This window comes from Rhodoglobus sp. G.S.4 (assembly GCF_056619605.1).
Genome location: NZ_CM152748.1, coordinates 804,751 through 862,421, shown reverse-complemented (window position 1 = coordinate 862,421; position 57,671 = coordinate 804,751). Strand labels below are relative to the sequence as shown.

Here is a 57,671-nt window from a genome sequence, read left to right as displayed (position 1 = left end):
AGACATTCCCCACGAGCTGAAGTTCGACGACGAACTCTTCACCGTTGGCCTCAGCTCAAACCCCGAGTGGAACCAGCCGAGCATCCGCCTCAGCTATGGCAGCTTCGTGACACCGACGATCGTGTACGACTACCTCGTAGATGACAACGAGCTTGTCATGCGCAAACAGCAGCCGGTGCTTGGCCGCTTTGACCCCGCGCTGTATACCCAACGTCGAGAGTGGGCCACCGCCTCCGACGGAACTCGCGTGCCGATTTCACTCGTCTACCGCAACGACCTTGTGGTGCCAGGAACCCCAGCACCGACCGTGCTCTACGGTTACGGGTCCTATGAGATCAGCATCGACCCCGGCTTCGCTGTCGGCCGCCTCAGCTTGCTCGACCGCGGCATAGTCTTCGCTGTCGCTCACGTGCGCGGTGGTGGCGAACTGGGTCGCACGTGGTACGAGGGCGGCAAAAAGCTCCACAAGCGCAACACGTTCACCGACTTCGTGGCGTGCGCCCATCACCTCATCGACACCGACGTGACCGCCAGTGACCGCCTCGTCGCTGAGGGCGGAAGCGCCGGCGGCTTGCTCATGGGCGCCGTCGCGAACCTTGCACCGCAACTGTTCTCGGGTATCCTCGCGGTCGTCCCCTTCGTTGACCCCCTCACCTCGATCCTCGATCCATCGCTGCCGTTGACGGTCATCGAATGGGATGAGTGGGGTGACCCCCTCCACAATGAGGAGGTTTACTACTACATGAAGTCGTACTCCCCCATCGAGAACGTGCACGACACCCACTACCCGCGCATCCTTGCAGTGACGTCGCTCAATGACACCCGCGTGCTCTACGTCGAGCCAGCCAAATGGGTTGCCCGACTGCGCGAAGTGGGGGCGGATGCTCTGCTCAAGACCGAGATGGCGGCCGGCCACGGCGGCGTCTCCGGTCGCTACGACGCGTGGCGCGAACGTGCCTTCAACTACGCGTGGATGGTGGATGTGACGCGCGACTCGCGAGGCTGATCGCGCTCTCCACAGGCGGACTAGCGCGCTATTCGGTCCACCACTCGTCGTACATTGACACGGGAACGGTGCGCTTGTGGCGCGTGTTGAGGTACTTCGTCTCGATCTCCACGGCGACGTCGGCAGGCACGTCGCGGCCCTCGAGGTAGTCGTCGATGTGGTCATAGGTGACGCCGAGGTTGGCTTCGTCGGCCTGGCCCGGCGTGTGGTCGAGCAGGTCAGCGGTGGGAACTTTTTCGTAGAGGCGCTCTGGCGCCCCTAGCTCAACGAGAAGCTGCTTGCCCTGACGTTTGGTGAGCGCCGTGAGAGGCAAGAGGTCGGCACCGCCGTCGCCGAACTTGGTAAAGAAGCCCGTGACTGCTTCGGCCGCGTGGTCTGTTCCGACTACAAGGTAGCCGAGCTGCCCGGCGATGGCGTATTGCGCCACCATGCGCTCGCGAGCCTTCACGTTGCCCTTGTTGAAGTCCGTTATTGGCTCCCCCAGGGCATCCGCAAACTCGGCTGCGATGCCGTCGACGGCTCGCTGGATGTTGAACGTCACTTCGCGGTCCGCTTCAATAAAGTCGAGCGCCAGTTGCGCATCGTCCTCGTCGTGCTGCACCCCGTGCGGCAGTCGGACGGCCACAAACTGTGCCTCGGCACCCTCCGCGCGCAGCTCTGCAACGGCGAGTTGGCACAGTCGGCCGGCGAGCGAGGAATCCTGCCCGCCGCTGATCCCCAACACGAGACCCTTGGCGTGTGATGCCTTCAGGTATTCCTTGAGAAAGTCGATGCGCATGCGGATCTGCTCACCAGCGTCGATCGTGGGTTGGGTGTTCAAGTCGTAGATGATGCGCGCCTGCAACGGAGTCATACGTTAAATCTAACCCTGCGACACCTCATTAGGATTGTTCACTTTTGCTGCGCCGCGAACTAGCAGCGGGTTAGTCTGAAACTGTTACGCCCACGAAACACAGGAGCCCAGGATGATCGACCAACTACTTCGCCCCAAGGTTGCCTTCTGGGCGGGAGCTGCCCTTACGCTCGCCAGCTTCATTGTGTTTAACTTTCTGCTTCCGGCCCTGTACCTCGCCATACAGTCGATCTACTTCCCCATGACCCAGCAGTTCGTCGGGGCTCTCACCGCGGGGGTTGAATCTCTCGGCCAACTTGCACGCCTTTTCGGCCCCGCTTTGGTGGTTGGTGCGCTCATCCTTCTGAAGATCGAACGTTCGGCTGCAACAACGCCCCTCGCCTAGATCTACGAGGCGTCTGAAACTCGCGCGTGAACTAGCCGAGCTCTTGCGCAATTTCCCAAGGAAGCCCTGACGGGTCAAGAAACACCGCAGTGCGGCGGCCCCACGGTCGATCAATGGGGCCGTTGACGAGGTCAACGCCCCGCTCGCCCAGAGCAGCACACACGGCATCTACATCGGCCACATTCACCGTCAACATCACGGATGCCGCGGCCCCCGATTTCGCGATCGGTTCTGGTGTTACGAGCGCTGGGGCTTCTGTTCGCGCCAACACGTTGATCACGATGGCACCGATGCGCAGTGCGACCGAGACTTCGTCTTCGAAGAGGATGGGCGCCCCAAACACTGTCGTGTAAAACTCCCGAGATGCCGGAATGTTATCGGAGAACACGGTAATGGCTTCAACATTGTCAAGCGAGCTGATCATTGGTCTTCCCTTTCCTTAGCAACGCAATCTCCAGAACATTACTCAGGCATGGTGGTCCCGGCCGGTTTTACATAGCTGCGCACGAATCCCGAGCCCCGGAGTGGGCACCACTTTAACCCCGAGCAGCAGTTAACCGTGAGTCACGTTGACGATCGTGCAGGGGCGGGGCACACTTCGTCAATTCGTTGGCAATTCTTGGCTGTCTCGACCGATTGCGCGTACGTTTCATAGAAGCTGGTTCGCTAGAGGAGGATGTCGACTGCCTATGGGAGACTCTCTGCGCCGCCTCAGCATTGTCGTACTTCTCGTGGTTGCCTGCGCCGGAAGCGTTCCCTCCCTTGCTGTTCCCGCTTCAGCTACCGTCCCCGTGTTAGCGGCTGCAGCGGGGAGTGCCCATTGGCCTACTCACGCCGCAGGATATGCGACGCCGATGACCACACCGGTAACGGCAATCGATGATCCGACCGATCCCGTCGCCCCCGTTCCCGGAGAGACAACCCCAACCCCCGCCCCTGTCCCTACGGGCGCACCAACGACCACTCTTCCTCCGGTTTCAACGCAGACTCCGACTCCGACACCGACAGACACTCAGGCGCCGACCCCGACCGATAGCCCAACGCCTACCGAGACGCCCGCCGTTGACGAAGCGGACGAAGTCATCCCCCTCCCGTCGATTCCGCCCAGTATCGCGACCACAAACGTGTCGCTCACGTCACTGCTCATTGCAGTCGCTGTGCTCGCCGGCAGCATCCTCGTACTGTGGCTTGTGCTTCGTCGACGTTCCAGCGCCGCTGCAGCCACCACCGCGACCTCGTCACTCACCCGGGCACAGCCTGCGACCATCGTGCTCGATTCACTGGCGGATGTCGGCGAAGTCATGATCGATAGCGGCTACCCCGTGAGTATGGTGCGGACCGCCTTGCACGATGTTGCAACCGCGAACGGGTACTCCTCAGCGGAAGTCGTTGTCTTCCCGACAGCGCTGTTTGTATCGCTTGATGACAACGGCGCCACTCTTACGCGAGCAGTATCGGCCGGCGGGCAGTCCTACCTCCTCCACCAGGTAGACGTAATTGATCGCGTAGTGAAAGTGGGTCGGGTTCGTTCCGGTTCGAGCGCGTGGGTCACGCGGCAGCTGACGAAAATGCGGGAGCTCGCACCGCCATTCACCAGCGCCCAACGCGTGCTCGCCTATGCCCTCACCACCGGCGCAATCTCCGTGCTCCTTGGCTCATCCTGGCTCGGAGTCCTCATCGCGGCACTCTTAGGCGCCGGCGTCGGCACACTACTCTTACTCAGCGAACATCTACCGGCAAGCTTCAACGCCCTCGTGATCGTCGGCGCGGCCCTCGGATCGTCACTGATCGTGCTGCTGGCTGCCCGTGCCGCAGATGATCCTGGAGTCCTGCCTTCTCTGGTGGCTCCGGTCGTCATCTTGCTCCCCGGAGGTCTACTGACCACCGCCGTCATCGAGCTTGCCACCGGGCACATAATGTCGGGGTCCGCACGCGCAGCTGCGGGAGCAATGCGACTGTTGCTGCTCGCCGTAGGGATCGTCTCCGCCGCAGCCCTCGTCGGCGTTCCCGCACTCGAGCTCACCGCCACCAGCGAACCGCTGGGCCCCATCGCACCCTGGGTTGCTGTTGCCGTGTTCGGCGTCGGGATCACCATCTACCAGTGCGCCCGACCAACATCGATTCCGTGGATCCTGCTCGTGCTCTACGTTGCCTACGGCGCGCAGGTGATCGGTGACGTGCTCTTCGGCGGAGTGCTTTCCGCGCTCATCGGCGCGATCGCCATGACTCCGGTTGCCGTACTCGTGGCCAGACACCGCACCGGCCCTCCCGCGATTGTTAGCTTCCTTCCGGCATTCTGGTTGCTCGTGCCTGGCGGGCTCGGACTCGTCGGAGTCACCGAGGTACTGGGCGGAAACGATGGCAGCAGCACCTTGATCACGATGCTCGGCACCATGATCGCCATCGCCCTCGGTGTGCTCATCGGACTCGCCGCATCCAGTGCATTCCGCGATCGCAGACTGCCGAACCTTTTCGATTTCCTCGAACCTGTTCCTGACGCCGACCGTGAGACGCAACCGGTTCCGACTAAGACGCCGCGCCAGACGAAGGATCCCGAGAACACGTAAGTCGCCCAGGCACCGATCTCGCTCATGTCACTTGCGTCGCTTAACGCAAAAGTCCCGGTCTCTTTCGAGACCGGGACTTTTTACGTGGTTGCGGGGACAGGATTTGAACCTGCGACCTCTGGGTTATGAGCCCAGCGAGCTACCGAACTGCTCCACCCCGCGGCGTGCTTAAAGACTAACACAGGGTGAACGGTGCCAAAACCGAACTCAGCGGGCTCGCAGTGTGCTGCGGCCCGCTGAGTCAGAATCGGCTACTGGATTGCGGCGATTGCCCGCTCGATTGCGGCGACCATTTCCTTGTCAGCTTCCGCTGCGGCAACGAGGTCGTTAGCGGCGTAGGCGGCGTTGCGGTCAGCAAGTGCTGCCTTGTAGTCAGCAAGTGCCTTGTCGAGCACGGGGTTGTCACCCGGCGTTACTGGGTCGACAGGCGCATCCGGATCAACAGAGGCATCGGGGTCAACGGGAACTTCAGGATCTACCGGAACCTCACCATCGCCAGCTTCAGCACCAGAGTCTCCACCGAACAAGGTGTCGAGCGCCTGATCGAGAGTGTCCTCGAAGGCAATCTCATCACCGAATGACACGAGAACCTTGCGCAGTAGCGGGTACTGCGTTCCGCTCGTTGACTGCACGTAGACGGGCTGCACGTAGAGCAGTCCCCCACCAACCGGCAGCGTCAGCAAGTTACCGAGCTTAACCTCAGTCTCACCGCGCTGGAGCAGAGCCAACTGGTTGGCAACAATGGTGTCAGTGTTGAAGCTGTTCTGCACCTGACCTGGACCCGGGATGGTGTCCTTCTTCGGCAGGTTCAGCAGGGTCAACTTGCCGTAGTCGGGCCCAGCATCCGAGTTCGCCGTGAGGTAACCGGTGAGAACGCTTCGTGTTGCGTCCGCGCTTCCCTTAGGAATGAACGTCGAGTAGAGCGTGAATGCGGGGTCTTCCGTTCCCGGTACCTGCATTGTCAGGTAGTAGGGCGGCTGAAGCGAACCAGTTGTCGAAACCGGGTCTTCAGGGCTGACCCACTGGTCATCACTCGAGTAGAACGAGCCGGCATCCGTCACGTGGAAGGAACCCAGAATCTCGCGCTGCGCCTTGAACAGGTCAGAGGGGTAGCGCACGTGATCCAACAGTTCAACGCTCATGTCGCTCTGCGGAAGCAAAGTGTTCGGGAAGATCTTGTTCCACGTCTTCAGAACAGGATCAGCGTCATCCCAGGCATACAACTTCACCGAGCCGTCATAGGCGTCAACAGTCGCCTTGACCGAGTTGCGGATGTAGTTGATGTCATCGAGCGCAAACTGTGGTGCCGGTGTGTTGGTGTCGGCAATCGCGCTAGACAGTTGCTCGACCTGTGAGTAAGGGTAGTTTGCGCCCGTCGTGTAGCCGTCGACGATCCATACAATGCGACCGTCCACAATGGCCGGGTACACGTCTCTATCGACGGTGAGGTACGGGGCAACCTTCTTGACGCGGTCGAGAGGTTCACGGTCATACAGAATCTGCGACTTCTCAGTAACAGCTGACGAAAGGAAGATCTGCTCCGACTGGAACTTGATCGCATAGACAAGCTTCTTGAAGATGTTGTCTAGTACCGGTCCGCCGTCACCCTGGAACGTGGTAGTCGCATTCTGGTTGCTATCTTCGCCACCGGACGGGTAGTCGAGCTCAATGTCGTCTGAGCCTTCAGGCGCACCAACGATCGAGTACTCCGGAGACTTCTCACCGAAGTAGACACGAGATTCGAAGTCGCCTAGTGCACCGGTGCTGGGGATGCCAGACTGCAGGAAGACGGGCTGGCCGTCAGCGGCACGCTGGTTACCGAAAGCCGCAACGACGCCATAGCCGTGGGTGTAGACGACAGCATTGTTGTACCACGATTGCGAATCGCCAAGTCCAGACTGGTTGAGCTCGCGGACCGCAATAACGGTGTCTTGAGTTTCGCCATCAATTTCGTAGCGGTCGACATCGAGGTGGCTGTCGAACTGGTAATACTGCTTGAACTGCTCGAGCTGGGCAAAGGCCTGCGGCGCGATAGCAGGGTCAAGAATTCTAATATTCGCCGTGGTCGTTGCGTCTTCACGCAACGCCCCTGGTTCAGCATCGGTAGTGGCGCTATAAGGAATCTCTTCGACATCAGCGACACCGTACGCGTCTCGAGTTGCCTGAATACTTCGATCGATATATTCGGCCTCGTAGGTGCGCGCGTTGGGATCTACCTGGAAGCGCTGAACGACCCACGGGTAAAGGTTTCCGACGACGAGACCGCTGATCAGCAAGAGTGCTGTACCGATCATGGGCAGTCGCCAGCGGCCGATGATGGCCGTAACAATGAAGAGAATCGCGACGATTGCCGCGATGCCGGCGAGAATCGCGCGACCGGGGATGGTGGCATTCGCTTCGGTGTAGCTTGCACCGGTTTGCAGGAAGCCTTGGCTCGCCGAGTACAGCGTCGTGTACTGGTCAAGCCAGATGCTGACGGCCTGAAGGGCGAAGAAGAGGCCTGCAGTAATAGCCAACTGGATGCGTGCCGAACGCGAGATGCGAACCTCACGACCATGCACGCTGAGAGCACCGTAGAGGTAGCTCGTAGCAAGTGCTCCGACGAAGGAAACCAGCAGCACTGCTGAAGCGAAGCCAACGATGCCGTGATACATCGGCAGTTCGTAGAAGTAGAACCCGATATCAAGGTTGAACTGGGGATCGACCTCGCCGAATGACGTGCGGTTCAACCACTGAAGAGCCACCGGCCAGCTACCGGCTGCCGAGACGCCACCGAAGATTCCCAAGAGCACGGGGATGCCGACCATGGCGAGCTTGCGCAGCGGCTCAACAACCTGCTGGTAGCCCTCGAGTTGCGCATTGAGCTTCGCGTAGATCGGGCGGGCGCGGAAGGCAACGAGCAGGCTGATACCCACCGGAACTGCCATCGCCACAAATCCGATGACGAACATTACGGCGTTGGCGATCCACTGGGTGGTGAGCACCTCAAGATACCCAGCCTGGTCAAACCAGAGAACGTCCGCATAGAGATTGGAGAACAAGAAGAAAGCAACAACAATAACGGCGAGAATTATCGCCGTAATCGTAAACGCAGACCTCGTCTTGCTCGGTGGGGCTGATTGGGTTTGGCTCGACACAGTACTTCGCTCCTGAAATTGGGGGCCTAGAGGTATCTTAAAGGTCTTTCATGGGCGTAGGGCAGATGATCGCTCTCAGCGTGACTCACGGCAAAGCTCAGGGCAACGATCATTCAGTTGCGCTCAGCTTGCATCGCACGACGGTAGCCCGGCTCCGCTTAGCCCAGCACGAATGCTGGCAAGCGCAACGAGGGCATCGTTGAGATCGTCGATTGCATAAACGGTGAGGCCCTTGGGGATGTTTCCCACAACCTCATCGCAGTTTTCGATGGGCGCGAAGAAGAAGCTCGCTCCTGCTCCACGGGCTCCATACATCTTTTGTTGGATTCCACCGATGGGGCCCACATCGCCGCTTGCGGTGATTGTTCCGGTGCCCGCGATTTCTTCGCCGCCGTTGATTGCACCGGGGGTCAGCTTGTCAATGATCCCGAGCGCAAACATCATTCCCGCACTCGGACCGCCAACGTTTTCCAACTGAATTTTGACATCAACGGGGAAGTTATAGGCACTACCGACAATTACCCCAATTACTGCAATCGGATCGTCACCCTCAGTGAGGGTCGGGATGATTTCTGCCGTCTGCTCTTCGCCATCACGTTCAAAGACCACCGTGGCTGGCTTCGTCGTGCCATTCGCGGCAATCTCATCGCGAAGGCCGGTGACGTCAGCGAAAGTCTCGTCGTTTACTGACCGGATGATGTCGCCAGCCTGCAGCACGCCATCCGATGGTCCACCTGCGCTCGTCTCAGCAACCGTGAGCGTTGCATCGAATTCGTAACCGCGTTCAGAGAGGGCGGCAGCGATCGCTTCCTGCTGCGAGCTTTCCATCTGGATGCGGCCAGCTTCGGTCGACTCTTCGATGGTCACGCCGACCGGATAGACAGCTTCGACGGGCACAATGGCGCGACTGCGATCGAAGAAAGCTGCGCCAACCTCGAACCAGCTGAGTGGTGAATCCGGGTTTCCCCGCACGTTCACGGTGAGCATGTCGAGCGCGCCCTTAGTGGGATACGTCGTCTCGACCGGGATCTGGATAAGCGGCACCTGCGCGCCCTCGATTTCTACGTCACCCAAGGTGTCGTAGACGGGGCCGGGTTGCTCGATGATGTACGGCGATGGAACGAGTGTTGCTAGCAGCGTGCCGATGAGCGCAACACTGAGAATCAGCCATCCTAGCCAGCCACTTCGGGCGCGGCGCGATGACGGTTCGGGACGATTATCAGTAAACAGGGCCACCTAGGTCCTTACGGGGTGGAAGCGGTGTTCGCCACAGGCGCACGGTAAGAGTTACTAGCCTAGGTCAAAATTCAGCCGCGCACGGCATCGAGCGAGTAGCGTTAAAACATGGCTGACGATGCTGACAACAATTCCGAAGACGAGTTCCGCGACATGATGCGCGAGTTCCTCTCCGGTGATGGTGAAATCGATCCGGCGAAACTTGCTGCCGCCGCGGGGCTCCCGAACGACCCCGCCATGATCCAACAATTGCTCAGTCAACTGCAGAATGCCTTAGGCAAGAGCGGCGATGGGATCAATTGGGACATCGCCCTAGAGCAAGCCAAGAACCTTGCTTCTCAGAGCACCGTGGTTTCCCTTCCCGCCGAGCGTTCCAAGCTCGAGCAGGCGCTCCACGTTGCATCGCTCTGGCTCAATGAGGTCACAGATATCTCCGAACTCACGGTAGAACCTAAGCTTTTGAGCCGCAGCGAATGGGTATCAATCACGATGCCGATTTGGACCCAGCTTGCCGAGCCGGTGGCAAACTCAATCGCCAATTCCCTCACCGATGTTCTCAAGCAGAACGCGCCAGAAGAGATGAACGAAATGCTTTCCGGCGCAAGCAAGGTGATGCGCGACATCGGCGGCACTCTGTTTGCTATGCAACTTGGCCAGGTCGTCGGCCAGCTCTCGAGCGAAGTCGTTTCTGGTGGCGACATTGGCATCCCGTTGCTCGATGAACAGCAAGCAGCTCTTATCCCGCAAAGCGTCTTCGCTTTCGGTAATGGCCTCGACATTCCCGATGAAGAGGTGCACCTGTATCTGGCAGTGCGAGAGCTTGCTCACGCCAGGCTGTTTCGGCACGCACGGTGGCTTCGACTGCAATTGCTCACGTCGATCACGGCGTACGCCCACGACATCCACATTGATTCGAATGCGATTGCTGAGCTTGCGAGCGGTTTCGACCCGAATAATCCTGAAGAGCTGCGCGACGCTATGACTAACGGTTCGCTGATTCCACCGAAGAGCGAAGAGCAGCGCGAAGCACTTGAACGGCTAGAGACGGTGCTTGCACTTGTCGAAGGATGGGTGGATGTCGTTACCGCAGCAGCGACCACGCGCTTGCCTGCCCGCGGTGCGATCGCCGAGACCGTGCGTCGACGCCGAGCATCCGGGGGACCTGCAGAATCCGCCTTCGCTACTCTCGTCGGCCTCGAGCTTCGACCACGCCGGTTGCGTGAAGCAGCCGCGATGTGGCAACACGTCAGCGACGAACTTGGTGCAGAGATGCGCGATTCGCTCTGGTCACACCCCGACGTGATGCCGACAGCCGCAGATATTGACGACCCCGCTGCCCTTGTTGCTCGACTCCGTGACGGTGGCAGCACGCCAGACGACATCGATCAGGCCATCGACGCGCTTCTTAACGACGAATCCGGAGACCGCCCCCACGAGGGCGACAACTCCTAATTCACGAGCCGGGTAGCGCCGACATCGGGAACTCTCGTTGCGCTGTGGAATCTTCGCACTGACCGCTCGTACAGTGTGCACAATGGGCACATGATCCTGCGAGTAGACCCCCGACTACCACTGGTGTGGCGCTCCCCCACGAGCGCCCAAATCGGCATTGACCCTCCCGCCGTCGTACTGGCCCATGTCACCGACGCGCAAGAAAAGATTCTCTCCGCTCTCGTGGCTGGCATCAGTCGTAGCGGTCTCGGCATGCTCTCCAAATCACATCCTGCTGATTGCGACGATCTGCTCGACGCCCTCTCTGGCGTGCTCGTCGCGACACCGCCTCAGTCACCAAGCGCCAACGTTGCTGTACTCGGTGTTGGTTCATTGGCCGAATCGATTGCCCGTGTTCTCGCCGCTAGCGGAGTGAACGTTCGTGTCGCTGAGCACGCGGATGAGTTGGTCGACCCCGATCCTGATCTCGCGATTATGGTTGGCCACTACGTAATCGCCCCCTCGGTGCATTCGCACTGGTTGCGACGGGATATACCTCACATCCCCGTGGTGATTTCAGACTCTGGCGCCGAGATCGGCCCAGTAGTTACTCCCGGAATCACCGGATGCCTCCTCTGCGTCGAGCTTCACCGTCGCGATGCTGATGCGGCTTGGCCCGCTATCGCCACTCAGCTGATGGGGCGGTCTTCCCACGCAGAAACGCCGGTGCTCATTGCGGAAGCTGCGGCAGAAGCGTGCCGGATGGCGCTTCATCGTTTGGGTCGCGTCGGCTACACCGTCTTTGATCAGACGCCGGCCGACGCGACATCATCGGTGCGCATCGATCACTCAACGGGGCGGCGTGATGAAAGCTTGCGGTTCCGTCACCCCGAGTGCGGATGCCAGCAAATTGGCGCCATGGCTAGGGTTGTGAACGATCGCGCACATCGTCCAGAAAGCGACTGGGGGCACGACGCCCAACCCGACCTGTTTGTGCGCTAGCTGACCATGACATCCCGAGTGATCGGCGTGCACGAGTAATTCCGACGTAGAGCAACCGTCGCTCTTCGTCGATCGCTTCGGGGGTGCGGGCATAGCTAATCGGTAGCAGGCCCTCGTTGAGCCCGACAATGTGCACGCAATCCCATTCCAAGCCTTTTGCCGAGTGCAGGGTGGCGAGGTTTACTGCGGAACGCAATGGTTCATTGTTGCTGCTCTGACGGTCAACAAGGTCGGCCACAAATTCGCGAAGAGTCATCTCTTCTGGTGCATCCTCGGCTAGCCGCATGATCACGTTGAGAGATTCCCACCGGTCTCGAACAGCACCAGCACTCTGAGGAGGTTCTTGCGACCATCCGATGGATCTCAAAACATCGCTGACTGACTTGAAGAGTGGCTCTGTTGCTGTCGTAATGGAGGCTCCGCGCAACAACATGATCGCTTCTTTGACCTCGCGCTGGTCAAAGAAGCGGGTTGCTCCGCGAACAAGGAATGGCACCCCAGCTGCAGCTAGCGCAGCCTCGATTGGTTGCGACTGAGCGTTGATGCGGTAGAGCACCGCAATCTCTTCAGGGCTGGTTCCGCCCGCAATCTGCCCCGCAATGGTCTCCGCAATGGCAGTCGCCTCAGCTTGATCATCGTCGTAGGCGGTAACTGCAGGGATCGCGGAGTGTTCTTTCGTCGCCGACTGCAGGGTTAGCGCCCCCGGCTGATTCGCCATCAGTTTGTTCGCCGTGTGCACGATCTCGGGAGTTGACCGGTAGTTGCATTCGAGTCGCAACACGATTGCGTTGTCATGCTGCGAGGCGAAACGCAGCAGGAAGTCAGGGCTTGCTCCCGCAAAGGAGTAAATAGTCTGGCTGACGTCGCCAACCACACAGAGATCATCACGGTCTCCCACCCACAATCGCAGCAGCTCATGCTGAAGTGGCGAAACGTCCTGATACTCATCAACGACAAAAAAGCGGTATTGCTCACGCACTTGCTGCGCGATACGGGGTTCCGCTTCGATCATTCCGGCCGCGGCAAGAAGTACATCTTCAAAGTCAATCTGGCGGCGGGCATCCTTAGTGGACTCATACGCTGCCTGCAACGCGACCATACGGTCAACGGTGAGCGCTGCCGGCATTGTTCGTTCAGCGTTTCCATACTGCTCGATCGACATGCGGGAGGTCTTGCGCCATTCAATCTCCGCCGCAACATCGCGAAGAGTGGCGGTGTCGAGCTTGATTTTTAGAGAGTCGGCGGCATGCGCGATCATCCGCGCCTTGCCCTCAAGCAGTCTCGGCATGGTTCCGCCGATAGTTTGCGGCCAAAACGCGTTGAGTTGAGAGAGTGCTGAGGCGTGAAATGTTCGAGCGGAAACGCCTTCCGCGCCCAGGCTGCGAAGGCGGCCCCGCAGTTCACCGGCGGCGCGGTTCGTGAAGGTGAGCGCCATAACTCGACCGGGAGGATAGACACCGGTGGCAACCCCATAAGCGATGCGGTGAGTGATCGCTCGAGTCTTTCCCGTTCCGGCGCCGGCGAGAAGACAGACCGGCCCTAGGAGGGCTTCGGCAGCCTGCCGCTGGCCCTCATCGAGCGCGTCGAGTAGTTCGTTTGCTTCTAGAGTCACGGTTGCTCGTCAATCGGCTGGCCGTACCAGTGCTCGATGATGGCGCGAGCAATAGACGAATGACCCGGCAGGCGGATCTGAGTTAACGACGCAGCGAGTTCGTCCCGGCTGAACCAACGCAGGTCGAGGATTTCGGTTCCGTCTGGGGTTCCTAGCCCAGTGAATCCTGGAGCGACTGAGGCTGTGAATCCGAGCATGAGTGATGCCGGGAATGGCCACGGCTGGCTGCCCAAATAGACCGGGTCGACTACCGGCACTCCCGATTCTTCAAGGATTTCGCGCTGAACGGCCGACTCCAGTGACTCTCCAGGCTCGACGAATCCGGCGAGGAGGGAGTAACGGTTCGACTCCCAGAGGGCGTTGGAACCCAATAGGAGCCTGTCGTTCTGATCCGTGACGCCGACGATGATGGCGGGGTCGGTTCGCGGAAAAACTTCGAGCTTTGACGCGACATCACGGCGCACCCATCCGGCCTTTTCTACGACAGTCGGCTCTCCGGTTCGCGGAGAAAAGAGGTGCGAAGAATGCCAGTTCAAAATCGCCAGAGCTTCGGTAAAGAGTCCGGCATCCCGGTCGCTCAATTGGGTAGCGATGGAACGTAAATTGCCCCAGTTTGCTTCGGCGAAATGCCCGGCGTCCTGAAGCTCGACGGTCACGATCGGGGTGCCAACGGGCTCAGGGCTCGTGGTCGACATCGACCGTCCCAAGTAGACGACAGTATGGCCGCGATCAATTGCATCCGGACGCAGCAGAGCAAGCGAACCATCAGCCGCGAGCAGCGCGGAACCGTCAAATATCGGCAAAACTCTCGTAGCCGGATCGCGCCACAAGCGGTCGAGAAGTCGAGGGTCTTCTCTCGCAAGGTGGTCACGATCAATTTCATATCGCGATAGTGGCAGGCGTGAAAGAAAAGCCTGTGACATGTATCGACCCCGTCCCAAGTGCGTGGCGTGCGGCAAATGCGCGTCTGAGCAACCTACCCTGAGTGTTATGGCCAGATCACATCTCACTCTAGCCGCGCTGGCGACCTCTGCTGTCGAAGGACTCGATGTTGCCGCAGCCGCACCGTTCGGCACCGGCAACGGAAACGACTTCGACTCCGCGCTCATTACCGGGCGCGACGGCAAGCACTGGATTATTCGAGTGCCCCGAAACACTTCAGCAGAAAATGTGCAGTCCGCCGACCTCGTAGCGCTACGCGCTCTCAGCGCCGGTGTTCGCACCAGACTGCCGTTCGCCGTCACCAGCTATGCCGGCCAAGTTCCGGTTGGCCAAACTCGCGGAATCGTCTACGAATTTGTTTATGGCAGCAAAGTGCCCATGCGTTCGTACACCACAGGGGCGGGCTCGCTTTCTGCCTCAATCGGCACCGCCATCGCAGCAATTCACAGCCTGCCGACAAGCTTTGTCGCGGATGCCGGACTCCCCGTGCAGACCGCCGGCGAAAGTCTGCGGTCGTGCATTTCGATTATCGACCGTGCCGCGGCCACAAAGCTCGTTCCCGCTGGACTACTCGAGCGCTGGCGCGAAGCCACTGAAGATTCCAAACTCTGGCAGTTTCAGCCAACGGTGGTCAACGGTTCCCTCGTCTCAGATTCCTTCTTGACCGCAGACAACGCGGTCACGGGTGTGCTGGGTTGGCAAGACATCAAAGTCGGCGACCCCGCGACAGACCTCCAGTGGCTCCTCGGCCCCCGCAATGACGCCATCATCGAATCAGCGTTTGGTGCCTACGCGGATGCCCGTGGTGCCGGTGATCGTCAACTCAAGCAGCGTGCCACCTTCTATGCGGAGCTTTCGGTAGCCAAGTGGCTCCTCCACGGGACTGAAGTGCGCAGCACCGAAATTGTCGACGACGCCGTTGAAATGCTCACTACATTGCTCGACGACATCCGAGACGATGTTATGAACCCGATTAGCGCCAACACAATGCCCACCATGGCCGTCGACGAGGTGGAAGCCATGCTGCGCAAGAACAACCACGCGGTCTAACGCTTTCGTTCCGCTTGCGCGGCGCCTGGTCGATGGCTGTCAGGGCAGGTGTTGGGCTACCTGTTTAACCGATCCTCTTGCTCCGAACGGCGCTTGGTCGCTGAGCGCGAAAGCGAGGAACGCAGTCGGCGCAACTTGTTGTGAGCAATGGGCACCTGTACGGCACCCGCATCGACGATGGTGATCGGCTCGGTAATGGCACGCGACTGATGCCGGGGCACTATCGCGACCCACCGGCCCTTTCGGCGCGGAGCCACTGTGACCGTAAGCTGACCCGATCGCGCCAGAACGATTGCGATCACTATCGCGACAACAGCGGGCACTCCCCCAGCAATGACGAACGCTACTTTGGCGCCCAAGAGCTCGGCGATGGTTCCCATGAGCGGACCGCCGACTGCTTGACCGCCAAGAATTACCATCACCCAGAAGGCCATAACGCGACCACGGATGACCAGGTTCGATGACAGCTGAACCATTGTTTCGGCAGCCGTCATGAGGAGCAGGCGGCTGAGACCAATGCCGATGAGCACACCGAGAAATAGCCCGTAGATCGGAACGATTCCCGCGAGCATCATCATTGCTCCGTAGAGCACCGCCCCGAAGATGATCGTTCTCAGCCGAAGGCTCGCCCGGCGGGCTGACGCGAGCGCCCCGAGCAAAGCTCCAATCGCGGCGAGCGAGTTGTAGAGGCCATAACCGCTGGCACCGGTGCCATAAACAGTGTTCGCCATCGCGGCGAGCAGCGTCGGCATTGGCATTCCGAACACGGCGACGACGAAAATCATCACCATGGTCCAGAACAGGGTGGGCTTTTTGCGAATGTACCGGATTGCTTCGCGAATTTGGCCCTTGGATTCTGGAGCGCGAGGCGCGATCAGCAGCTCGTTCTTACGCATCGATGCAAGGATCACCACGCCGATAACCACCGCGACCGCGTTAATGCCGATCGCCCAGCCGGATCCGGCCGCGACAATGAGCACCCCGCTGAGCGCCGGCCCCAAGAAGGCACCGGAGTGGAAGATTGAGGCGTTCAGGCTGATGGCGTTGCGCAAGTGGCGAGGACCAACAAGCTCATTCACGAAGACGGCACGCGCCGGGTTATCGAAAACTTGGATGATGCCCATGAACAACACCAACAAGTACACGAGCCAGAGCTGTGCCGCACCCATGATTGTGATGATGGCGAGAGAAAGACTAAGCAGCCCGATGATCGACTGCGCGACCATGAGTGTCGCCCGCTTATCGAAACGATCAGCGATGACGCCGGCGTACGCCCCAAGAACGATGGTCGGAGTGAACTGGATCGCGATCGTCAGACCAACGAGCGCAACGTTTCCCGTGAGCTCAAGAACGAGCCAATCAACAGCGATGCGTTGCACCCAGGCAGCCGTGTAGGCGATGAACTGGGCGATCACATAGAGGCGGTAGTTGTGCAGCCGAAGGGAACTGAAGGTGTCGCGCCAGAGTGGGCGTTGCATGACTGCCGAGATAGGCACAGTTGCCGGAGAGGTCTCAGATGTCATAGCCACGTATTCAACCGTATTGTCTCGGCACTCATTCCAGTGCATAATCGAGCCTATAAATTCAATTACGTTTCGTAATGGAGCAATGGTGTTTGATCCTGTACTGCTGAAATCGTTTGTCGCTGTCGCCGACACGCTCAGCTTCACCGACGCTGCCCGAACGTTGACTCTGAGCCAGCCGACGATCAGCCAGCACATCCGCAAACTCGAGGCTGCCGCTGGCCGTAATCTTGTCGTCCGCGATACTCGCGCGGTGTATCTCACTGACAACGGCGAAGCGATGCTTGGCTTTGCTCGCGCGATTTTGGCGGAACAGGATCAGGCTGTGAAGTACTTCACGGGATCGGCGATGCGCGGTCGTTTGCGCTTCGGTTCTGCCGACGACTTGGCGCTCAATGAGTTGCCGGGCATCCTGCGCAATTTTCGTCAGCTCTATCCACAGATCAATCTCGAACTCACCGTCAGCCAAAGTGGCGCTCTGGTCCGTCGCCTTCAGGCTGGCCAACTCGACCTGATTTTTGTGAAGCAAGGGACAGGCATTGAAGGCGGGCGACTAGTGCGCCGCGACCGAATGGTGTGGATGGGCCACAAGAGTACGACCCTTGAGGCTGGTGCACCAGTTCCACTGATTGTCTATCAGGCACCCAGTCTGGGGCGTGCCTATGCCATGCGCGCCCTCGAAGCTAACGGCCGCACCTGGCGTATTACGTGCAACGTGAAAGAGGTGAATGGAGCTCTCGCCGCCGTGCGGGCGGGAATCGGTATTGCCGTGTTTCCGCAGTCTCTCATTCCGGCGGATCTTGCTCAGTTGCCCGCCACTTTCGAGTTGCCAGAACTCGGCGACGTCGACTTCGTTTTGCTTGACAACCCGCTTGCCGCCCGTGAGCCCATCGATGCGCTCAGTACAGCGATTCTTAGCCGCCCAGCGCTGCTTTAGCCCGCTGCGGCTGCCTAACCTCGAGACAGGAATCCAGTCACTAGGCCGGCGTCTAGCCGCCGAAGCTCGGAGCCGCACCAACTGATCGTTCCCACGCCCCACGAAGTTCGCTTTCGCTCGAGATGTGTTCGGGGCGAACCACTGTGTCGTCAGCCACAAAGTAGAACGCTGCATCGATCTTGTCTGGCGCGATGCCTTTCCACTGCGCGTACGCCAGTCGGTAGAGCGCGAGTTGCAATTGCTTGGCTTCTAGATCGGCGGCATCCCGCGGGGCACGGCCCGTCTTCCAGTCGACAATCTCAAAGCGGTCGCCATCGGAGTACACGGCATCGATCTTGCAGATCACGACCCGGTCGTTGAAGGGAACGTGAATCTCAATCTCAACGTCGACGGGCTTGCGCGTTGCCCAGGCTGAACGTTCGAAAGTGGACTGCAACTCGGCAAGCTTTTTGGCATCCGCTGCACCGTCGATGTCGTCACCGTCGAGCTCGATGGGTAGAGCATCGAGCGTCTCTGCAGATGCCGAGGCACCGAAGCGAGCTTCGACCCACTCATGGAATTGGGTTCCCAATCGCGTGGCGCGGTACGGCTTTTCGGGCATGGGGCGCCGCAGCGAGAGCGCGACCGCTTCGGGGTCGGCGATGTAGTCCTTGAATCGAGAGGCGGGAATTCGTTGCGGCAGCGGTGTGCGCTTGGCTTCGCTAGCGGCTCTGTTGCGTTCGGCAACGAGAAGGTCAATCTCGTGCGACCACTGGCCGTCGCCGCCGGGATCTGCCGTTCGCACGAGGTGAGCGGCCACTTCTACGCTGGTGCGACGATTACCGAGTGGGTCGAAGGGCCAGAGCGGGTCGACGACATCGTTCAGCGTTGGATTTTCGTCGTTCACTGGGTCAGTCGGCAACTCGGCGATGAGTGCACGTTCTTGGAGTTCTTGCAGAAAAATGCTGGGCGCTTGCGGCTTGCTGCGGCTCGACCAGAATGACCCGGTCAGCAGCAGATTGTCGCGCGCTCGAGTGATCGCGACGTAGCCGAGTCGTCGCTCTTCTGCTTGATGACGGTCAGCGAGAGCTGCCTTGAAATCTTTGAGAGAGGCATCGAAGTCGGACTGGTAGTTTGCGGTTTCCCATTCCAATTCGGGAAGCTCAGCGGCATCGCCACGGAAGGCGAAGGGAAGCTTGCCGAAACCTACCCAGCCTTTTCCTTCCCGCGATGTCGCAGGGACTTCTCCGGCAGACAGCCGCGGCAGTGCGACCAGATCCCATTCCAACCCCTTGGAGGCGTGGATCGTGAGCAATTGCACGGTGCCGGCTTCGGCATCGTCGCTGCGCGGCCCCATCATGTCTTGCTGCGCAGCCCTCCTCAACCACGACAAGAAGCTGCCGAGGTTGGCTTGATCGTCACTGGCAAGAAAGCCAGCGAGCTCATCGTGAAACGCATAAAGGTTGGCCATGCCCTGGGCCTGGGGACGACTAGCGACGACCTCAATATCGAGGAGCAGTTCCTGCTCAAGAAGCCGCACAAGGTCACCGAGGTCAAGGCCAGCTCGCGAACGGAAGAACGCCAATTGCTTTGCTGCGGCTTTGAGCCGCGAAACACCTTCTTCGCTAAACGCCTCAAGCTGCGAATGCGTGGCGGGTGCTTCACCAACAAAGTCGAGAGCATCGACAATGGATGCCGAATCATCGACCGCGACGGAGTCCCGCATGTGTTGCTTCACTTCGTCGCTCAGCTCGTGTTGCGTGACGGAGCGGCTGAGCAACCACCGCGAGAGTCCGGCGAGTGCTTGCAGGTCGCGGGTGCCGATGGACCAGCGTGCGCCCGATAGCAGCCGGATGAGCTCTGACCCTGCTGTGGGGTCGTGGATTACGGTGAGCGCGCTGACGAGATCGACGATTTCTGGTGTTGACAGCAGTCCGCCTATTCCCAGCACGTGGTACGGAACTTCTTCGGCCCCGAGTGCTGCGGCGAAGCGATCCATGTCGCTGCGCCGTCGGAACAGGATGGCCGCCGTTGGCGGCGAAGGAGCAATCGCGTTGGGGTTGGGGTCGTAGCGGTTCCAAGTTTGCGGCGCGAGCGCTCGCGAAAACCATGTGGCGACTCCCCTGGCCTCTTCGTCGATGTGTTCAAAGTAGTGGGCGTCGATTGTGCCCTCGGGGGCGGCGGGACGTGCATCCAGTGATTCGACGCGCACTGGTGAACGAACACTGAGCGGTTCGACGATGACGTTGGCGGCGTCAAGCACACGAGTGGCGTTGCGCCAGCTTGTAGAGAGGGCAAAGTATTGAGCGTCACCGTTGTCGGTGAAGTCGCGACTGAAGCGGGCGAGGTTTGCAGCGCTCGCTCCGCGCCAGCCGTAGATCGACTGGTGGGGGTCGCCGACGGCCATGACCGAGTGGTTGCTGAATAGTCGCGCGAGCAGTCGCGTTTGCACGACGCTGGTGTCTTGATATTCGTCGAGCAGCACTACCCGGTAGCGGTCTTGGTAGCGCTCTACGACATCGGAGGAGCGCTCGCTCACTTCGAGAGCGAGAGCAACCTGGTCGCTGAATTCAATCAACCCCTGCTGTCGTTTCTGCTGGGCGTACTGCACGGCCAACGCGAGCAATGGCGCGAGCGATCCGACCTCGTTGACGGCTTCAACTACAGAGACATAGGGGGTCTTCTTGCGTGCGGTTTCGGCATAGGGCAGCTCGGAAAGTTCGGTAAACCGCTGCGCGTAAGCTGCGACGTCGTCGGCGTTTGCCACGTTGTCGCTGAGCGCGTGGCTCAGGCTCAGCACCGCCTCAGTGAGGGCATTGATGGACTTTTCGAGTCCGATGAGTCGTTCATCAGTGCTCGCGACGACGAGCTTGCGGGCCAGTTGCCATGAGGAGGGATCGTTGAGCAGGGTCGACTCTGGTTCCCGGCCGATCAGCAGTGCATTTTCGGTGAACAGCGCACTGGCGAAAGAGTTGTAGGTGGAGATTGTGGGCTGGTCGAACTCGATCGATGCGGTTTCTGGCGTGGCCGTGAATCGTTCGGGATGCCGATCTTGCACGTCGCGCAGGATCGCTATGCGTTCGCTGACCCGCTTGCTGAGCGAGCCGGCCGCTTTGCGGGTGAAGGTGAGTCCGAGGATCTGATCTGGCGTGGCGAGGTTGTTGGCAACCAGCCACACCACGCGGCTTGCCATGGTGTCGGTTTTTCCACTGCCAGCACCGGCAACAACAAGCGCGGGAGTCAGCGGAGCCTCAATGACAACCTGCTGTTGCGGTGTTGGCGCGTGGATTCCCATGAGCCCAGCAAGTTCTACGGAAGAGATCATCGGGCGCTCACCGCCGGCACGACGTGGATGCGGCAATTGCCGAAACTCCACGGGTCGGTGCAGTGGCTGCTCATTCGGGCCACGAACACATTGGAGGCCATTCCTCGTGCGTCGTCGATCACTCTCTGACGGAAGAGTTCGAGCTGTTCATCGGTCATCGGTGCCTGTTTCGGGTCGACATAGTCCCGGGTCTTAGCACTCGGCGACAGCACGACAAGTTTGGCACCACCATTGGCGAGACCCTCAGGCACTCCCTCGATCGCCCCGGACGCAAAGGCAAGCTGATACGCCGCAAGCTGAGGATGGTCGGCAACAGCGCTGTCGGTGGATGGTTCGTTCTTGCCAGTCTTGAGGTCAACGATCACTGCTGTTGTTCCCCCATACAGTTCGACACGGTCAATCTTTCCGCTGAGCAGAGCCTGCTGGAGCGGCAACTTAAACTGCATCTCGTTGCTGATGAGTTCTCCTCCATCGGCGGCGAAATCACGCAGATACGTCGCCAAGTGTTGAGTGAGTTTGCGGGCTCTCAGCTTCTCGGCTTCCGACTGCCACGATGCCTCAAAACTCATTTCGCCCCAGCGGTCTTCGACGGCACGAAAGAGAGCCTCGGCGGTGAAGTCAGTTGCCGTCTCGGCAACGCCATGGATGAGCGTTCCCAAGTTTGAGGCGACGCTCGACGTTGATCCCCCCAACTGATCGATCGCCCAGTGCAGCGGACAGCTTTCGAACGATTCCATGCGCGATGGCGAAACTCGCACTACGGCGTCAGGATCACTCAGATCAACGAGCGGCGCTGTAGTGCTTGGGTCGCGCAGTCCGTACCAGGAGCTGGGGTCGGCACCAGGAACGCCCTCCTGCGCGAGCCGCGCGAGAGAGGCTGCTGCCGGACCGGGGTTCGCCGAGCTCGTGAGTTCACGCCGAAGCACCCCGACTAGTCCGCGCAAGCTCAGCGGTGGTCGAGCGCGCAGGGGTTCATCCGGCGTTGGGATCAGCGTGAGGAAGGGTGATGGCATGTTGTCATCACCCGCGACTGCGGTAACAATTACTTCACTCGTGGCCCGCGAGACTGCTTGGGCGAACATCCGCAACTCGTCGTGTAAAACTTCACGGCGACGGTCGGCGACCGCCAGCTTTTCGCCAGCCAGCACTCGAGGCAGATCGTGTGCGCCGAGGAGTGAACCACGCACGCGCAGGTTGGGCCACACGTTCTCTTGCAGTCCGGCGATGACAACAACGTCGAACTCTTGGCCGATGACGGATGCCGGTGTTCCGACTGTGACGGAGTCCACGATGGAGCGAGCGGCAAGAGTGTCTTCTGACACGTCTGCCGAGAGCCACTCGTTGAGGAAAACGTTGGCGGGGGCATCCGGTCGACGTTCGACGAAACGTTTGGCGGAAGAGAACAGGGCGACGACAGCATCGAGGTGGCGATTGGCTTCTTCAGCGACAACGCCCGAGCCGAGTGCTTGAGCGAACCAGCGGTCGGCGAGGCCGCTGCGTTGCCATGCACCCCACAGCAACTCTTCGATCGTGTCGCCGGCGTCTCCCGCGGCAGCGGTCTCGCGGAGGTTCTTGGCCACGGCAGCGGCCTGCCGGGCTACCCGCGTCTCGATGCTGGTGAACCCTGCCGGTGCGGCTAGGGCGCTGGCGATGAGTTGATCGGCCGGCTCGTAGTTTTCGGCAGCCAGCGCTTCGTGGCGCAGGGCTGCTTTCAAGCGGCGCAATGACACGGCGTCGAATCCGCCGACTGAGCTGGAAAGCAACTCGACCGCCGTCGCAGCGTCGAGCGCTCGACGCCCCAACGCAAGTTCGAGGAGAACGATCAAACCATTCACGCTGAACTCATCCCGAACCGCACTGCGAGCACTTGACACACTCGTAACAACTTCGAGTGTGCGCAACTGGCGTGCGAGCGACGGAATCAGCGAGCCGGTGCGCACAATTACCGCCATGCGCGACCACGGCACTGATTCAAGAACGTGCTTCTCCCGAAGGCTTCGAGCGATGAATGCCACTTCTTCTGCCGGGGTCGCCAACTGATAACTATGGATGCTCGACGGCGCGGTCGCGACCGCCGGCGACTTGCGCTGCTCAAGAAGCCCAGAGACTCCGATGCGCTGCGTGAGCTCGGTCACGGTATGGCGGAGAGCTGCGCTGTGCCGGTGCACAGAGGAAAGAAAAAGCGTCTGGCAGTTATCGAGCTGAAGCCGCAACGCCCAGGCCGCGAGAACGGCAGGCTGAGCACCCCGGAACGATCCCGTTGTGAGATCAGGGTCGCCAAACCCGATAATCGTGATGCCGCGACTGGCGAGCGCCCGCAGCAAAGAAATGGTGGCTTCTGTGAGCTCGTGGGCGTCATCCACAATCACCAAACGCAGTCGGTCGATTGCGGCATAGTGGCCGTCAGCGACGAGTGCGGCAGCCTCGGCGAGCAATTCACTCGCATCGAAGTGTCGGTCGCGATAACTGGCCTTCACGGCGTCGTAAACAGAAATGAACGCGGATGCCGCCACCCACTCCGGGCGATCGGTGCGTTCGCCCAACTCTCTGAGCTCGTGGGGCGTGACGCCGAATTCGACACAGCGCATCATGAGATCTCGCAACTCGGTGCGGAACCCCCGAAGCTTGCGCACGTCTGGATCGAGGTGGGCTGGCCACGGCGCACCCGCATTGTCGGCAATTTCGCCGGCTAACAGGTCGGAGATGATTTGGTCTTGCTCGGCGCCGGTGAGCAGCGTGGGGGCGCCTTCGCCAGCAGCAGCAGCGGCCTCGCGAATCACTTCGAAGGCCAGCGAGTTTGCCGTGCGAGCCATAGGCCCAAGAGTGGGAGCGTCGATTCGGGCTGCGAGGCGATCTCGCAGTGCCGTAGCGCTCTGGCGCGTCGCCGACAGCACAACAATCTGCTCAGGAGACCACCCGCGATTGTGAACCCGTTCGGCCACAACCTCTACGAGCGTCTCGGTTTTACCCGAGCCTGGCGCTCCAACCACAATCGCGCTCACGCCTTCCGTGAGCTCGACGACGGCTCGCTGAGAAGCATCGAGCGTGTGCGGCTCGGGTGCCGCGACATCCGCGCGCCCAGGGGGCAATGTGACCATGAATCAACGTTATCTGGATGCGCTGACAGAGAACGGACATTCACCGACTCTGGTTGTGTCGTAATCTTGGCGTGTGGACATAAGCATCGGTATCAACAACAGCCCCCGTGAGATCAACTTTGAGTCGGCACAGTCGTCGAGCGAGGTTGAGTCGATCATTGCCGAGGCATTGAACTCGGACGCCAAGTATGTGAGCCTGCGCGACGCCAAAGGCAAGCTCTACATCGTTCCGACCGTGGCTGTCGCCTACGTCGAACTCGGCGAAGAAGAATCTCGCCGCGTCGGATTCGTGGCCTAGCGTGGAACTGCTCTTCGTCACCGTCATCGGTGCGTCGATCGCCGCAATTTTGCGGTACATGTTGCCATCACGCGGCCTGTACGGTTCCGCACTGCTGCCTGCTGTCGGTGCCGCCGTCACAGCAACCGTGTGGGTTGCTCTCGTGTGGATCGGGCTCACCTTTGATGGCACCTGGATCTGGGTTATTAGCCTCGTAGCCGGTGGCGGTGCAGCTCTCGCTACCGCACTGCTGCTTCCTCGGTACCGTGAAGCGGCGGATGCTCGCGCGTTCGACGACTTGGCCCGTGGCTAGATCATTCGCTAGGCAGTAAGGCCGAGCGCATCCATTCTGCGGGTGTGAGCGGCGATGAGTTCGGTGAAGACCGGCTCAACCTGTGCCTCGGTCGATCGCGTGTGATCGGGGAATACAAGAGCTGACCGCGCGGCGAGCATCATGTCGCCGACGAGCCGCCGACCCCACATTGCTAGGCGAGAGTCGAGTCTCGGGTTGGCGTCGATCGCTGCCTGGAGGTATTCCGCAAGCACTTTCTCGCCAGACTCTCCCGAGAAGATAGCGACGAGGCGTGTGTGCGACTCTGTGGGAAGGCCCGCAGCGAGTCGCGCATAGAAATCATCGAAGAATCCGGCACTCAAGTAGGCCGTAATCATTGCCTCGTACCAGTCGGCACCGCGGGCAACCCGCTCGAACTGGTCGAATGCTTCGGTGAACGGATCCATCACTTCTGCCGGCGATCCGCCAGCTTTAACAATTTCGGCGACGAGAGCGCGGTGCTTGCCCAGAGACAGTTCTGCTGCTTTGCCGATGGCTGTTTTGGCTGCAGTTGTTGGGGCGTTGGTGATGACCCTGGACAGATTTTCAAAGATCATGAGTTGCACGTAAGCCGCACGCCCCAAGAACCCGAGGATGTCGGGAGCGAACTCCGCTAGCGCTATTTTTTCGGTCGGCAAATCGTGGGAACGTGACCGAAGGCGAGGCACTTCGATGCGTCCTGACGTGCGTGAAAACCACTTAACCACGCAGCTAGCTTAGAGCGTGTTTGTGCTAGGTGCCGCTGCAACGACTCGCCTCGCCGCCTCGCTTCACGGCTTCAGCCCAGTCCGACCCGCTAAACTTCGGGCATCCCCCCGAATCTGGAGGGGGTCCGGCGCCCCAGGTCAAAAAGGGCGCATCGCACCTAGACGGGCTTCATACGTGACTTTCTCAGAACTCAATATCGATCAGGACATGGTCGATGCTCTTGCCACCAAGGGCATCATCGAACCTTTCCCCATCCAAACTCAAACCATCCCCATGGGTCTTGCTGGCCAAGACATCATTGGGCAAGCAAAGACCGGTACCGGCAAGACGCTCGGCTTCGGCCTCCCCGTATTGCAGTCGCTTGGCCTCGATCCTGAGCCAGGCGTAAAAGCGCTCATCGTCGTTCCGACTCGTGAACTGTGTGTTCAGGTTGCCGAAGACCTCGTTCTTGCCGCATCGAACCGGTCAACCAAGATTGCCGCGATCTACGGCGGCAAGGCCTACGAGGGTCAGGTCGAACAGATCAAGGCCGGCGCGCAGGTCATCGTCGGCACGCCCGGTCGTTTGCTCGACCTCGCCAGCCAGCGCATGCTGTCGCTGAAAGACATCAAGGTGATGGTCTTGGATGAGGCAGACAAGATGCTCGACCTCGGCTTCCTCGCCGACATCGAGAAGCTGTTCGCGCAGACGCCTCCTACTCGTCACACGATGCTGTTCTCCGCAACGATGCCAGGCCCGATCGTGGCTCTCGCTCGTCGCTTCATGAACAAGCCCATTCATATCCGCGCCACCGACCCCGATGAGGGCCTGACGCAGAAGAACATCAAGCACGTCGTTTACCGCGCGCACAACCTCGACAAAGACGAGGTCATTGCGCGTATCCTGCAGTCTGAGGGTCGCGGTAAGACGGTTGTTTTCACGCGCACCAAGCGTGCCGCTGCGAAGCTTGTCGAAGAGCTGAACGACCGCGGCTTCAACGCTGCTGCCGTGCACGGTGACCTCAACCAGGAGCAGCGTGAGCGCGCCATGGCTGCGTTCAAGGCTGGCAAGAAAGACATTCTTATCGCGACGGATGTTGCGGCTCGCGGAATTGACGTCAATGACGTTACCCACGTGATCAACCACACCATCCCCGACGACCACGACACCTACCTGCACCGCGCTGGCCGTACCGGTCGCGCAGGCAAGACCGGTGTTGCTGTCACGTTCGTGGACTGGGCAGACATGCTCAAGTGGACCCACATCAACAAGGCGCTCGAGATGGGCATCCCTGAGCCGACCGAGACCTACTCCTCGAGCCCGCACCTTTTCAGCGACCTCGACATCCCTGAGGGAACCAAGGGCCGCCTACCCGGATCCCACGCACCGGTAGTGCGCGCGGCTGCGACTGGTGGCTCGGGGTCAAACGCTGGTGGCCGTTCCGGCTCCGGTTCGGGCAATGGTCGAGGCCGCGACTCGCAGCGCTCAGGCGACGCCTCGTCGCGACCGCCCCGCAGCCGTTCACGAGCTGCCGGATCTGACTCGTCTTCCCACAGCGATAGTGGTTCTGTTTCTAGCGCGCGTACGTCCGACGAGAATGTTCGCCCTGAGGGTGGCGGCACCCACGATGGTGGAGCACCGGCGCGCCGCAAGCGCACTCGTCGTCGCCGTGGCGGACACGAAGGCGCACCTATCGCGCCTCCCACCGCTTAGGTCGCTCAAGACTCACGGTTAATCAGAAAGCCCCACCTCGCGTGGGGCTTTCTGCGTTGGTGTCACCCGCTCAGTTGTGCTCCAGCGGTTCGGTAGCAGGCACCGATTGCGTTGTTCCGGCGTATTGCTTCGAGAGGAATCGATACGACTTTGTGGAGAAGGCGACGACCGCGACTACCACCATGAGCGATCCCGCGATGAGGAAGACGAGAGCGATTCCGCGTGCGGCTCCGTCGCCGAGTAGCCACCTGAAGGCATCCTGTCCGTTCTGAGAATCCATGTACGGGATGATGAGAAATTGGGCGATGGGTGCGATCGCGAATGCTGTAATCGGCGCCGCAGCTGCTTCGAAGGCTTGGGCGAATCCAAATACTCTGCCCTGCGTGCGGTACGGCACGATCTTCTGAATGACGGTCTGCTCTGCTGCTTCAACCGCAGGAACCAGAGTCATGTAAAGGAGGATGCCGCCAGCATAAAGCCACCACCAGTCGCGGATCGTGAACATGGCCCCGAGAATCCCCATGAGGCCAACGAGAAACAGCATGGTTCGGATGGGGTTGCGCCCCAGCCCGAACTTGGCGACGAGCAGTCCGCCGATGATGAATCCACTCGACGATACGCCGAGCACAATTCCCCACAGCTCCACAGGAAATAGTTCAAGTCCGTAGGGGTCCATGAGCGCAATGTAGACGCCGCCGATGAGGTTGTTGAATGTCGAGAAAATGATGAGCGCAAAGAGCCCGGTAGCGGCGCGAACGGCGGTGATACTCCCCCGCAGGTCGACGAGTGGTGAGCGCCCGCCTTCCTCGGGTTCCGGCTTGTCTTCCGGAATGCGCAACACCGTGAGATGGATGAGGGCGGCAGCCGACAGCGCGATGGCAATAACCAAAGTCCAGCCCATCCCGAGTATTCCAATCGAGAGCCCGCTGAACACGCTCGTCACCAAAAAGGAGAGGCCCTGAACCGTGCCAACCATGCCATTGGCGTTGGCGTGGCGCTCGCGAGGAACCAACAGGGTCACAGTTGTCGAGAGTGCGATATTACGCATGTTTTCGATGACAGCACCGAAGAGGATAATGCCGGCAAAGATCCAATACATGGGCCCGCCGAGGTTGAGCAGAACAGACTCGGGAAAGATCGCGTAGAGAGTTCCCGCGATGCCGAACGCCACGAGCGTGACCATACCGGCGAAGAGCATGACGGTGTGCTTGCGGTGTCGATCAACAATGGTGCCGAAGACCATCGAAAATGCCGCAACCAGAAGCATGTAGGCGCCGCCAATAATGCCCGTTGCGAGCACCGACCTCGTCTCAAGATAGACCCAGAAAGTCAGCGCGAACCACAAGTAACTCGTGGTGATATTTGCTACTGCAGTATTGACGAGAATCTGCAGAAATGTTGTCATCCCACCGGGCACCGGTCCTTGAGCGGGGGTCGTGTCGGATGAGGTTTCGTTGAACTCAACCATTTGCTGATTTTACACATCTCGCCGCATTGTGCAGCGGCAAACGGGGCACTGGTTTTATCGGAATAACAGGCGCACAATAGAAAAAAGTTCCTCAGCGCACGGTAGCCAAGGAGGAGAACTATGCCGGTGCAACAGAAGAACGCTTCACCAGACTTCATGCCCGTTCTTTCGGCCGGACGTCACCGAAACCCACGCCGGGGTGGATGTTTCATGGAGTTCGCCTCATACCTTGCCGGAGAAAAGTGGAGCGACCATCCGCCATGCACCCATCCGGCACTCGCCCTGTTAGCGCGAATGGTCAATGACTGCACCTCTGACCGCGAGCGTTCAGAACTGGCCGAACTCATCCCTTCGGTGATCGGAGTGACCAGCGCGGACCCTCGCATACAGCTCCGCATCGCGCTTCGCGCCGCAACTATGGCGCTCCCCGTCGCCAGCGAGGGGCGTCAACGGGCACTGGCAGTGGGAATCATCTCAACGCAGGCACGATTGGCTGAGCTCGAACCCTTCCTCGGGGCTACGCTCGCCAGCGATGTTGCTTCCGCGTTTGCGCAAGCACCGGCAGCCGAAAAGTGGGCGAAAAAGTTCAGTGCTCAGTACCGCGTTGAGGGGCACGGTCGTGCCGTTACGTGCATGACAGACTCCATCATCCGCACAGCTGTGGTTGGCATCGCTGAAGGCTGCTCGCCCCGAGCAGACCAGCGAATGCGGCAACTGCTCCGGAGCGCAATCGAAGATTGTCGCGCCATCGTCGATGGCAACGCCACCCCTACTGTCGTAGCGAGTCGGCTACCCGTCGGAGCCCGGTCGCGGACTCGGTGAGCAGTCGCAGCTCGTTCTCGCTAAACGTTGTCTCCTTGATCGGCGTTACGCCAGAAGCGCTCACGATGCATGGCACCGAGAGGGCAACACCACTGAGCCCGTGGAAATCGGTGAGCACTGGCGCGACCGGCATGACGGAACGCTTGTCTCCCAGGATCGCCTCGACGATGTGAGCCGAAGACAAGCCGATCGCGTAGTTCGTCGCACCCTTGCCTTCGATCACCTTGTAGGCGGCATCGCGGACGCCGATGGCAATGTCGTCGAGTTCCTCCTGCGTCATACGCGGGTGACCTTCGCACTCCCATTCAAGAACCGGGACCCCGCCGATCGTTGCCCGGGACCACAGCGGAAACTCCGAGTCTCCATGCTCTCCAATGATTGACGCGTGAACGCTGGATGGCGAGACCCCGGCACGCTCGGCGAGCTTCCACCGCAGTCGCGAAGTATCGAGCACGGTTCCCGACGCAAAAATGCGCTCAGGCGGGAGACCAGACTGTTCTTGGGCAAGCACCGTAAGAACATCACACGGGTTCGTGACGATGACATAGATCGCGTTCGGAGCTACCTCGATCAGCTGGGGAATGATAGTGCCGAGCATCCGAGCATTGACATCGGCAAGCTCAAGTCGAGTCTGGCCCGGGTTCTGCTTCGCACCAGCCGTGATGACAACAACGTGCGAGCCTGCCGCCACCGAAATGTCGCTTCCGCCGATGATCTGGCTCGACCCTGTGAACTGGGTGCCGTGGGCGAGGTCGAGTACTTCGGCATCCACCTTCTTGGTCGCTATGTCGTAGAGCGCAATCTGCCGAGCGGATCCCCGGATCAGGGCCGCGTAAGCAGCACTCGCGCCGACGCTGCCGGCGCCCACGATGGTCAGTTTGGAGTTCTCGACAACGCTCATGCGATCAGTGTGGCACGCAGCGCTCTCGGTCGCCTCACGAAGTTCGTGAAGGCGTTGACGTGGGCGCGCTACTCGAACGAAGGGGGAAGGAGATTGTAGACAACAGCGATGCCCGCCAGGAGCGCATACAAAAGTGCAATGACACGGAATTGCAGACTCCGTCTGGTCAACTTCTGGGCCGGTCCGTCGATCATTTCGGGTTCGCTTGACTTCGCCCGACGCGATAACACCAGAGCAGTTGCGAACAGCAACGCAGTCGTTCCCGCGAGCATGACAGGCCAGTACCAAAGGAGGAATATGAGGAGCCATGATCCTGAGGGGCCCTCGATGCGCTCCTGCTGAACAGCGATCATATAGAGCAGGCCCATAACCGGGCTTAGATACAGAAAGAGAATTGCAATCGCTGGAATGGTGGCGACAACGCACAGCAAGAAATAGCCAGCTATCTTTCTGAGCGCATGTTGCATAATGCGATCATGACAGATAATCACCCTTTCCGAGCTTTCCGCCCGCGCGAGGTTAGCGGCTGCAGCTATGCGTGCGCGGACGAAGCGTGTGCCACGGCGGATTCGCTGCGGCATCCGACGATTGCTGGCGCTTGGCCGATGAGGGCGTCATTGGTGATCGCCTCCACCATGAAGAGGGCAAAGTCGGTTCGGCGTGTGAGGTTGCTCTCGAGAATGGGGTCTCCAATGGCAGAACTCCACACTGGCAGTCCCTCACTCTCGCCTTCCTCAAGGTCGCTCCCGCGCACGAGCGTCCAGCGGGTGTCGCTCGCGAAGATGCGTTCGGCTGCACGAGACTGGTCGGCGATGTCGACAGCGCGCACCAGCTTGGCGAGCCAGGATGCGATGGCAACGGTCGCGAGGAACTTACGCGAGTAGACGTCGTTTGCGCTCGCACGCACGTGCCAGCCACACGAGAAGATCAGGCGAGCATCTGGTTGCGCAAAGTCGAGCACGGCTTGCGCTGTGCGGGATGAATAGTCGCGCACACCCCACGGCGCGAGCACGGTAAGCACGGCGCTACAACCTGCTACGGCGCGTTCGATAACGCTGCGATCAGAGGTCTCACCAGCAATCACGGTGATGCGGTTGCCGAAGTGGTCGAGTTTCGCCACGCTCTTCTGGCGACACACTCCAACGACCTCATAGCCGCGATCGAGTGCGTGGGCGGCCAGATATTGACCGAGCTTTCCGGAGATTCCGACGATGCACACCCGCTTGCGTGCTGGTGGCGGTGTTGGACGGCTACTGGCTGACGTGCTCATGGTGATCCTCTCAAATTGACCTTACGTCGTAAGTTAACCTTACGCAGTAAGATAGTCAATACCCCCAAACCGACCAGGAGAATTCGCGTGGCAGACACGAATCGAGCACGACCAACCAAGAAACGCACGCCCATCACGCGTCAGGCCGTTCTCCTCGCCGCCCTAGAGCTCGCCGACGCTGAAGGCTCCGAGGCCCTCACGATGCGTAAACTCGCGGATCGTCTCGGCGTCGAAGCGATGTCGATCTACTATCACGTGCCCAATAAAGAGGCGATCCTCACGGGCCTCGTCGACCTCGTCTTTGCCGAAATTGCGTTGCCAACCAGTGAGAACGGCTGGCGCGCTGCGATGCATGACCGCGCACTCTCGGCCCGAGACGCTCTCGTTCGCCACCGCTGGGCAATCGGCCTCATGGACTCGCGTCGAGATCCTGGGCTCGCCACTCTTCGCCACCACGACGCCGTCATCGGTGTGCTCCGCGCCGGTGGATTCTCCATCGCCGGCACCGCACACGCCTTCTCCGCTCTCGACAGCTACATTTACGGCTTCGTCATGCAAGAGCTCAGCCTGCCATTCGACACCTCAGAAGAACTCACCGAAGTTGCCGAAGCCATCGTCACCGAGATGCCCGCCGGTGAATTTCCGCACCTGACGGAGATGGCCGTCGGACACGCATTGCTCCCCGGCTACAGCTACTCCAACGAATTTGAGGTCGGTCTCGACCTCATCCTTGATTCGCTCTCACAACGCCTACCCCTCCCTGGCTGGGGCGAGGAAGCCACCAGCCGCTAGGCAGTCATTGCCGCAGCAAGCTGCGCGATAATGCGCTCGAGAATCGGGCGAGACGTCGCCAGGTTTACCCGGATATGGCCAGCGCCAACAGCACCATAGCCCACGCCACCATTGACTCGGATGCCCGCCTTCTCGGCCAGCATTTCCGCAAGTTCTGACTCATCCGAGTAGGCGCGCAAATCAAGCCACGCCAAATAGGTGCCCTGCATGGGAGCCATGCGAGCCTCAGGCAACAGCTCAGCGAGCGCCGCCCGAGCGTACTCAATGTTGCCCTCAATGTACTCGCGCACCTCGAGCAGCCACGGCTCACCACGAAGGTAGGCGGCCGTGTTGAGCTTCATCCCTGGCGTGCTGGCGCCGTGCGTCGCGAGCCAGCTCAGCGACGCCCACTGCGCGCGGTCGGCGTCATTGCTAAGGATGATCTGCGCACACTTGAGCCCGGGCAGATTGAAAGCCTTCGACGTACTGGTAGCGGTGATCGCGGCACGCGCACCGGCATCCGACACACTCGCCAGAGGCACGTGCTTGTTGCCGAAGAGGGCGAGGGGCGAGTGAATCTCGTCGCTGAAAATGCGCGCACCGTGGGCGTCGGCAACCGCGGCGAGCGCCACCAGTTCGTCGCGGGAGTACACCTTGCCGGTGGGGTTGCCGGGATTGGCGAGAATCAGCAGGTTAGCGCCGTCGGCGAAGTGGCTGGCGATGTCGTCGAGGTCGAGAGCAAAGCTGCCATCGTCGCCACGCACCATGGGCGACTCGATGACTTCGCGGCCGAAGTCCCTCGGCACAGCCAGGAACGGCATGTAGGCGGGAGTCGGCACGATGACCGCGGCTCCTGGCGCACTGAACTTCGTAATGGCAAGTTCGAGCCCCTTGAGTACGTCAGGGAGAGGGTGCACGTCAGCAGCATCGAGCTCCCAGCCGTACTGCTCACGGTGCCACTTGGCTGTTGCCGCGTTCATTTCGAGCGCGACCGACTCGTCCGGGTAGCCGAAGCCGAAACGATCGGCGATAGCCGCCCACTCGTCGAGCACTGCTGGGGCTGTGCCGAAGTCCATCTCAGCAACTCCAGCGCACAGCAGCTCACCTTCGGGCGCGGTCCACTTGTTGCTTCCCCTGCTGCGGAGGAGTTCGGGGGTGAGGGCATTCCACTGTTCGGCGTTGCTGGTCATGGCGTCTCCTGCTCAAGGGTGAATTCGGTAAATGACAATGGATACGGCTGGCTCGTCGCTACGAGCCGGCGGCAGCGATGAACGGCTTCGAGCCGGTCGCGCGCGCAATGAGTTTCTCGAGAACGTCAGGTTCAGTGGTGTTCTCGGCTAGTCGGTTGGGCTTTCCCTCACCGTGGTAGTCGCTGGAGCCGGTGATTTCGAGCCCAAACTTTTTGACGACCGTGAGCAACCACGCTTTGCCCTCTTCTGAGTTATCGCGGTGGTACACCTCAAGCCCAAACAACCCATTGTCAACGAGATCGCGGATGACCGAGTCATCCATTGACCGGTATTTTCCGTGGGCGGCCGGATGCGCGAGCACGGGCACTCCCCCGGCAGCGACGATCATCTTCACTCCCTCGAGCGGACTCGGGGCGTAATACTTCTCGTAGTAGCCCCCTTGCCAGTGCAGGATGCTCTCAAAGGCAGCGCTGCGATTGGCAACGTGCCCTTTGCGAACGAGCGCGTCGGCAATATGCGGGCGACCAAGAGTGGTTCCATCGGATGACTCGGCGAGCACGTCATCCCACGTCAGGTCATAGTCCCGAGAGATCTTCTCGACGATGCGCTCGGCTCTGCGCAGGCGTCCATCCCGAATGCGTGCTGTTTCGGTGATGATCGTGCGGTCGAGGGGGTCGAAGAGGTAGGCAAGAACGTGCACACTTGCTGGGCCATAGTTGGTACTCAACTCCATGCCCGGTATTACGTTGATTCCCGCCGTCGTGGCTGCGGCGATCGCCTCCTGCCACCCCGCCGTTGAATCGTGGTCAGTGAGCGCGACAGTGCCGAGCCCAGCTCTCTTGGCGGACCGAATCAGCTGGGTGGGGGTTTCGGTGCCGTCAGACACCGCACTGTGAGTGTGCAGGTCGATCGGTGTGTTGCGCATTGTGCAAGCCTATTGCTCTAGGCTCGGGTCGCTATGTTTCCACGCATCCTTTCGGCGGTCTTTATCGTCGCCATCGCCGCCGCCCTCGTCGTCGCGGCCTGGCCTCAGCTGTTTTCCCTCGAACAGACTGCGATTATCGCGCAGGTAGTTTCCCTGCGCGGACTCGCTGCCGCCGTTGCCTTTGTTGCTGTTCTGGGGCTGACATTGATCTCCCTTCTGTCGGTTCGACTGCACCGCTTCACTGCATCCCTCGCCGTCGTTGCTCTCGCCTTCAGCACACTCAGTCTTGTTGTACTTGCGACGCGCGGTTTCGGTAGCCCGGGATTCGAGACCAAAGCCGAAGGCGATGTCACCGTACTTTCATGGAACACTCTCGGCGATGCGCCCGGTGCTGCCACAATCGCCGAACTGGCACTCGCTAATGATGCGGATGTGGTGACCCTTCCGGAAACTACCCGCGAGCTTGGCATCGAAATCGCCCAATTGATGTCAGCGGCCAACCACCCCATGTGGGTTCACACGCTCGCCTATGACGAGATCTCAAAATCCCGCTCAACAACAATTCTGATTAGCGTCGATTTGGGCGAATACGACGTTGACCTTTCTACCCGCACCACGTCGACACTCCCCAGCGTGGTCGCGGTACCGCAAGACGGCGACGGCCCGACGTTCATTGCGGTGCACGCTGTTGCGCCGATCAGCGGCGAAATGGCCAATTGGCGCAGTGACCTCGACTGGCTGGCAGAGCAATGTCGTGCGAGCAATGTCATTCTGGCTGGCGACTTCAACTCAACAATTGACCACTATGCCTCGCTCACCGACGGCGCCGACTTTGCGCTCGGTAGCTGCACAGATGCCGCATCCGTGACCGACAATGCGGCGATTGGCACCTGGCCAACACAACTTCCTGCGCTGCTCGGAGCACCCATCGACCACGTCATGGCTTCGAGCGAGTGGACAGTTATCGGGATGCGCGTCGTCGAATCGAATGACGGCGATGGCAGCGACCATCGGCCCGTTCTCGCCACCCTCTCGTCAACCCGATAGTCCAATAGTGCCTTTTGGGGCACTAGGGGCGACACTAGATGTATGGCAGATTCATCAGTACCCACGCCCCGTGCGACCTCTAACCGCTCGACGACTCCCCAGTCTTCGGGATTCGCTGACTACATCTCTTCTGGATGGGCCGAGCGAGAAGAGATCGATGTCACCCCCCGCGATCAGGCAGCCTTTGCTGCAGACCGACGGGCACGACTTTCCGCACTCCACACCGGCAAGCGACTGATCATTCCGGCCGGTGCCGCGAAGGTTCGCTCCAATGACACCGACTACCCGTTCCGCGCCCACAGCACCTTTGCCCACCTCACCGGATGGGGCTCAGACGCCGTTGCCGGCAGCGTGCTCGTAATGGAGCCGACGGATGCCGGACACACCGCAACCCTGTACTTCCGACCAGCCGCAGGCCGAGACACCAACGAGTTCTATGCCAACCCGGATGTCGGAGAATTCTGGACCGGCCCCCGCCCGTCACTCGGTAACGTCGCTAGCGATCTCGGCATCCAGACCTTGCCTCTGACCGACTTTGAGGCGGTGCTCGACCTTGTCGACTCCTCCACGCTCATTGTGCGCGATGGCGACCGCGACGTCACCGATCAGGTTGATGGTCGTCGTCTCTTGACCGCCGATTCTGAAGCGCTCGAGCACGATGGCGATAATGACCTGAGCCGTGATCTGAGCGAACTTCGTCTCGTGAAGGATGCGTTTGAGGTTGAAGAGATGCGCGCCGCGGTCAATGCCACCCAGCAGGGCTTCGACGATGTCATTGCTGATCTTCCCAACATTGTGGAGCACGCTCGTGGTGAGCGTCTCGTCGAGGGAACGTTCAATCGTCGCGCTCGTGCCGAAGGCAACACTGTTGGCTACGACACGATCGCTGCCTCTGGGCCGCACGCGTGCATCTTGCACTGGACCCGCAACGACGGCCCGGTGAAGCCAGGTGACCTCATTCTTATCGATGCCGGTATCGAGCTCGACAGCTACTACACGGCGGATATCACGCGCACACTGCCGATCAGCGGAACCTTCACCGAGATTCAGCGTCGCGTGTACAACGCGGTGCTCGAAGCGGCAGATGCCGCCTTTGCGATCGTTCGCCCCGGAATCAAGTTCCGCGAAATCCATGCCGAAGCAATGCGGGTAATCGCTGAGAAGACCGCAGAGTGGGGCCTGCTGCCCGTTTCTGCTGAAGAATCGATGCTGCCAGACAACCAGTTCCACCGCCGCTACATGGTGCACGGCACCAGTCACCACCTCGGCATCGACGTGCACGACTGCGCAGCTGCCCGACGCGACATGTACCTCGATGGCGTGCTTGAGCCCGGGATGGTCTTCACGATCGAGCCTGGCCTCTACTTCCAGCCTGATGACCTCACCGTTCCCGAGGAGTACCGCGGGATCGGTGTGCGCATCGAAGACGACATCCTCGTGACAGAAGATGGCGCCGAAAATCTGTCGGTCAACATCCCACGCAGTGCGGATGCTGTCGAAGCGTGGATCGCACGCTCCTAGCGCTGACGGCGCGCGTCAGCGAGAGTGTGGCGCGCGCCTAGCTAGTAGCGGTCAGGTGCTTGCTAATTGGCTGACTGGTCGGAGTCGTTACTACCGGCGCGTTCTGATGGGCTCGGCACGTGAGGGGCGGCGTGCACGCCAAGTTGCCCACCAGCCGAAGTGCCGAGAATGCCGTGAGCTTTGGCTGCGAGGTCGGGCGAGATGATGATCTCGTAGCGATCAGCAATGAGTTGCGATGTTGCGGCGTAGTCGCGACGTTTGCGCATCATCGCGTAGTTGACGACTCCGAAAATCATTCCGATGCCAGCACCGGTCAGAATGGCGGCGAAGAAGATCCCTACCTGCTGGGGTGTTACCGGCGCCAGAATCGTCGTGATCAGCCCAAAGAAGAGACCAAGCCACGCGCCAGTCGTTGCCCCGGCAAGAGCTGAGCGACCGTAGCTCAATCGGACGGTGACGACCTCGACTGTTGTGAGGTCGCGGCCGACGATGGCGACGCCTTTGATGTCGAATTCGGCCTTGGCGAGGGTGTTGATTACGGATTGCGCGTCGGTATAGCTTTCGTAGCTGCCGAGAACGTTTCCGCGCGGCACGCTCGACTGTTGCCGCGCACGGCGGGAGAATCCACTGAAGTTACTCATCAGTTCATTGTCCCATGCAAGGGTATGGTTTTAGTTGTGAGCAACTCAAGAGTATTCGTCGCCCGATTGGTGGGCTGCTCGGTCTTCGATCCCAACGGAGACCGCGTTGGCAAGGTTCGCGATGTTCTCGTCGTCGAACGCGCTGATGCGAGCCCGCGCGTTGTGGGCATGATTGCCGAAGTCCCCGGCAAACGCCACGTTTTTCTCTCCATTGGCCGCGTTACGAGCATCGGTTCTGGACAAATCATCACGACGGGTCTGCTCAACTTGCGTCGCTTTGAACAGCGCGGTGGCGAGATTCGTGTCATGGCTGAACTGCTCGGTCGTCGAGTGGGTATGCGCGACGGTTCCGGTGAAGCTCAAATTGAAGATGTTGCGATTGAAGAAGTCGACATCGGCGAATGGGAAGTTAGTCAACTCTTCCTCCGTCGCCCCAAAACTACTGGCGCTCCCCTTTTTGCAAAGGGAGCGACTGATTTCGCTTCGTGGGACGAAATAAAGCAAGACACTCATAAGGGCGAAGCGCAGTCAGCAACCCAACTTGTCGCCAGCTTCTCTGATCTGCTTCCGGCCGACCTTGCCAATGCCATGCTCGAGTTGCCCGAGCAACGCATGATGGAAGTTGCCGGCGAGCTTTCTGATGATCGTCTCGCCGATGTGCTCGAAGAGATGCCCGAGAAAGAGCAGGTGGATCTGCTCAACAAGCTCGATGATGATCGCGCCGCCGATGTGCTCGATCAGATGCAACCGGATGACGCGGCCGACCTCATCGCCCACCTCACTGACGAGCGCGGCGAAATTCTTCTTGATCTCATGGAGCCAGAAGAGGCCGAAGACGTTCGCTTTCTGCTGAGCTACGACTCCGATACTGCTGGCGGTCTCATGACCACCGAACCGATCATTGTGTCTGCTGACGCGACCGTCGCTGAGGGTCTTGCTCTCATCCGTCGTCATGAGCTGGCGCCAGCTCTTGGTGCTGCTATTTGCGTAACCTTGCCACCCTACGAACCGCCAACAGGGCGGCTGCTCGGGATGGTTCACTTTCAGCGGATGCTGCGCTACCCACCAAACGAGCGCCTCGGCGCGTTGATTGACCAGTCGCTTGAGCCCGTGCGCTCGTCGACGACGGCGGCGGAAGTTTCGCGCATCCTCGCCAGTTATGACCTGGTTTCGGTTCCCGTGGTTGATGACAACCACCGACTACTCGGGGTGGTGACCATTGATGACGTGCTTGATCATCTGCTTCCCGATGATTGGCGAAGTACCACCGACGAGTCTGCAAGTTTCGACGACACTTCTACTCGACCGCTAACCATCGTTCAGCAGAAAGCAATTCGCGCAGGGAGGGCACCACGTGGCACCAGCTAAGCGGTCACTACGATCACAGCGCAATGACTTGCGCCTTGATACTCCCAAGGGTCTTCGCAGCGGTTTTGGAATGTTCCAGAGTCGCGACCGCATGGGGCGCTATTCCGAAGCGTTTGCTCGAGGGATGGGCACGCCGTGGTTCCTTGTCGGCCTCTCCGCCTTCGTCGGCGTCTGGTTGATTTACAACACCAGCGCCCCCATCGGTGCCCAGTTCGACCCCCGATCGACAAACTTCACGCTGTTGACCCTCATCCTGTCGCTGCAAGCGTCGTATGCGGCTCCCATGATCCTGCTCGCCCAGAACCGGCAAGATGACCGTGACCGGGTTCAGATTGAGCAAGACCGCCAGCGGGCCGAACGCAACCTCAATGACACTGAATACCTTGCTCGCGAAGTGGTTGCTTTGCGTTTAGCGATGACCGATCTGGCGAGCAAAGATTTCATTCGAGCCGAGCTTCGCTCTCTGCTCGAAGAGCTCGAGAAAGATCCCGAGGCCGACGACGAAGCATCGGCTTCTTCGTGACTCCTCACGACGCTGCGGGCTCGGTTGACAGTTCAGCGCCAAGCAATCCCCTCGAGACTGCGGTGCTCGCCTCGCTGAGGTCGGTGATTGATCCCGAGATTCGTCGGCCGGTGACAGAACTCGACATGATCTCGGGCGTCTCGGTCGATGACGCTGGTGCGGCATCCGTCGGTCTCACTTTGACGATTGTCGGATGCCCGGCCGCGACTTCCATCGAACGTGACGTTCGCGAGGCTACCGAACGTGTGCCCGGCATCACGGCGGTCACTGTTGACGTGTCGATCATGTCGCGCGGCCAACGCGATGCTCTCACCGAAAAGCTGCGCAAAGGGCGCCCGAAGACGATGCAGTTTGGGCCTGACTCACTGACGCAGATTGTTGCCGTGACGAGCGGCAAGGGTGGCGTTGGCAAGTCAACGCTCACCGCCAATCTCGCAGTTTCGCTCGCACAAAGCGGACTGAGAGTCGGCGTGATCGACGCTGATGTTTTCGGCTTCTCGATTCCGGGTCTGCTTGGGCTCCAGGGCGCGAAACCTACTCAGGTCGGCGACATGATTTTGCCGCCCGTTGCGTACGACGTGAAGGTCATTTCGATCGGAATGTTTGTTGAAGAGAACACGGCTGTGTCGTGGCGCGGTCCGATGCTGCACCGCACGATTCAGCAGTTCTTGACCGATGTGTTCTTCGGCGACCTCGATATTTTACTGCTCGATCTTCCGCCAGGCACTGGCGACGTGGCGATCTCACTCGGGCAGTTGTTGCCCCACTCCGATGTGGTTGTCGTGACGACGCCGCAGTCTGCGGCCGCCGATGTTGCTGAGCGCAGCGGCCTCGTCGCCCGACAAACCGGTCAACGCGTGATCGGCGTCATCGAAAACATGGCGGGCCTCCCCCAGCCTGACGGCAGCGTGCTCGAACTCTTTGGCTCTGGTGGTGGGGCGGATGCCGCAGCCAAGCTTTCTACGCCAGACGAGCCCGTCACGGTGCTGGCCTCGATCCCGCTCAGCATTGCCCTGCGCGAGGGCGGCGATTCCGGGGTTCCCGTGGTGATCGCGGCTCCCGAGGATCCGGCGGCCCAAGCGATTCGCACCCTCGCCACCACTCTCCGTTCGCTCAAGCGCAGCGTTGCTGGCCGCAAGTTGGGGCTGAGCCCGCGCTAACGGCCACGTTCGCCCTGGCGCATCCGGGTGCCATCCAGCCACTGCTCCAGCATTTTCTATTGACTTTCAATAGATATCCATCGATTATCGATCTATGGAACTTTCTTTGCTACGACCTTCGCTCGGAGCAGCAATAGCCACGTGGATCGCACTTGGTGTGCTCGCGGTCGCGGTAGCGGCGAGTTGCATCGCGCTAATGCCGCTGTCGCGCATAGCCGCGACCGAATACCCGGAATTCGAGGATCTTCGGATTCCGCTGCTCACTCTAGGCCTCGCATTCGGATTCTGCGTCGAGGTGATTCTCGCCTCCACCGCTGTTCTAGTTGGCTTCATTCGGCAAGATCACATCTTCAATCCCGACGCAGCCCGATTGGTAAATCTGCTCATCGTGAGTGTGGTAGTTGCCACCATCACGGCGGGGGCAACCCTCGCTTTCATACCGGGCCCACCGCTACTGGCATTGGCAGTAGTCGCCAGCGTTCTGGTTGGAGTGACACTCTTTTTCGTTTTGCTGGTGCTGAAATCCCTGCTAAAACGAGCTGTGCTGATGAGAACTGAACTCGACGAGGTCGTCTAGTGGCGATCCGCATTCTGATCGACCGCCTGCGTGTCGAGCGCGGCATGTCAGTCGGCGAGTTCGCGGAAGCGGTCGGTATCACTCCAGCGAATGTCGCCGTACTCAAAAACGGGCGAGCTCGTGCTGTGCGATTTTCCACCCTAGATGCGATATGCCGCGTTCTCGAATGTCAGCCTGGAGACATCCTTGTGTGGGACGACGACGAGCACGTGGATCCCTAGCGCCCGCTATATCCGCCAACGCCACGTCACGACTTGGCAGTTAACGCAAAAACACCACAGCATGAGTTGCTGTGGTGTTGCGTAAACCGGCTGGCGGTTGGCTACGGCATGGTGTTGTAGCGACGGGTGGGCACGCGACGGTATCCGTCGGTTGCTACGGCGCGCAGGGTTGCGATGATGCCGAGTGCGGACAGTGCCCCAATGATGATCAGTTCGAAGTTCATGTCTATATTCCATCAAGCTTGATCATTTAGAACAAGATGATCTTTCTTACCTAACCTTGTAGAGTAACTACATGGAAATCAGGCGCCTCGAACTGCTACGTGAGCTCGCTGACCGCGGCAGCATTACGGCGGTCGCTAAAGCCACGATGCGCACGCCGTCGGCTGTTTCGCAGCAGCTAAAAATTCTGGAACGGGAGGCCGGCATCCCCCTCACTGAACGAGTCGGTAGAGGCATCGTTTTGACGTCGGCCGGGCGTGCGCTTGCCCAAACTGCTACGGATGTGGCTACCGCGATCGAAAAAGCTGAAGCTCTCTGGAATGACTTTCGAGAGTCACCTCGAGGCGAAGTCACAATGACAATCTTCCCGACCGGTGGCGAAATGCTGCTGCCCGGGCTCTTCCATTCGATCAATCGCCTCGCCGGCCTCACCCTGCACTGCAATGACCAAGACTCGGTCCTTGAGGATGTCGCGAACCTCACCGCTGACTACGACGTCGTTGTGTCCGATTCTCCGCACGTGCTCCCAGCGTGGACCGAGCGCGGGCTCGCCGTTGTTCCTCTGATGCGTGAGTCTCTGGATGTCGCCCTCCCTGAAGACCACCCCCTCGGTCGGAAGGCCGCGCTCACACCAGCGGACCTGATCGATGAAACCTGGATCGGCGTGCCCTCTGGGCTTCCATTCGATCGAATCCTTCGCCGCATCGAGGCGGCAAACGGTGCTCCGGCAAAAGTTGCCCAACGTCTGACAGATAACAGCATCGTCGAAGCCGTCGTCGCGGCAGGGCACGGGATTGCGATCTTGCCGCGCTTCACCACCCGAGACCGCGAAAATGGCCTCATCACTAGACCCCTCAAGGGAGTCCCGTCGTCGCGCCTCATTTCTGCATTGCTGCGACCTGACCGCGCCGAACGTCCCTCAGTGCGTGCGGTCGTCAAGGCTCTCGTGGATGAGGCGACACGCTTCGAACGCGAGCACACCGTCGAGCCCGATGTCGGCAACGCGCAATCTGGCTAGAGCCAGTCCAGAGCTCAGCTGGTTGGCTCCACCAGTCGCGCCAACAATTCAGTGAGCAACCGCTCAGTGAGAGGTGCAGGCAAAGCGCCGATCAGCGCCAACAGGGGCGCCATGCGCTCCGGGAGTCCATCTTGTGCCCCTGCGAGTCCGATCGTCGCAAGCAGCTGCGCCGCGGCCTCTGACGTGAGCACAGGGGCATCCGGAGCCGCCAACGCGGCGCGTACCTCAGCGGGTAACGCCGCGAGCGCCATCTCGGCAGACACCGCGGGAATCCCTCGAACCTCGTCAGCCGCCGTGCGTAGTGCGGCGCTTAACTCGTCGAGCACGCTTTCCGTCACCGGTGTGATCGTGAGGTGCGTTGTCGCTGGCAGCGTGCTGCCATCGCTTTGTACAAGCGACGGTTGCAGTTGAAGCAAGAAACCATGCATTCTCACTTGATCGGCCCAGTGGTGCGCGTCAACACGGCGATCGGCAGCAACACTCTCATCGGATGCCACAGCGAGCAACGGACCAACCGGGTCGCCAATAACACGCAGTCCATCAATCCCGTCGACAACGTCGCGCAGTGCTCGGGTTGAGCGCGCACACGACTCCGAGAGTTCAGCGAGACCGCTCGTTCCCAGCGCCTGGATGATCGCCCACGCCGCGGCTAACGGACCGGCAGATTTCGATCCCAAAATTGTGGGGTTCACGATGGGGTATCCCGGCCACCGGGTCGTCGCGAAGTACTGGGCGCGCTGGCGGTCTCGCCCGCGCTGCAACAGCACAGACGCTCCCTTGGGGGCGTATCCGAACTTGTGAAGATCTGCGCTGATACTGGTGACACCGGGCACGGTAAAGTTCCACGGCTCAACGCCCTCCCAGAATGGGAGCACCCAGCCTCCGATGCACGCATCGACGTGACACGCGATACCGTGCTCGGCCGCCGCAGCAGCAACCTCAACCACCGGATCCATCGCTGCGTGGGCATAGCTCGGTGCCGACACGACAACGATCGCGACATCGTCACCGAATCGGTCAATCAAATCTTGGGCGGCAACCACACCGTCAAGGCCGACGGGCACGAGATCCAGTTCGAGCCCAAAGTAATGAGCTGCCTTCTGGAACGCCGCATGAACCGTCACGGGCGCCAGCAAGCGTGGCGTACCCGTTCGCGCCGAATCCCCAGCACCGCGCCACACGTCGCGCGCGGTCTTGACCGCCAGAAGACAACTTTCGGTACCTCCCGTTGTTACCGTGCCAACGACATCCTCATCACCGCCAAGCAAGTCACGAGCAAACCCCAGAACTTCACGTTCCATTACCGCGACAGAAGTGAATGTTGTCGGGTCGAGACCGTTTACCGGCTGCACAGCGCGAATCGCGCTCGCGGCAAGCTCGTCGAGCTCGGCTAATCCTGAGTCGTAGACATAGGAGAGCACTCGCCCACCGTGAGTGGGAGCATCCGCGCTTCGCAGTTCTTTGAGACGATTCAGTATGTCGGCGGGTTCGTGGTCGAAATTCACTGGTTCTCCTGATCGCGATTGGCGCTAGCGGTCGCACCAGTTTCGGTGTCGGCCTGATCGATGTCGTGACGGCGCAATGGGTAACGCCGGAAGGTCAGCACAGAAAGTCCGATGATCACCGCGGGCACAACGCTGAAGCTGATGATGATGCCGGCGATCGCCGAGGCGGGTTGAACCACGGTTTGGTTCGCGACCGATTCGAGGTAGCCGGATGCCGCGAGCACAATCGTGAGAACCGTTGCGCCGAGCGCCATGCCGGTGGTTTCGCCAGCGGTCCAGACTCCCCCGAAGGTGCCTGCCGAGGCGATCTTGTGGCGTCGAGAGTCGTGGGAGATCACGTCGGGCAGCATTGACATGGGCAGCGCCTGCATTCCGGCGTAGCCGGCGCCGGCGAGCGCGACGGGGGCGTAGATCCAGGCGCCTGGCCACCACAGTTGCGGCACGATGAGCAGGGCACCAATTCCGTAGCAGGCTGATGCCCACACAAAGGCGCGCTCTTTGCCGATGCGGCGAGAGATAGCAGCCCACACGGGGGCTAGGAGCAGTGCGGGCCCAATGAGTGACACAAAGAGTAGCGTCACTTCGGTCCTCAGCACCTTGTCTGCGACGTATTGCGCGCCTGCAAGCATAATTCCTGTTGCAAGCGCCTGCAGCAGGAAGGTCAGCAGTAGCGCGCGAAAGGGTTGACTGCGTTTAAGTGCGGCTAACCCCGCGCTATAGGTGTCAGCGATCGACACCGTCGGCGCGACCACGGTGAGTCCTGTGGGGGCTGAGAACGACGAGATGATGAGCGAGATTCCCATGAGAGCAGCCGCCGATACGGCCATGATGAGATACCCAAGTCGTTCATCCGCGAAAGAATCACGAATTGCTGGTGCACCGGCGCCGAAGAGCAGAATCGCAATCGTCAGCACAACAACACGGGTCGCCAGCAGCCGAGTTCGTCCGTCATAGCTGCTCGTCAGTTCCGCAGGCAAAGCGATGTACGGCACCTGAAACATGCTGAACGCTGTCGCAGCAGCGATGAACGCGACAAGAACCCACAGGCCAGAGGCCAGAGGGCCAATGCCTGCGGGAACCGAAAATGTCAGAACGAAAAGTATCGGAAGAAGAATCGCGCCCGCCAGCATGACTCTGCGCCGGGTGCCCCGATGGGCAAGACTGCGGTCGCTTCTGGCTCCGATCACCGGATCGATCAGTACGTCCCACACCTTGGCAACCGTCACCAAAATTCCGGCGGCGATCGCAGCAATTCCGAGGGTGTCGGTCAGGTAGTACACCAGCACAAGTCCAGGCAGGGCAGCGAAACCCCCTGTACCGAGGGAACCAATGGCGTAGGTAGCGATTGTGCTTCGGGTAAGAGCTCGCGGCGCAGCGGTCGTCATCTTCGTCAGCCTAGCGCTTTGCAAAGGCGAAATTGGGCTACTCGGTCGTAGTGTTGAGGCATGTCGCCACACACCGTTGCCGCGCTGCTTGGGGTTCGCCGTCGCGATGCCCTCGTTGCTCAGTTGAGTTGCACAACCGCACACACCGCCACCGTAATCGCGCCGTTTACCGGGCAGCGGCTACACGAGTTGCCACAGAGTTCCGTCGATGATGTTCGGGATGCCGCAGCATCCGCTCGGGTGGCCCAGCTGGCGTGGCACGCCGCCGGTTTTGCCCACCGTCGCCGTGTGCTTTTGCGCGCCCACGACCTCCTCCTTGAGCGACGCGAAGAGTTGCTTGATCTGCTACAAACTGAGACTGGCAAGACTCGTGGCCAAGCCTTCGAGGAAATCTTTCAGGCCGCATCCGTCACTCGCTACTACGCGGTGTCAGCGAAACGTGTGCTCGCCAGCACACGCCGGAGATCAAGCATCCCGTTGGTGCTGAGCACTCGAGTTAGTTACCGCCCCAAGCAACTCGTCGGCATCATCACGCCGTGGAATTACCCGATCGCTCTCGGGGCTATGGATGTTGTTCCCGCGCTCGCCGCCGGAAGCGCCGTCATCCAGAAGATCGACAACCAGGGCGCCCTCGCGATGCTTGCTACTCGGGAGGCCTACATCGACGCGGGAGTGCCAGCGGAATTGTGGCCCATAGCCGCTGGCCCCGGCAACGAAGTGGGCAACGCGGTAGTCGACGCGTGTGATTACGTATGCTTCACCGGGTCAACACCGACGGGAACGAGCGTCGGCGCGAGAGCTGCAGGCCGACTCATCGGGGCTTCGCTCGAACTCGGTGGCAAGAACCCCCTACTCGTGCTCGCGGATGCCGATCCAGCTACAGCAGCAGCGGACGCGGTCTATGCGTGCTTCGCCTCGATGGGCCAACTGTGTGTCTCCATCGAACGCATCTATGTGCACGAGTCGATCGCCGAAGAGTTCACCCGCGAGCTTGCTACCCGAGTGACGTACCTCAACCAGACTGCGGCACTCGACTACAGCGGTGACGTCGGATCCCTCACCTCGGCAGCCCAGCTTGAGCGCGTTCAGAAACACGTTGACGATGCGTTAGCAAAGGGCGCCGTCGTGCATGCGGGAGGGTATGCGCGACCCGAGATCGGACCATACTTTTTCGCTCCAACGGTGCTCGGCAACGTCACTCCGGAGATGGAATGCTACGCAAACGAAACGTTCGGGCCCGTCGTAGCAATCGCCGCGGTTGCGAGCGATACGGAAGCTATTGACCGAGCCAACGATTCCGAATTTGGCCTGAACGCCGCTATCTTCAGTGGCTCGGTCACCCATGCCAGACGGCTAGCTGACCGCCTCGATGCGGGAAGCGTGAATATCAACGAAGGCTATCGAGGCAGCTTTTCTAGCGTTGATGCACCCATGGGTGGCATGAAGAGCTCAGGGCTTGGTCGCCGCAATGGGCCAGAAGGCATCTTGCGGTTCGTGCAATCGCGCACAGTTTCGCAATCGAACGGGATTCTGCAATTGCCGCGTACTGGCGCAGAATTCGCGGCGCTGGCTGGCATCATGATCACGCTGCTGAGCGCGCTGAAGCTCTTGCGACGACGCTAGGTGGCTTCGTTGTCGAACGGCGCTTTCTCCCCGGAAGGGAGTTCGCTCTTGCTCTTGGCGAGAGCAGCCTGACGTTCTGCATAGGCCGCTGACCGCGGGGGCCGCACCGTCACCGGCGGAGTGTCATCGTCGAGAAGCGCGTCACGGATGATGCGGCGCGGGTCATACTGGCGCGGATCAAGTTGCTTCCAGTCGATCTCGTCGAAGTCGGGGCCCATCTCTTCGCGCATGCGATCTTTCGCACCATTGGCCATGTCTCGCAGCGAGCGGACGAGGCGAGCAAGCTGAGACGCGTAGTACGGCAAGCGTTCTGGCCCAAGCAAAAAGACAGCGATAAGCCCAATGATGAGCAGCTTGTCGAAACTGAGACCGAAGGACACCCGTTTAGCTTACCGGCGGCAACGCTCGCTGCGTCTACAGTTGAGGCAGCGATAGGAGCAATGTGTCAGACAAGCAGTTGAGCTGGAAGTACGCCGAGGAGTTCGTTGTCGAACGCCCAGAGATCGCTGCGGCGCGCGTACATTCCAGTGAACTCGGCATTGAAGCTGTTTCGCCAGCAGTGGGAGCGCAATTAGCGATACTCGCTGCCGCAACCAGCGCCAAGAGCATCATCGAAGTTGGCACCGGCGTTGGCATCAGTGGACTTTGGATGCTCGCCGGTAGCCCAACAGCGCTACTCACAACCATCGACTCTGAACTTGATCACCAGCAGGTAGCGCGCGCCGTCTTCGCGGAGGCCAATATTCCCGCGAATCGGGTTCGCCAGATTGGCGGAAAGGCCTCTGAAGTACTGCCGCGCATGAACGAGTCAAGTTATGACCTCGTCTTCATCGATGCGGACCCTCAATCAGTCATCGAGTATGTCGAACACGGACTTCGACTCGTCAGACCGGGCGGCGTCGTTGCTGTCGCTCATGCTCTGTGGCGTGACCGGGTCGCTGACCCTGCTCAACGTGATGCCAACGTGTCGAACTTCCGGTCGCTGCTTAAAGAGATCTCTCAGTCTGAGGCGGTAATCAGTTCACTCATTCCCGTCGGTGACGGTCTGCTGCAGCTCACCAAGCTGAGCGACTAACAACGCACTACCTCGCTTCGAAGTCGGCACGCGGCGCTGTGCCGTTAGCCCTATACCGCGGTTAGCTCACTCTCAGCCCGGGTACGTAGTGTTGAGACAATGACACTGAACGATGTGGATGGCTGGGTACAGGTGCGGGGTGCTCGTGAGCACAATCTCCGCAACATCGACGTCGACATCCCTCGAGACTCATTAGTGGTTTTCACCGGAGTCTCTGGCTCAGGAAAGTCTTCGCTCGCCTTTGGCACTCTCTACGCGGAAGCCCAAAGACGCTACTTTGAATCGGTAGCGCCTTATGCTCGCCGCTTACTCAATCAAGTGGGCGCTCCCGACGTGGGTGAGATTTCGGGATTACCACCGGCTGTGGCACTCCAGCAACGCCGCGGTGCCCCAAGTTCACGATCAAGCGTTGGCACCATCACGACTCTGTCGAATTTGCTGCGCATGTTGTATTCCCGCGCTGGCAACTATCCCGCGGGCATCGACCATCTTTCGGCCGAAGCATTCTCCCCAAACACTGTCGCCGGCGCGTGCCCTCGCTGCCACGGTCTCGGCGTTGTGCATGACGTCACGGAAGAGCTTCTCGTTCCCGATACGTCCCTCAGCATCCGCAATGGTGCCATTGCGGCGTGGCCAGGGGCGTGGCAGGGCGCGAACCTGCGCAGCATCGTTACCGGTCTCGGAATCGATATCGAGAAGCCGTGGCGGTCACTGACTCGCGCAGATCGGGACTGGTTGCTGTACACAGAAGAACAACCATCCGTGCTGGTGAAGCCCGAGCGAGACCGGGTTGACTTCGGCTACTACGGCAAATTCTGGAGTGCACGCAAGCACATCATGAACGTGCTGGCACAGTCACAGAGCCAGCGGATGCGCGACCGCGCGTTGCGCTTCGTGCAGAGCATGGGCTGCCCCGACTGCGCCGGTAGTGGGCTCCAGCCAAACGCGCGGGCAGTCACGTTCGCTGGCCTCAGCATCGCCGAGATGAATGCCGTGCCGTTGGCCGACCTCGCCGTTCAGTTGCGTCAGGGAATCGAAGCATCCGGTGCGCCACAGGCGACTGACTCGACCGCACCGCACGACCCCAACGAGGTAGCCGCTCGTATTGGTAACGACATCATTGCCCGCGTTGAGGTCCTGCTGGATCTCGGCCTCGGCTATCTCAGTCTCGGACGAAATTCCACCACGCTCTCCCCCGGTGAATCTCAACGACTACGCATTGCGACCCAACTGCGTTCCGGCCTCTTCGGCGTAATCTACGTTCTCGATGAACCCTCCGCGGGATTGCACCCTGCCGATGCGCAACCGCTACTCGATGTACTCGACCGGTTGAAGGCATCCGGCAACTCGCTCTTCGTAGTCGAACACGATCTCGACGTCATCCGTCGCGCCGATTGGGTGATCGACATCGGTCCCCGAGCGGGCGAAGGCGGCGGAGAACTCGTGTACTCGGGGCCCGTCGCTGGGCTGCAGGACATTGACGAGTCCATAACGGGCCACTATCTCTTTCCGCGGGCCGAAGCTCCCGCTCATACAATCCGTGAGGCTCATTCGTGGTTGCGCCTGCGGGGCGCCTCGCTCCACAACCTTCGGGATGTCTCGGTGGACATTCCGCTCGGCGTCATGACCACGGTGACCGGCGTTTCAGGGTCAGGCAAGTCGACTCTCGTCACTCAGGTGCTCGCGAGCGTCGTGCGCAACTATCTCGGTACGGCACCGGATGATGCAGACGACGCACAGCTGCAGGTGGAAGTGGATGCCGCCACTGGCGTCGAAGCGTTCAGTCGCCTCGTGCTTGTTGACCAGCGCCCCATCGGGCGAACACCGCGATCGAATCTCGCCACCTACACCGGAATGTTCGATGTCGTGCGCAAACTCTTCGCAGCAACGGATGCGGCGAAAGCACGCGGATTTAGCGCAAGCCGTTTCTCGTTTAACGTTGTTGGCGGCCGCTGCGAGACCTGCCAGGGCGAAGGATTCGTCTCGGTCGAGTTGCTCTTTCTGCCCGGTACTTACGCGCCGTGCCAAACCTGCCACGGTGCGCGCTACAACGCGGAAACGCTTGAGGTCGAATATCACGGAGAGTCGATTGCGTCAGTGTTGAAGATGACCGTCGACACAGCAGCAGAATTCTTCGCCGACGTGCCATCGGCCTCCCGCAGTCTCGAGACGCTTCGGGATGTCGGGCTTGGCTATCTTCGACTCGGACAGCCAGCCACGGAGCTCAGCGGTGGCGAGGCGCAACGCATCAAGTTGGCGACCGAACTGCAGCGCGCTCATCGCGGACACGCGCTTTTCTTGCTCGACGAGCCAACCTCTGGCCTCCACCCCGCGGATGTGCGGCTACTGCTCGAACAATTGCAGCGTCTTGTAGACGCCGGAAACACTGTGGTGCTCGTAGAACACGATCAAGCCGCCATCACAGCAAGTGACTGGGTCATCGATTTGGGGCCCCGCGGTGGCGATGCAGGCGGCCAGATTGTGGCGGAGGGTACGCCAAACGACATTGCGCAGGGCACCGGAGCGACCGCGGTGCACCTGGCGGCCTGGATCGCTCAGCAGCAGGCGGCAACGAGCGCACCTCAGCAATCAGCGACTGCACGCCCGTAGAACCACGAAAGCGCCAACCGGAACCCGGCTGGCGCTTTCGTTGAAACTAAATGCTCGGGAAAGATTGCGGAAGATTCCGCACAATCACTGGCACTGAGTGGAGCTACCTAGACGGAAGCTACAACACCCGCAAGTGCGTCGTGCAGTTCTTTAGCTTCGTCATCGTTCACAGAAACAACGAGACGACCGCCGCCTTCGAGAGGTACTCGAACAATAATGAGTCGACCCTCTTTGACAGCCTCCATCGGCCCGTCACCGGTCCTCGGCTTCATGGCTGCCATAGCTAGTCCCCTTTCATCGGTACTTAGTTCTATTATCCCGCATAGATCGCCGATACTGAAACTCTGTCGGCTCATCTCTGGAGAACTCGTCACTTTATGGTGGAGTCCAGTCGTAGTTGTCGACCCACCACGCGATATGGATCCACGCCCACTGGCCAGCAATACAGGCGAGTAACAAGAGGATTCGGTAGGTGGGTGACCGTGGCTGCGCGAGCACTCCCGCCAACGGGAACATCGGCATCAGCAGACGGAACGTGCTCGATTGGGGAAAGAACACTGCCAAGAGATAGAGCGCATAGCTCGCCAGCCACAAACGTAGATCAACGCCTAAGCGGCGTGCCGGCCGAGTAAGCAAGAGCCCGAAGAAACCGACAACAGCCGCAACCAACAGTGCCGAAAGTAGCCACTGCGGGATGTTCCACCACAGCTGCCAGAAGCCAGCGGCCTGGAACCAGGCGGTAAACGGCACAAGTTCGACCTGACCGATATAGGGAGCGCGCCACGCCAATTCAGTATCGGTGTAGGCGGTTATGGACCCGGTCATCGCAGCCGCAATGAGCAACCACGCAAACCCCATCACCACGCTGAACACGGTTGCCGAGATCGCAGCAATTGCCTCGTTCCGCGGGAAACCATCGCGGTCGCGAACCCACCACCGATAAACAACATGCAGCCCAAGGGCGAGCGCGAACGCAAGCCCGCTTGGTCTCGTCAGCGACATGACGGCAATGACCGGCAGCAGCATCCAGTACTGGCGTTTCATGAGCCAGTACAGCGCAAGCATGAGCAAAAACAGTGACATCGACTCGGCGTATGACACTTGCAGAATGGGCGACAGCGGAGCGAAACAAAAAACTGCCACAGCGAACAGCGCCGAATTCGAGGGAAGCACGCGGCTCATCAGCCGGTAAAACAACAATGAAGAACCGAGCGCGAAGCCAACCGAGACAATCACCCCGGCGTAGGCGAAGTCGAGGGTCGTCACCATCATGACAAAACGCACTACGGCGGGATAACCGGGCATGAACGCCCACGCATTCTCAGCGACGTGCCCGGCTTCATTCATCGGCAGCTCCGTCGGATAGCCCGTGAGCGCAATGATGTAATACCAGTGCCCGTCCCAGATTTTCGCGAACGAAAAATAGTCTGGCTTGGGCCCCGTCCACGCGTTGGCACCCTGAGCGGATGCGTACGCCAACAGCAGCGACGTCGTCACCACTCGCGAGGCAACAAAAATTGCGATGACCGCAATCCACCATCGCTCAGGAGCGAGTACCGCAGTCGTCGCGCGGCGCACCACGGAGGCTAGCGAGCCGTCAGCCACGCTCTCAACCCTTGCTCGCAGGCCACAATCTCCCGCGTCGCCACGCGCTCATCGTCAGCGTGAGCACGCAGAGGGTTTCCCGGTCCGTAGTTCACGGCTGGCACGCCGAGTTCAGCGAAGCGCGCTACATCGGTCCAGCCATATTTCGGTGCCGGCGTTCCACCAACGGCGGCGAGAAAGTTTCGCGCAAGCGGAGCATCGAGTCCAGGGCGAGCACCACCAGCAAGGTCAGTAACAACGAAATCGAAGCCAGCAAAGACGTGGCGCAAGTGATCGATTGCCTGATCGGTGCTGCGGTCGGGCGCGAACCGGAAATTGACGGTGACTGTCGCGGCATCCGGGATCACATTGCCAGCAACGCCACCAGTGATGCCGACGGCGTTGAGGCCCTCGCGGTAAACCAGCCCATCGACTTCGTGCTGCTCTGGCTCGTAGGCAGCCAGGATCGCCAGAATGGGCGCTGCTGCGTGGATTGCGTTCTCGCCCATCCACGCGCGCGCTGAGTGTGCGCGAAGGCCAGTCAACGCGATGTCGATGCGTGCGGTTCCATTGCAGCCACCTTCCACCGTGGCGTTCGAAGGTTCACCAATAATGGCGAAGTCGCCGGCCATCAAATCCGGACGATTGCGGGCGATACGACCGAGCCCGTTGAGCTCAGCGGCAACCTCCTCGTGGTCATAGAAAATCCACGTAACGTCAACGGCGGGGTCAGTGAGTTCTGCAGCCAACTTGAGAGCAATCGCAACGCCACCCTTCATGTCGACCGTGCCGCGGCCAACCAGGTGTTCCTCGCCATCAATCGTCTCAAGGGTGGTTGGCAGGTTTGCGTTCACTGGAACAGTGTCGAGATGGCCAGCGATCACTACACGCTGGGCCTTACCGCCGTTCGTTCGAGCAACGACGGCATCCGCATCCCGAATCACTTCAAGGTGGCTGAACGCCCGAAGCGCAATCTCCACGGCATCCGCGATGCGCTGTTCATTGCCGGAGACCGACTCAATATCGCAAATTTGGCGGGTCAGTTCGGGGCTTGAGGCACCCAAATCGAGCACGGGAACGGTGGGATCGGTCACAGGCATGCACCCAGTGTAAGTAACCTTGATGCATGACTTCGCGCACAGCATGGGGATACGGACTCGCAACAATCGCCGGCGACGGAACAACACTCGATGTGTGGTTCCCCGCTCCGCACTTGGGATCCATCCCAGAGGGCACCGACCCGCACTACGCCCCCGCCAATCTCGAACAGCATTTAGGGGCAGACGATCGGCGCCGCGTTACCACCGAATTCGTGACGATCGAGATCAATTTGGATGCCGCACCGCAGAACACGGCAGACGCCTACCTGCGACTTCACCTACTCAGTCACCTGCTCGTCGAGCCAAACAGCATCAACCTCGACGGACTCTTCGGCGCACTTCCGATCGTTGTCTGGACGAACGCCGGAGCCGTTCATCCCAACGATTACGCGGAATTGCGCGTCTCCCTGCAGCGCGCTGGCATTGCAATCACTGGAATCGACAAGTTCCCGCGCCTGCTCGACTACGTCGTACCGGAGCGCGTTCGTATTGCGGACGCCTCGCGAGTGCGCCTCGGCGCCTACCTCTCCCCCGGCACCACCGTCATGCACGAGGGATTCGTCAACTTCAACGCCGGAACGCTCGGTAGCTCGATGGTCGAGGGCCGCATCTCTCAGGGCGTTGTCGTCGGTGATGGTGCCGATATCGGCGGCGGAGCATCCATCATGGGAACTCTCAGCGGCGGGGGCACCGAGCGTGTCTCCATCGGCGAACGCGCACTACTCGGCGCCAATTCGGGAATCGGAATCGCGATCGGCGACGACACCGTCGTCGAAGCAGGGCTCTATGTCACGGCAGGCACCAAGGTCACCATCATTGATGGTTCGGCGACGCCGCGCCGCGTCAAGGCTGTCGAGCTGAGTGGCGTGAACGGCCTCCTCTTCCGGCGCAATTCGCTCACGGGCGGCGTTGAAGTTCTCCCTCGCAGCGGCAGCGGTGTAGTGCTCAATACGGCACTGCACGCCTAGCGTGAAGCCCTAACCCAGCAGACGCGAAACGGCCGGCTTCCCGAGGGAAGCCGGCCGTTCGTGATTAAGCGGTGTGTGCGACTAGCGCTGGGGCCACGCCCGGGTTTCAGGGCCCGTGTACAACTGCTGCGGGCGACCGATTTTCGTGTTCGGGTCTTCATTCATTTCGCGCCAGTTGGCGATCCAGCCAGGAAGGCGGCCAATCGCGAACAGCACGGTGAACATGCGTGGAGGGAAGCCCATCGCCTTGTAGATGACTCCCGTGTAGAAGTCGACGTTGGGGTAAAGCTTGCGCGAGATGAAGTAGTCGTCCGCGAGAGCAACCTCTTCGAGTTCGCGCGCGATGTCGAGCAGGGGGTCGCTGACGCCAAGATCGGCGAGCACCTCATCCGCACTCTCTTTCACGAGACGCGCACGCGGGTCAAAGCTCTTGTAGACGCGGTGGCCGAAGCCCATCAACCGCACGCCTTCTTCTTTGCGCTTGACGCGTTCCACGAACTTCTGAACGCCTTCGCCAGACTGCTGGATCTCGCCAAGCATCTTGAGCACGGCCTCGTTTGCGCCGCCGTGAAGCGGGCCGTAGAGGGCATTGATGCCTGCAGAAATCGACGCAAAGATGTTGGCTTCTGTCGAACCGACGAGCCGCACCGTTGAGGTGGATGCGTTCTGCTCGTGGTCTTCGTGCAAGATAAGAAGGCGGTCGAGCGCCTTGCTCAGCACGGGGTTGACCGTGTAGTCCTCGGCCATGTTGCCGAAGTTGAGCTTCAAGAAGTTGTCGACGAAGCTCAACGAGTTGTCGGGGTAGAGCAGCGCCTGACCAAGAGACTTCTTGTGAGCGTAGGCGGCGATGACGGGCAGCTTCGCGAGCAAACGGATGGTCGAAAGCTCGACCTGCTCGGGGTCTCGCACGTCATGCGAGTCTTCGTAGTAGGTCGACAAGGCTGACACTGCGCTTGAGAGCACAGACATTGGGTGCGCGCTGTGCGGCAGTGCATCAAAGAAGCGACGGAGGTCCTCATGCAAGAGAGTGTGACGACGAATCTTTTCGTCAAATTCCTCGAGCTGTGACGCAGAAGGAAGCTCACCATAAATGAGCAGCCACGCGACTTCGAGGTACGTGGAGTTCGCGGCAACATCTTCGATCGCATAACCGCGATAACGCAGGATGCCACGATCGCCATCGATGTAGGTGATCTCACTACGAGTCGATGCCGTGTTAACGAAACCTTGATCAAGCGCCGTATAGCCGGTCTGCTTCATGAAGGTCGAGATATCGATGCTGTTGTGACCATCGACTCCACGAATTATCGGGAATTCGGCAGCGCCACCCGGAAAATGGAGGATGGCCTTCTCTGGGTCTTGAGGGGCTTCATTCACCGCTACAGCCTATCGGGCTTGAATGGCCAGTGTCACACCAGCCAAGCAAACCGCTCATGCTTTAGAGGTCAAAGACAAGGCCTTGGCGATTTAGTGCACTTAAGACAGCAATTCGAGCCGCGCGACCGCATCTGCAATCGTGTCATCGCTTGCCGTCAGCGCAATCCGCACATGCCGTGCCGGGGACTCGCCATAGAACGATCCCGGAACAACAAGGATGCCTGACTGAGCAAGATCTCCGACTGTCTGCCACGAATCTTCATTCTTTGTCGCCCACAGGTAGAGCCCGGCGTCACTGTCATCAATCTGGAATCCGGCACGCTCAAGCGCCGGCAGCAACTTCGCTCGCCGCGCACGATACAGCTCGCGTTGATCTGCGACATGAGCTTCATCACGCAGCGCAGTAACCATGGCCTCTTGAACAGGCCCTGGCACGATGAGCCCAGCGTGCTTGCGCACCGCAAGCACTTCAGAAATGAGAGCCGAGCATCCGGCGACAAAAGCGGCACGATAGCCAGCGAGGTTCGACTGCTTGCTCAGCGAATAGACGGCGAGCACTGACGAACGATCGTCGCCGATTACCTCGGGGTCAAGGATCGATGGTGTGGGGTCGTGACCCTTCCAATTGAGCTCGGCGTAGCACTCGTCTGAAGCAATCACCGCCCCTAACTCACGGGCGCGCTCAACCGCGGCCCGCAACTGGGCGACATCCGCTACCCGACCATCGGGGTTACCCGGGCTATTGAGCCACACGAGGGCGGTGTTTTCGGGCCACTCTGCAGGATCGTCTGAGGCCAACGCGGTCGCGCCGACCAACGCGGCGCCAATTGCATACGTCGGATAGGCGACCGAGGGATGCACGACCGTGTCGCCTTTGCCCAGCCCCAGCAGCAGTGGCAACAGCGCCACCAGCTCCTTGGAGCCAACTGTTGGCAGAACATTGTTAACCGTCAGCCCGGTGACACCACGGCGACGGGCGAACCATTCGACAATTGCTTCGCGCAATTGCACCGTGCCGGTCGTTGTGGGGTAGGCGTGTGCATCCGTTGCTGCAGCCAACGACTCGCGGATGATCGCCGGGGTCGGGTCTACCGGAGAACCAACTGAAAGATCTACGAAACCGTCAGGATGAGTGCGCGCAATAGTGCCGTAGGGAACTAGAGCATCCCACGGAAAATCGGGCAACGCTAACGGTGTGCGCCCCATCAGTCTGAGGATCCACCACCCTCAGGAAGTGCAGCAACAAGCGCGTGATCTTTGTGAATCACGCCAACCTTCGCAGCTCCACCTGGCGAGCTGTTATCAAGGAGATCGAAGAACTCGACGTTGGCCTTGTAATAATCTGCCCACTTATCGGGCACGTCATCTTCGTAATAGATGGCCTCAACGGGACACACGGGCTCACACGCACCGCAATCGACGCACTCATCGGGCTGGATGTAGAGCATGCGGTCGCCCTCATAGATGCAATCGACGGGGCATTCGTCGACACACGCGCGATCCTTCAGATCGACACACGGCTGGGCGATGATGTACGTCAAGAGATATCCGCACCTTTCACGGGAGAGTTCAACTCAATGTTATCGCGGCTCGACACCGAAGCCTGACGATTCACCCGAGGCCACCCCACCACCACCAGAACGATCAAGACTGGGGCAAAGGTCCACACATAACCCGACACATTTCCGGGGATCAGCATTGATCCTCC

Annotated in this window: 52 protein-coding genes and 1 tRNA gene (2 of these 53 only partly in view); 24 read left to right on the top strand and 29 right to left on the bottom strand. The window is 60.2% G+C overall.

Annotation, left to right across the window (positions count from 1 at the left end; genetic code table 11):
* Positions 1-1,006 carry the end of a S9 family peptidase gene (locus AC061P_RS04200; RefSeq protein WP_480391917.1) on the top strand. It extends 1,199 nt beyond the left edge of the window, so only the last 1,006 of its 2,205 coding nucleotides appear in the window; its start codon lies beyond the left edge, outside the window; the stop codon is at positions 1,004-1,006.
* A gap of 28 nt (positions 1,007-1,034) precedes the next feature.
* Here AC061P_RS04200 and nadE read toward each other — a convergent pair whose 3' ends face one another.
* Complete coding sequence (gene nadE, locus AC061P_RS04195; protein ID WP_480391916.1) at positions 1,035-1,859, bottom strand: ammonia-dependent NAD(+) synthetase; 825 nt, start codon at positions 1,857-1,859, stop codon at positions 1,035-1,037.
* A gap of 112 nt (positions 1,860-1,971) precedes the next feature.
* Here nadE and AC061P_RS04190 point away from each other — a divergent pair, with 112 nt between their 5' ends.
* Positions 1,972-2,244, top strand: a complete 273-nt coding sequence (locus AC061P_RS04190) for a hypothetical protein (RefSeq protein ID WP_480391915.1) — start codon at positions 1,972-1,974, stop codon at positions 2,242-2,244.
* A 31-nt stretch (positions 2,245-2,275) separates the two neighbouring features.
* Here the strand turns inward: AC061P_RS04190 and AC061P_RS04185 are convergent, their stop codons facing one another.
* Positions 2,276-2,668 carry a VOC family protein gene (locus AC061P_RS04185; RefSeq protein WP_480391914.1) on the bottom strand — a complete coding sequence of 131 codons (393 nt, stop codon included), beginning with the start codon at positions 2,666-2,668 and terminating at the stop codon, positions 2,276-2,278.
* Between the two features lie 265 nt (positions 2,669-2,933).
* On the opposite strand from AC061P_RS04185, the gene AC061P_RS04180 reads away from it, so the two are divergent.
* The gene (locus tag AC061P_RS04180) at positions 2,934-4,811 is read left to right on the top strand and encodes a threonine/serine exporter family protein (RefSeq protein ID WP_480391913.1); all 1,878 of its coding nucleotides are present in this window, start codon (positions 2,934-2,936) and stop codon (positions 4,809-4,811) included.
* An 85-nt stretch (positions 4,812-4,896) separates the two neighbouring features.
* Here AC061P_RS04180 and AC061P_RS04175 read toward each other — a convergent pair.
* The 3 genes from AC061P_RS04175 to AC061P_RS04165 all read right to left on the bottom strand — a co-directional run bounded on the left by AC061P_RS04175 (position 4,897) and on the right by AC061P_RS04165 (position 9,184).
* Positions 4,897-4,973 (bottom strand) — tRNA-Met (locus AC061P_RS04175).
* Positions 4,974-5,062: 89 nt separating this feature from the next.
* On the bottom strand, positions 5,063-7,948 hold the full coding sequence (locus tag AC061P_RS04170) for a UPF0182 family membrane protein (RefSeq protein WP_480391912.1): 2,886 nt from the start codon (positions 7,946-7,948) through the stop codon (positions 5,063-5,065).
* A 123-nt stretch (positions 7,949-8,071) separates the two neighbouring features.
* Positions 8,072-9,184 carry a YlbL family protein gene (locus AC061P_RS04165; protein WP_480391911.1) on the bottom strand — a complete coding sequence of 371 codons (1,113 nt, stop codon included), beginning with the start codon at positions 9,182-9,184 and terminating at the stop codon, positions 8,072-8,074.
* 108 nt (positions 9,185-9,292) lie between these two features.
* Here AC061P_RS04165 and AC061P_RS04160 point away from each other — a divergent pair, with 108 nt between their 5' ends.
* Positions 9,293-10,636 (top strand): zinc-dependent metalloprotease, encoded by a 1,344-nt coding sequence (locus tag AC061P_RS04160; RefSeq protein ID WP_480391910.1) that lies wholly within the window; start codon positions 9,293-9,295, stop codon positions 10,634-10,636.
* A 90-nt stretch (positions 10,637-10,726) separates the two neighbouring features.
* Positions 10,727-11,617, top strand: a complete 891-nt coding sequence (locus AC061P_RS04155) for a hypothetical protein (RefSeq protein ID WP_480391909.1) — start codon at positions 10,727-10,729, stop codon at positions 11,615-11,617.
* Here the strand turns inward: AC061P_RS04155 and AC061P_RS04150 are convergent.
* On the bottom strand, positions 11,538-13,229 hold the full coding sequence (locus AC061P_RS04150; RefSeq protein WP_480391908.1) for an ATP-dependent helicase: 1,692 nt from the start codon (positions 13,227-13,229) through the stop codon (positions 11,538-11,540). The two genes, AC061P_RS04155 and AC061P_RS04150, sit on opposite strands and share 80 nt — an antisense overlap.
* Positions 13,226-14,152, bottom strand: coding sequence for an NAD(+) diphosphatase (nudC, locus tag AC061P_RS04145; protein ID WP_449648601.1), 927 nt, complete (start codon positions 14,150-14,152; stop codon positions 13,226-13,228). Before nudC ends, AC061P_RS04150 begins: the two co-directional genes overlap by 4 nt.
* A 67-nt stretch (positions 14,153-14,219) precedes the next feature.
* On the opposite strand from nudC, the gene AC061P_RS04140 reads away from it, so the two are divergent.
* Positions 14,220-15,221, top strand: a complete 1,002-nt coding sequence (locus AC061P_RS04140; protein WP_480391907.1) for a phosphotransferase — start codon at positions 14,220-14,222, stop codon at positions 15,219-15,221.
* Between the two features lie 56 nt (positions 15,222-15,277).
* Here AC061P_RS04140 and AC061P_RS04135 read toward each other — a convergent pair whose 3' ends face one another.
* Complete coding sequence (locus tag AC061P_RS04135) at positions 15,278-16,744, bottom strand: MFS transporter (RefSeq protein ID WP_480392156.1); 1,467 nt, start codon at positions 16,742-16,744, stop codon at positions 15,278-15,280.
* A gap of 88 nt (positions 16,745-16,832) precedes the next feature.
* On the opposite strand from AC061P_RS04135, the gene AC061P_RS04130 reads away from it, so the two are divergent.
* Positions 16,833-17,681: a LysR substrate-binding domain-containing protein gene (locus AC061P_RS04130; RefSeq protein ID WP_449648604.1), complete on the top strand. Its 849-nt coding sequence runs from the start codon at positions 16,833-16,835 to the stop codon at positions 17,679-17,681.
* A 52-nt stretch (positions 17,682-17,733) separates the two neighbouring features.
* On the opposite strand, the gene AC061P_RS04125 is transcribed toward AC061P_RS04130, so the two are convergent.
* Positions 17,734-20,985 carry a UvrD-helicase domain-containing protein gene (locus AC061P_RS04125; protein WP_480391906.1) on the bottom strand — a complete coding sequence of 1,084 codons (3,252 nt, stop codon included), beginning with the start codon at positions 20,983-20,985 and terminating at the stop codon, positions 17,734-17,736.
* On the bottom strand, positions 20,982-24,083 hold the full coding sequence (locus tag AC061P_RS04120) for an ATP-dependent helicase (RefSeq protein WP_480391905.1): 3,102 nt from the start codon (positions 24,081-24,083) through the stop codon (positions 20,982-20,984). The genes AC061P_RS04125 and AC061P_RS04120 overlap by 4 nt, the downstream gene beginning before the upstream one ends.
* Before the next feature lie 73 nt (positions 24,084-24,156).
* On the opposite strand from AC061P_RS04120, the gene AC061P_RS04115 reads away from it, so the two are divergent.
* Both AC061P_RS04115 and AC061P_RS04110 read left to right on the top strand, forming a co-directional pair.
* Positions 24,157-24,381 carry a DUF3107 domain-containing protein gene (locus AC061P_RS04115; RefSeq protein ID WP_449625159.1) on the top strand — a complete coding sequence of 75 codons (225 nt, stop codon included), beginning with the start codon at positions 24,157-24,159 and terminating at the stop codon, positions 24,379-24,381.
* A gap of 1 nt (position 24,382) precedes the next feature.
* Entirely contained in the window at positions 24,383-24,673 is a 291-nt protein-coding gene (locus tag AC061P_RS04110; RefSeq protein ID WP_449648607.1) for a hypothetical protein, read from the top strand.
* A gap of 8 nt (positions 24,674-24,681) precedes the next feature.
* Here AC061P_RS04110 and AC061P_RS04105 read toward each other — a convergent pair whose 3' ends face one another.
* Positions 24,682-25,398 (bottom strand): ferritin-like fold-containing protein, encoded by a 717-nt coding sequence (locus AC061P_RS04105; protein ID WP_449648608.1) that lies wholly within the window; start codon positions 25,396-25,398, stop codon positions 24,682-24,684.
* 175 nt (positions 25,399-25,573) lie between these two features.
* Here AC061P_RS04105 and AC061P_RS04100 point away from each other — a divergent pair, with 175 nt between their 5' ends.
* Positions 25,574-27,091 carry a DEAD/DEAH box helicase gene (locus tag AC061P_RS04100; RefSeq protein WP_480391904.1) on the top strand — a complete coding sequence of 506 codons (1,518 nt, stop codon included), beginning with the start codon at positions 25,574-25,576 and terminating at the stop codon, positions 27,089-27,091.
* A gap of 70 nt (positions 27,092-27,161) precedes the next feature.
* Here the strand turns inward: AC061P_RS04100 and AC061P_RS04095 are convergent, their stop codons facing one another.
* Complete coding sequence (locus AC061P_RS04095; RefSeq protein WP_449648785.1) at positions 27,162-28,496, bottom strand: MFS transporter; 1,335 nt, start codon at positions 28,494-28,496, stop codon at positions 27,162-27,164.
* 273 nt (positions 28,497-28,769) lie between these two features.
* On the opposite strand from AC061P_RS04095, the gene AC061P_RS04090 reads away from it, so the two are divergent.
* On the top strand, positions 28,770-29,381 hold the full coding sequence (locus tag AC061P_RS04090; RefSeq protein ID WP_449648610.1) for a hypothetical protein: 612 nt from the start codon (positions 28,770-28,772) through the stop codon (positions 29,379-29,381).
* On the opposite strand, the gene AC061P_RS04085 is transcribed toward AC061P_RS04090, so the two are convergent.
* The 3 genes from AC061P_RS04085 to AC061P_RS04075 form a co-directional block, all read right to left on the bottom strand.
* Positions 29,329-30,282, bottom strand: a complete 954-nt coding sequence (locus tag AC061P_RS04085; protein ID WP_449648611.1) for an L-lactate dehydrogenase — start codon at positions 30,280-30,282, stop codon at positions 29,329-29,331. The genes AC061P_RS04090 and AC061P_RS04085 overlap by 53 nt on opposite strands.
* 68 nt (positions 30,283-30,350) lie before the next feature.
* The gene (locus AC061P_RS04080; protein WP_449648612.1) at positions 30,351-30,749 is read right to left on the bottom strand and encodes a hypothetical protein; all 399 of its coding nucleotides are present in this window, start codon (positions 30,747-30,749) and stop codon (positions 30,351-30,353) included.
* Positions 30,750-30,814: 65 nt separating this feature from the next.
* Entirely contained in the window at positions 30,815-31,552 is a 738-nt protein-coding gene (locus AC061P_RS04075; RefSeq protein ID WP_449648613.1) for an NAD(P)-dependent oxidoreductase, read from the bottom strand.
* Between the two features lie 87 nt (positions 31,553-31,639).
* Here AC061P_RS04075 and AC061P_RS04070 point away from each other — a divergent pair, with 87 nt between their 5' ends.
* Positions 31,640-32,344, top strand: a complete 705-nt coding sequence (locus AC061P_RS04070; protein ID WP_480391903.1) for a TetR/AcrR family transcriptional regulator — start codon at positions 31,640-31,642, stop codon at positions 32,342-32,344.
* Here the strand turns inward: AC061P_RS04070 and AC061P_RS04065 are convergent.
* Positions 32,341-33,513: a MalY/PatB family protein gene (locus tag AC061P_RS04065; protein WP_480391902.1), complete on the bottom strand. Its 1,173-nt coding sequence runs from the start codon at positions 33,511-33,513 to the stop codon at positions 32,341-32,343. The genes AC061P_RS04070 and AC061P_RS04065 overlap by 4 nt on opposite strands.
* 58 nt (positions 33,514-33,571) lie before the next feature.
* Complete coding sequence (locus AC061P_RS04060; RefSeq protein ID WP_449648616.1) at positions 33,572-34,438, bottom strand: PHP domain-containing protein; 867 nt, start codon at positions 34,436-34,438, stop codon at positions 33,572-33,574.
* 33 nt (positions 34,439-34,471) lie between these two features.
* On the opposite strand from AC061P_RS04060, the gene AC061P_RS04055 reads away from it, so the two are divergent.
* Together AC061P_RS04055 and AC061P_RS04050 are read left to right on the top strand one after the other, a co-directional pair.
* The gene (locus AC061P_RS04055) at positions 34,472-35,485 is read left to right on the top strand and encodes an endonuclease/exonuclease/phosphatase family protein (RefSeq protein ID WP_480391901.1); all 1,014 of its coding nucleotides are present in this window, start codon (positions 34,472-34,474) and stop codon (positions 35,483-35,485) included.
* A 42-nt stretch (positions 35,486-35,527) separates the two neighbouring features.
* Positions 35,528-37,006, top strand: coding sequence for an aminopeptidase P family protein (locus AC061P_RS04050; RefSeq protein WP_480391900.1), 1,479 nt, complete (start codon positions 35,528-35,530; stop codon positions 37,004-37,006).
* A gap of 62 nt (positions 37,007-37,068) precedes the next feature.
* Here AC061P_RS04050 and AC061P_RS04045 read toward each other — a convergent pair whose 3' ends face one another.
* Positions 37,069-37,647, bottom strand: coding sequence for a YflT domain-containing protein (locus AC061P_RS04045; protein WP_480391899.1), 579 nt, complete (start codon positions 37,645-37,647; stop codon positions 37,069-37,071).
* 36 nt (positions 37,648-37,683) lie between these two features.
* Between AC061P_RS04045 and AC061P_RS04040 the strand changes: the two genes are divergently transcribed.
* From AC061P_RS04040 to AC061P_RS04020, 5 genes are all read left to right on the top strand, one after another.
* Positions 37,684-39,015 carry a magnesium transporter MgtE N-terminal domain-containing protein gene (locus AC061P_RS04040; protein ID WP_449648620.1) on the top strand — a complete coding sequence of 444 codons (1,332 nt, stop codon included), beginning with the start codon at positions 37,684-37,686 and terminating at the stop codon, positions 39,013-39,015.
* Positions 39,002-39,538 carry a DUF1003 domain-containing protein gene (locus AC061P_RS04035; RefSeq protein ID WP_480391898.1) on the top strand — a complete coding sequence of 179 codons (537 nt, stop codon included), beginning with the start codon at positions 39,002-39,004 and terminating at the stop codon, positions 39,536-39,538. Before AC061P_RS04040 ends, AC061P_RS04035 begins: the two co-directional genes overlap by 14 nt.
* On the top strand, positions 39,535-40,698 hold the full coding sequence (locus AC061P_RS04030) for a P-loop NTPase (protein WP_480391897.1): 1,164 nt from the start codon (positions 39,535-39,537) through the stop codon (positions 40,696-40,698). The genes AC061P_RS04035 and AC061P_RS04030 overlap by 4 nt, the downstream gene beginning before the upstream one ends.
* Before the next feature lie 94 nt (positions 40,699-40,792).
* The gene (locus AC061P_RS04025; RefSeq protein WP_449648623.1) at positions 40,793-41,275 is read left to right on the top strand and encodes a DUF2975 domain-containing protein; all 483 of its coding nucleotides are present in this window, start codon (positions 40,793-40,795) and stop codon (positions 41,273-41,275) included.
* Positions 41,275-41,496 carry a helix-turn-helix domain-containing protein gene (locus AC061P_RS04020; protein ID WP_449648624.1) on the top strand — a complete coding sequence of 74 codons (222 nt, stop codon included), beginning with the start codon at positions 41,275-41,277 and terminating at the stop codon, positions 41,494-41,496. The genes AC061P_RS04025 and AC061P_RS04020 overlap by 1 nt, the downstream gene beginning before the upstream one ends.
* A 101-nt stretch (positions 41,497-41,597) precedes the next feature.
* Here the strand turns inward: AC061P_RS04020 and AC061P_RS04015 are convergent, their stop codons facing one another.
* Positions 41,598-41,720, bottom strand: a complete 123-nt coding sequence (locus AC061P_RS04015) for a hypothetical protein (RefSeq protein ID WP_449648625.1) — start codon at positions 41,718-41,720, stop codon at positions 41,598-41,600.
* Between the two features lie 71 nt (positions 41,721-41,791).
* Between AC061P_RS04015 and AC061P_RS04010 the strand changes: the two genes are divergently transcribed.
* Entirely contained in the window at positions 41,792-42,736 is a 945-nt protein-coding gene (locus tag AC061P_RS04010; RefSeq protein ID WP_449648626.1) for a LysR family transcriptional regulator, read from the top strand.
* Positions 42,737-42,750: 14 nt separating this feature from the next.
* On the opposite strand, the gene AC061P_RS04005 is transcribed toward AC061P_RS04010, so the two are convergent.
* Both AC061P_RS04005 and AC061P_RS04000 read right to left on the bottom strand, forming a co-directional pair.
* Positions 42,751-44,241: a pyridoxal phosphate-dependent decarboxylase family protein gene (locus AC061P_RS04005; RefSeq protein WP_449648627.1), complete on the bottom strand. Its 1,491-nt coding sequence runs from the start codon at positions 44,239-44,241 to the stop codon at positions 42,751-42,753.
* On the bottom strand, positions 44,238-45,626 hold the full coding sequence (locus AC061P_RS04000; protein WP_480391896.1) for an MFS transporter: 1,389 nt from the start codon (positions 45,624-45,626) through the stop codon (positions 44,238-44,240). Before AC061P_RS04000 ends, AC061P_RS04005 begins: the two co-directional genes overlap by 4 nt.
* Before the next feature lie 60 nt (positions 45,627-45,686).
* On the opposite strand from AC061P_RS04000, the gene AC061P_RS03995 reads away from it, so the two are divergent.
* Entirely contained in the window at positions 45,687-47,249 is a 1,563-nt protein-coding gene (locus AC061P_RS03995) for a succinic semialdehyde dehydrogenase (RefSeq protein ID WP_449648629.1), read from the top strand.
* Here AC061P_RS03995 and AC061P_RS03990 read toward each other — a convergent pair.
* Positions 47,246-47,629, bottom strand: coding sequence for a sec-independent translocase (locus AC061P_RS03990; protein WP_449648630.1), 384 nt, complete (start codon positions 47,627-47,629; stop codon positions 47,246-47,248). The two genes, AC061P_RS03995 and AC061P_RS03990, sit on opposite strands and share 4 nt — an antisense overlap.
* 62 nt (positions 47,630-47,691) lie before the next feature.
* Between AC061P_RS03990 and AC061P_RS03985 the strand changes: the two genes are divergently transcribed.
* Both AC061P_RS03985 and uvrA read left to right on the top strand, forming a co-directional pair.
* Positions 47,692-48,324, top strand: coding sequence for an O-methyltransferase (locus AC061P_RS03985; protein WP_449648631.1), 633 nt, complete (start codon positions 47,692-47,694; stop codon positions 48,322-48,324).
* A 99-nt stretch (positions 48,325-48,423) separates the two neighbouring features.
* A complete protein-coding gene (uvrA, locus tag AC061P_RS03980; RefSeq protein WP_480391895.1) occupies positions 48,424-50,934 on the top strand; it encodes an excinuclease ABC subunit UvrA in 2,511 nt (836 codons plus the stop codon).
* Between the two features lie 107 nt (positions 50,935-51,041).
* Here the strand turns inward: uvrA and AC061P_RS03975 are convergent, their stop codons facing one another.
* The 3 genes from AC061P_RS03975 to dapE all read right to left on the bottom strand — a co-directional run bounded on the left by AC061P_RS03975 (position 51,042) and on the right by dapE (position 53,618).
* Positions 51,042-51,215 (bottom strand): DUF3117 domain-containing protein, encoded by a 174-nt coding sequence (locus AC061P_RS03975; protein WP_009774258.1) that lies wholly within the window; start codon positions 51,213-51,215, stop codon positions 51,042-51,044.
* Positions 51,216-51,309: 94 nt separating this feature from the next.
* Positions 51,310-52,539 carry a hypothetical protein gene (locus tag AC061P_RS03970; protein ID WP_480391894.1) on the bottom strand — a complete coding sequence of 410 codons (1,230 nt, stop codon included), beginning with the start codon at positions 52,537-52,539 and terminating at the stop codon, positions 51,310-51,312.
* Positions 52,521-53,618: a succinyl-diaminopimelate desuccinylase gene (gene dapE / locus AC061P_RS03965; protein ID WP_480391893.1), complete on the bottom strand. Its 1,098-nt coding sequence runs from the start codon at positions 53,616-53,618 to the stop codon at positions 52,521-52,523. The genes AC061P_RS03970 and dapE overlap by 19 nt, the downstream gene beginning before the upstream one ends.
* A 26-nt stretch (positions 53,619-53,644) precedes the next feature.
* On the opposite strand from dapE, the gene dapD reads away from it, so the two are divergent.
* Complete coding sequence (gene dapD / locus AC061P_RS03960; RefSeq protein ID WP_480391892.1) at positions 53,645-54,586, top strand: 2,3,4,5-tetrahydropyridine-2,6-dicarboxylate N-succinyltransferase; 942 nt, start codon at positions 53,645-53,647, stop codon at positions 54,584-54,586.
* An 81-nt stretch (positions 54,587-54,667) separates the two neighbouring features.
* On the opposite strand, the gene AC061P_RS03955 is transcribed toward dapD, so the two are convergent.
* From AC061P_RS03955 to AC061P_RS03940, 4 genes are all read right to left on the bottom strand, one after another.
* Positions 54,668-55,963, bottom strand: a complete 1,296-nt coding sequence (locus AC061P_RS03955; RefSeq protein WP_449648636.1) for a citrate synthase — start codon at positions 55,961-55,963, stop codon at positions 54,668-54,670.
* A gap of 99 nt (positions 55,964-56,062) precedes the next feature.
* A complete protein-coding gene (gene dapC / locus AC061P_RS03950) occupies positions 56,063-57,169 on the bottom strand; it encodes a succinyldiaminopimelate transaminase (protein WP_480391891.1) in 1,107 nt (368 codons plus the stop codon).
* On the bottom strand, positions 57,169-57,504 hold the full coding sequence (gene fdxA, locus AC061P_RS03945) for a ferredoxin (RefSeq protein WP_449648638.1): 336 nt from the start codon (positions 57,502-57,504) through the stop codon (positions 57,169-57,171). The genes dapC and fdxA overlap by 1 nt, the downstream gene beginning before the upstream one ends.
* Positions 57,501-57,671: the 3' portion of a PIG-L family deacetylase gene (locus tag AC061P_RS03940; RefSeq protein ID WP_480391890.1), read on the bottom strand. It continues 831 nt past the right edge of the window; the window shows 171 of its 1,002 coding nt (coding positions 832-1,002); the start codon falls outside the window, past its right edge — the gene reads right to left on this strand; the stop codon is at positions 57,501-57,503. Before AC061P_RS03940 ends, fdxA begins: the two co-directional genes overlap by 4 nt.

Bases quoted from the DNA above. Each gene is read 5' to 3' on its own strand.
- AC061P_RS04155 (WP_480391909.1), top strand. From the start codon at position 10,727: ATGATCCTGCGAGTAGACCCCCGACTACCACTGGTGTGGCGCTCCCCC.
- AC061P_RS03975 (WP_009774258.1), bottom strand. From the start codon at position 51,215: ATGGCAGCCATGAAGCCGAGGACCGGTGACGGGCCGATGGAGGCTGTC.
- AC061P_RS04010 (WP_449648626.1), top strand. From the start codon at position 41,792: ATGGAAATCAGGCGCCTCGAACTGCTACGTGAGCTCGCTGACCGCGGC.
- AC061P_RS04185 (WP_480391914.1), bottom strand. From the start codon at position 2,668: ATGATCAGCTCGCTTGACAATGTTGAAGCCATTACCGTGTTCTCCGAT.
- AC061P_RS04135 (WP_480392156.1), bottom strand. From the start codon at position 16,744: ATGACATCTGAGACCTCTCCGGCAACTGTGCCTATCTCGGCAGTCATG.
- AC061P_RS04085 (WP_449648611.1), bottom strand. From the start codon at position 30,282: ATGAGCGTTGTCGAGAACTCCAAACTGACCATCGTGGGCGCCGGCAGC.
- AC061P_RS04025 (WP_449648623.1), top strand. From the start codon at position 40,793: ATGGAACTTTCTTTGCTACGACCTTCGCTCGGAGCAGCAATAGCCACG.
- AC061P_RS04090 (WP_449648610.1), top strand. From the start codon at position 28,770: ATGGAGTTCGCCTCATACCTTGCCGGAGAAAAGTGGAGCGACCATCCG.
- AC061P_RS04180 (WP_480391913.1), top strand. From the start codon at position 2,934: ATGGGAGACTCTCTGCGCCGCCTCAGCATTGTCGTACTTCTCGTGGTT.
- nadE (WP_480391916.1), bottom strand. From the start codon at position 1,859: ATGACTCCGTTGCAGGCGCGCATCATCTACGACTTGAACACCCAACCC.
- AC061P_RS04075 (WP_449648613.1), bottom strand. From the start codon at position 31,552: ATGAGCACGTCAGCCAGTAGCCGTCCAACACCGCCACCAGCACGCAAG.
- AC061P_RS04045 (WP_480391899.1), bottom strand. From the start codon at position 37,647: ATGAGTAACTTCAGTGGATTCTCCCGCCGTGCGCGGCAACAGTCGAGC.
- AC061P_RS04095 (WP_449648785.1), bottom strand. From the start codon at position 28,496: ATGACAACATTTCTGCAGATTCTCGTCAATACTGCAGTAGCAAATATC.
- AC061P_RS04015 (WP_449648625.1), bottom strand. From the start codon at position 41,720: ATGAACTTCGAACTGATCATCATTGGGGCACTGTCCGCACTCGGCATC.
- nudC (WP_449648601.1), bottom strand. From the start codon at position 14,152: ATGTCACAGGCTTTTCTTTCACGCCTGCCACTATCGCGATATGAAATT.
- AC061P_RS04000 (WP_480391896.1), bottom strand. From the start codon at position 45,626: ATGACGACCGCTGCGCCGCGAGCTCTTACCCGAAGCACAATCGCTACC.
- AC061P_RS04080 (WP_449648612.1), bottom strand. From the start codon at position 30,749: ATGCAACATGCGCTCAGAAAGATAGCTGGCTATTTCTTGCTGTGCGTT.
- AC061P_RS04190 (WP_480391915.1), top strand. From the start codon at position 1,972: ATGATCGACCAACTACTTCGCCCCAAGGTTGCCTTCTGGGCGGGAGCT.
- AC061P_RS04140 (WP_480391907.1), top strand. From the start codon at position 14,220: ATGGCCAGATCACATCTCACTCTAGCCGCGCTGGCGACCTCTGCTGTC.
- AC061P_RS04160 (WP_480391910.1), top strand. From the start codon at position 9,293: ATGGCTGACGATGCTGACAACAATTCCGAAGACGAGTTCCGCGACATG.
- AC061P_RS03995 (WP_449648629.1), top strand. From the start codon at position 45,687: ATGTCGCCACACACCGTTGCCGCGCTGCTTGGGGTTCGCCGTCGCGAT.
- AC061P_RS04055 (WP_480391901.1), top strand. From the start codon at position 34,472: ATGTTTCCACGCATCCTTTCGGCGGTCTTTATCGTCGCCATCGCCGCC.
- dapE (WP_480391893.1), bottom strand. From the start codon at position 53,618: ATGCCTGTGACCGATCCCACCGTTCCCGTGCTCGATTTGGGTGCCTCA.
- dapD (WP_480391892.1), top strand. From the start codon at position 53,645: ATGACTTCGCGCACAGCATGGGGATACGGACTCGCAACAATCGCCGGC.
- AC061P_RS04125 (WP_480391906.1), bottom strand. From the start codon at position 20,985: ATGATCTCTTCCGTAGAACTTGCTGGGCTCATGGGAATCCACGCGCCA.
- AC061P_RS04050 (WP_480391900.1), top strand. From the start codon at position 35,528: ATGGCAGATTCATCAGTACCCACGCCCCGTGCGACCTCTAACCGCTCG.
- AC061P_RS04065 (WP_480391902.1), bottom strand. From the start codon at position 33,513: ATGACCAGCAACGCCGAACAGTGGAATGCCCTCACCCCCGAACTCCTC.
- AC061P_RS04060 (WP_449648616.1), bottom strand. From the start codon at position 34,438: ATGCGCAACACACCGATCGACCTGCACACTCACAGTGCGGTGTCTGAC.
- uvrA (WP_480391895.1), top strand. From the start codon at position 48,424: ATGACACTGAACGATGTGGATGGCTGGGTACAGGTGCGGGGTGCTCGT.
- dapC (WP_480391891.1), bottom strand. From the start codon at position 57,169: ATGGGGCGCACACCGTTAGCGTTGCCCGATTTTCCGTGGGATGCTCTA.
- AC061P_RS04120 (WP_480391905.1), bottom strand. From the start codon at position 24,083: ATGGTCACATTGCCCCCTGGGCGCGCGGATGTCGCGGCACCCGAGCCG.